A 56,490-nucleotide genomic window follows, 5' to 3' on the forward strand; every position below is an offset into this window, starting at 1 on the left:
CCCACCCATGCCGCACCCAGCGTTGATCAAGAAGTTTGCGTCACCCGCCGCCGGATCGGCGACGCAAACCTCTTGATCAACACGCGCAGACTGAAGGAGGGAGGGCGTCAGCGTGGGCCGGGCCAGTGGTAGGTGAGGTCGGGTTCGTTCTCCTCGTTGCGGCTGCCGTCGTTGCTGTCGACCGGGCGGAAACCGTGCCGCTCGTAGAACGCCCGCGCCTCGGTGTTGCGGGTGAAGACGCGGAGGCTGAGACCGCCCGGGCTGGCCTGCTGGGCCTGGGCCAGCAGGGCGGTGCCGATGCCCTGCCGGCGGGCCTCCGGCCGCAGGTACAGGTGTTCCAGCAGGTCGCCGTCGAGGGCGGCGAAGCCGAGGATCTGGCCGGTCGTGGTGGACTCGGCCACCCAGGTGGTGCTGCCCGGCAACATCACCTGGGCGATCCACGCCCTGGTCTGCGCGTCGTCGTACAGTCGCGGAAGGTAGGGCATGGCGGCCGCCCGGGAGGCCAGGAACACCTCGGCCACGGCATCGGCGTCGCTGTCGCGGGCAGGACGGATCACGATGGGGTCCGTCGCGCCCGCTGGGAGGACGCTCACGAGGCGGGGCGGGCGCCCCGGATGGCGTACCGGTGCATCGTCACACCCTCCTCGAAGGAGGCCTGTTCCAGCAGGTCCAGTTGCAGGGGCTCGTCGTGGCTGTCGAACAACGGGCGGCCGCTGCCGAGCACGACCGGATGGGTGAACAGCAGCAACTCGTCGAGCAGCCCGGCCCGCAGCAGTTGGGTGGCCAGGGTGGCCCCGCCGACCCCGATGACACCCTCGGCCTCGGCCCGCAGCTTCGCCAACTGGGCGATGGCGTCCTCCCCGCCGATGATCCGGGTGTTGTGCTCGGCGTGCTGGCGGGTACGCGACACCAGCACCTTGGGCGTCGAGGTCCAGATCTCGCCGTACTCGCGCAGGAAGTCCGGCAGCGAGTCGTCGTGGCGGGCAGCCGGCCAGAAGGCCTCCATCGTCTCGTAGATGGTGCGCCCCTCCACCGCCAGCGACATCGCCCGGGCCCGCTCGTTGAAGACCCGGTGCAGCGACTCGGTGATGCGCATCCAGTCGCCGCCGCCCGCCTCACCCGGGGCGTACTCGATCCGCAGGTCGAGGGAGACGTTCATCCAGTACACGAACCGACCCGGCATCCTGGTCCTTCCGGCGACGACATTGCTGCTGCCCGCCGACGACCGTAGTGGATCGACCGGCCGGTGGTTGCCCGAAACGCGATCAGCGCAGCACGAGCAGATCGAGGGCGTCGATCACCGGTCCACTCTCCACCTGGGCGGCCCGGTGCAGTCGCCGCAACCCGGCGGCGTACGCCTGATCGTCGATCAGTTGCAGCAGGGTGTGCGCCTCCCGTCGCAGGCCGACGGCGGCCTCCCGCAGCGAAGCGGCGGTGCGTTCGGGTACCTGCTCGACGGCCACGGTGGCGAAGCCCGCCTCGGCGAAGGCGGCCTCGACCTGCGCGATGCTCGGATAGGTGTCGAGCACCCCGACAGCTTCCGGGAAGTAGCGGAACAGGGTGATCCCCTCGGGTCGGCCGGCGAACACCGACCGGATCAGCACCGGGGCGCCGGGCCGCAGCACCCGGCGGATCTCCTGTGCGGCCGCGGTCAGGTCGGGAACATGGTGGATGACGGTGGAGAGCCACCCGGCGTCGATGCTGCCGTCGGGCAGCGGGATCTGCTCCGCGTCGCCGGCCAGGACGGGGGTGAACACACTGCGGGCCCGCATCGCCGCCGAAGGCTCGACCGCTACCACCTCGACCTCGGGCCACCAGGTGTGGAAGGCCCGGGCCCAGCTTCCGGTGCCGGAGCCCAGGTCCAGCACCCGCATCCCCGGGTGGGGGTCCAGGTGCCGGACGGCGGCGGCCCGCCAGGCGGCCAGGCCGTCGTCGGTGAGGTGCCGGTTGGCCTCGAAGGCCGCCGCGTCGGCCTCGTCGTATGCGATGCGCGCCATACCGACCAGTCAAGTACCGCCACCCACTCACCGGCAAGCAGTACATGGCACAGGTCACCGGAAACGACCGACGAGGTCAGGTCTGCTGGAGTCCCTGCTCGTACCAGGCGATCTTCTCCGCGACCCGGGCCTGCCAGAGCCGGAGCTGGTCGATCTGGGTCTCGACCGCTGCGGCGTGTTCGCGCAGCAGGGCCACCCGGTCGGCGACGCTGTCGGGTTCGCGGCACAGTTCGCCGTAGCGGCGCAGCCGCTCGATGGGCATCCCCGCGTCCCGCAGGCACCGCAGAAAATCCAGGGTGGACAGGTCACTGTCGCGGTACACCCGGTGTCCACCGGGGGTACGCGTTACCGGCGCCAGGATGCCCTCCCGCTCGTAGTACCGCAGGGTGTCGATGGAGAAGCCGCTGCGTCGGGCGGCCTCGGCGGGGGTGTACGTCGTCACCCGTGCGACCGTACCGCTTGACCTGGAGCGCACTCCAGGTTGAATCGTGGTCCCATGACTTCGGCTCACCTCGATGAGACTCCACGCCCGCCCGTCTCCGCTCTCGTGCTCGGCGCGATGACCTTCGGCACCCTGGTGGACGAGAAGACCTCCTTCGCCCTGCTGGACCGGTTCGTGGAAGGCGGCGGCGAATGGATCGACACCGCCGACTGCTACACCTTCTGGCTGAGCCCGGACGGGCGGGGCGGGGACAGCGAGCGGGTCCTCGGCCGCTGGCTCGCCGCCCGACCCGGGATGCGGGAGCGGGTACGCATCGCCACCAAGGTCGGCGCGGAACCCCTGTGGCAGGGTTCCTGGCCGCAGCACCGGGCGGGGCTGAGCCGCCGGGCGATCAGTGAGGCCTTCGCCGGCAGCCTGGACCGGCTGGGGGTCGAGCAGGTCGACCTGCTCTGGCTGCACCAGGAGGACCGGGCCACCCCCATCGAGGAGACAGTGGACGCCATCGCCGAGCAGGTCGCCGCCGGCACCGTACGCCGGGTGGGGGCCTCCAACCACCCGGCCTGGCGCATCGAACGGGCCCGGGCGTACGCGGCCACCCGGAACACCCTGCCGATCGACGCCCTCCAACTGAACGCCACCTACCTGCGGGTACGCCCCGGCACCCGACCCGACGGGGTGGTCCACCCGCACGGGGTGCTCAGCGACGAGCAACTCGACTTCGCCCGCGCCCACCGGATGGAGGTCTGGGCCTACACCCCGCTGCTCACCGGGGCGTACGACAATCCGGCCAAGCCGATCCCGCAGGTCTACGACCACCCGGGCAACACCCGCCGGCTGGCGGCGCTTCAGGAGGTGGCCCGCGCCACCGGCGCCACCCGCAGCCAGGTGGTGCTGGCCTGGCTGGTCAGCCAGGGCATCCGACCCATCCTCGGCGGCAGCAAACTGCACCAGCTGGACACCGCCCTGGAGGGGGTCGCCCTCACCCTCGAGGAGGCGCACCTGGCCCGGCTGAACTCGGCGGACTGACCGCCCACCCCAGCCGACCCGGCCCTGACCCACGGCACCGGGCCGTGCCTCGGGCCAGGGCCGGGTCGGCTGCCCCCGTGGGAACCGGTCCCGCCGCCACGCCGACCTCCGCCGACCGGACCGGTCCGCGAGGCCGGGCCGCACGTCCCGCGGCGAGGCCGTACCCGGTCAGAAGCGCGGCGGGGCCGCGGTCGGTCAGGAGGGCGGCGCGGCCCGCGACTCGTGACGTGGTCAGGCTGGGCGGCGTAGCACGCTGACGGCGAAGTCCGCGCCCTCGTGCCACGGGCGCAGGTCCCAGGTGGCGAAGCGGTGCTCTGCGTGCAGCCCGGCGGCGGCCACATGGTCGTCGAAGTCGCGCAGCGAATAGCCCCGGTCGGTGCCGAAGCCGACCGCGATCACCCCGTCCGGGCGCAGGTGGGCGGCCACCCGGCGCAGCACCGCCACCTCGGTGCCGGCGGCCACGAAGGTCATCACGTTGCCGGCCAGCACGGCCGCGTCGAACGGCTCCGGCTCGCCGGCCGCCGTCAGATCCAGCTCCGCCAGGTCGGCCACCAGCCAGCGCGGCCCGGGATGGTCGGCGCGGGCGGCCTCGACCAGCACCGGGTCGGCGTCCACCCCGACGACCGTGTGGCCCCGGGCGGCCAGTTCGGCGCCGACCCGGCCGGTGCCGCAACCGGCATCGAGGATCCGCGAACGGGGTGGCACCAGCGCGTCGACCAGTCGGGCCTCACCGGCCAGGTCGGCCCCCTCGGCGGCCAGGTTCCGGAACCGGTCGACGTACCACTGGGAGTGCTCCGGCCCGGTGTCGGTGGCCCAACGGGTCGGTCGGCCCGTGGCGGTGCTGTGCTCGCTCATCGGACCACCGTATCCAGGGCTGGTCAGGGCAGTCGGGCCACCGTCACGAACTCGTTGTAGGTGAACACCCGCCCGGCGGCCCGGGGGAACGGGAAGGAGTACTGCCGCTGCACGGTAAGGCCCAGGGCCCGGCAGTCCTCGGCGGCCTCGGCGAAACCGACGAACCGGACGTGCGAGGAGTCGCTGTCGTACCCCCGTTCCTGCGGGGTGATGAAGACCGCCCGGCCGCCGGAGCGGACGAAGGGCAGGTAGGAGGCGACCACCTCGCGGGCCTGCTCGGCCGGCATGTGCTCCAGCAGGTGCGCGGCCAGCAGGGAGTCGAAGGTGCCCGGCCGGGCGTGCTCGGAGGCGAAGAACTCCTCCGTGGTGTACGCCTGGAGACCGAGCGCGCGGCTGTGCGCCACCGAGGTCGGGTTGTGGTCCACCCCGACTGCGCCCTCGCCCAGGTTGATCAGGTTGCGGCCGAGTCCCGAGCCGACATCCAGGGTCCGGCCCAGTCGCAGCCGCCGCAGGTTCCACCGGTAGGGGGCCTGCACGTCCAGGACCTGCTTCCAGCGAGCACCGCTGAGCTGCTGCAACCTCTCGGTGTAGTCCACACCCTCGGTGCCGGCGGGTCCCTGCCGCGACTGCTTCATCCGGGGCTCCTCTGCCTCGTGGTGCCACTCGACCCGCGGCGCCCCGGGCCCGAGGATCGACGCGGTCCATCGAAAATCTTCGACCGGTATGCGTCGGTTCATAGATTATCCCGCCGGGGCCGCTCACCCCGCAGGGCGGCGGCGGTGTCGCCGGAACCTACCGCCCTCGATGCGTGCCGCGGTCGCCGGGCTCTATTCTGAAGCCCAGCGCTACCGGGAAGTGACACATGGTTGAACGCGTCGGGCCGCCGGTCGAGCCGGTGCCGACCCCGGCTGTCGACCGCCCACCACGGGATTACTCCGGGCTGGTCGCCCTGGCCCGGGCCACCCTGGAGGCCAACTGGGCGCAGGAGCACACCGTGCCCTCCCGGACCCTCTACCCGCACCAGTGGAGCTGGGATTCGGCCTTCATCGCGATCGGCTGGGCCCACCTCCGCCCGGAGCGCACCTGGTCGGAGCTGACCAGCCTGTTCGAGGCGCAGTGGCGCGACGGGCGGGTGCCGCACATCGTCTTCAACCCCGTGGTGTCCGACGAGGCGTACTTCCCGGGGCCTCGGTTCTGGGGCTCGACGCTGATCGAGGGGGCGCCGGCCCGGGCCACCTCCGGGCTGGTCCAGCCGCCGGTGCACGCGCTGGCCGCCTGGCACGCCTACCGCCGGGCACCCTCCGAGCGGGGCCGTGCCGCCCTGGGCCGGCTCTATCCGCGCCTGGTGGCCCAGCAGCACTACCTGAGCAGCCGTCGGGACCTCGGTGGTGCCGGGTTGGCCAGCATCGTGCACCCCTGGGAGTCCGGCCTGGACAACAGCCCGGCCTGGGACGAGCCGCTGGCCGTCGTGCCGACCGAGGAGGCGGTGCCGGGTGCGTACCGTCGGCGCGACATCGTGCACGCCGCGGCCGCGCACCGCCCCACGGACCTGGACTACGCCCGCTACGTCGCGCTCGTCACCGCCTATCGGGCGGGGGGTTACCGGGACGAGGACCTGGCCGATCGGCATCCCTTCCTGGTGGAGTGTCCGCTGTTCAACGCGGCCATGGGGGCGGCCGAGTCGGCCCTGGCGCAGATCGCCCGGGAGATCGGGGCGGATCCCGGCCCGCACCACCGGCGGGCCGCCCGGATCACCACCGCCCTGGTGGACCGGCTGTACGACCCGAGAACCGGCACCTTCCACCCCCGCGATCTGCGTACCGGCCGACTGACCCCGGCCCGGACGGTGCTCGGGCTGACGCCGGTGATCCTGCCCGACCTGCCGGCGGAGCAGGTCGAGGCGATTCTCGCCGAGGCCGGCTCATCCCGCTTCGGGCTGGCTGCCCGGATGGCCCGGCCGCTGCCCAGCCACGACCGCACCGCGGCCGACTTCGAGCCGCTGCGCTACTGGCGGGGCCCCAGCTGGATGAACATCACCTGGCTGATCCGGTGCGGGCTGCTGACCCACGGTCACCCCCGGTTGGCCGACGGCCTGGCCACCTCGATGATCGAGGCGGTGGCTACCGCGGGGTGCCACGAGTACTTCCACCCGGAGACCGGGGCTGGTCTGGGCTCCCCGGCCTTCAGTTGGACCGCCGCCCTCCTACTGGACCTGCTCGCCGAGACGTAGGGACGAGCCCTCGATTGACGGCTGGTGCACAGCCGGGACCCCGGCTGACATCGGCCGGCGGGCGCGGGACGGATTCGGCGGGTAGGTTGCTGGCCAGGGCCCGGCGGACGCGCTGGCAGCGCCGTCGGTGTGTCGGCGGGACGGCCGCGGCCCCGGGTACGCCAACGGAGGAGCGATGGGTCGGGACAGCTTCGACGAGCGCCTCGACCGCCTCACCGGGGTCCTGGCCAGGATGAGCCGCGACGCCGGTACGGCGATCCGGCAGGCCAGCGTCGCCCTGCTGGACGTCGACCGGTACGCCGCCGAGACGGTGATCGCCGGTGACCTCGTCCTGGACCGCTGCCGCGCGCAGGCCGAGCAGATGATCCCCGAGGTGCTGGTACGGCACCAGCCGGTCGCCTCCGACCTGCGGCTGGTGCTGTCCGCGCTGCGGATCGCCGCCGCTCTGGAACGGATGGGTGACCTGGCCGCGCACATCGCGAAGGTGGTCCTGATGCGCCACCCGGTGGGGGTGGTGCCGCAGCCGGCGGTGCCGGTGCTGGCCCAGATGGCGGAGGCGGCGGCCCGGATGGCCGACAAGACGACCGTGCTGCTGGCCACCCGCGACCGGCTGGACGCCATGCAGTTCGGGCTCGACGACGACGAGGTGGACGCCGCGCAGGAAAGCCTGCTGTCGATGCTGGTCTCCGAGTGGCCCTACGGGGTGGAGTCCGCGATCGACCTGGCGCTGGTCGGCCGCTACTACGAGCGGTACGCCGACCAGGCGGTGAACGTCGCCCGCCAGATCGTCGACCTGGACGCCGGAACCCTGCGGCGCTGAAACCGGCGGTTGCCGCAGGGTCCCTCCGGCGCTGATCAGGCCGGCCTTATCCGGACATCCGGCGCCCAGGTGCCGGAACGTCACATCTCGTCGCCGGTGGGCCACCACCGGGGACACCGAGTTCACTCTTCGTTCACCTGGTTCCAGGGGTCCGGCTACCTGGGCCTGGCACCTTGACTCTCGTACGGCCCGGACGGGCTGATGCACCCCGATAGAGAGGCTTACCTGGTGAACCGCAACGTGCTTTCGCGGCGCGTCCTCGCTGGCGTCGCGCTTGCCGCGCTCGCGCTTACCGGCTGCGCAAGCAACGACAACAGCACGGAGCCCAGCGGCGGCGACGGCGCTTACGCGAACCTGTCCGGCGAGTTGAAGGCGTCCGGGGCGAGCTTCCCCGACGCCTACTACCAGGAGGTCGTCGAGGCCTTCAAGGATGAGGCCGGCAAGGTGACGGTCACCTACAACGCGACCGGCTCGGGCACCGGCAAGAAGCAGTTCGGTGAGGGTCTGGTCGACTTCGCCGGTACGGACAGCCTGGTCAAGGAGACCGACGGCGTGGCGCCGGGCTCCTTCCTCTACATCCCGACGGTGGCGGCGCCGATCACGGTCTCCTACCACCTGCAGGGCGTGGACAAGCTCCAGCTCAGCCCGGAGACCCTCGCCAAGATCTTCCAGACCGACATCAAGACCTGGGACGATGCCGCGATCAAGGCGGACAACCCGGGTGTGGAACTGCCCAACACCCCGATCGTCGTCGCGCACCGCTCGGACGGCTCGGGTACCACCAGCAACTTCACCAAGTACCTCGAGGCCGCCGCAGCGGGCACCTGGAAGCTCGGCAGCGGTGACACCGTGAACTGGCCGGCCAACACCCAGGGCGGCGAGAAGAACACCGGTGTCGCGCAGATCGTGCAGCAGACCAACGGTGCCGTGGGTTACGTGGACCTCAGCGACGCCAAGGCCACCGGCCTGAAGTTCGCCGCCATCAAGAACAAGGACGGCCAGTTCGTCGAGCCGACCCTGGAGGGCACCACCGCCGGGCTGGAGGGCGCCGAGATCGCCGAGGACCTGAGCTACAACCCGCTCAACGCCGCCGGTGCCACCGCGTACCCGATCACCGCGCCGACCTTCATCATCGTGCAGACCTCCTACGGTGACGCCGCCAAGGCGGACCTGGTCAAGGGCTTCCTCACCTACCTGCTCAACGACGGCCAGGAGCTGGCCAAGGAGATCGACTTCGCGCCGCTGCCGGCCTCCCTCAAGGAGAAGGCACTGGCCCAGGTCGACAAGATCCAGAGCTGATCGAGACCAAGATCGCAGAGGGCGTCCAGTTGGGGACGGGATCACCGGATCCCGTCCCCAGCGGGGTACCCGAGCTGGAGTGAAGATGACCTTGACGAACAAGACCCCCGTCTCCCGGTCGACGCTGGCCCACCGCGGCGGCAGCGCCCTCGGCGACCGCCTCTTCTCCTGGTGGACCCTGGGCACCGGTCTGCTGGTGCTGGCGATCCTCGGGCTGATCCTGATCACCACCGTCCGCGAGGCCTGGCCGGCCTTCGACGCGATGGGCCTGCGCTTTCTCACCGAGCGGACCTGGGACCCGAACCCGGCAGCCGGCGACGCCATCTTCGGCGCGCTGTCCTTCGCGTACGGCACGGCCGTCTCGTCGCTGATCGCCCTGCTGTTCGCCGTGCCGGTCTCGGTCGGCATCGCGCTGTTCCTCACCGAGCTGGCGCCGCGCCGACTGCGCGGACCGGCGGTCACCGTGATCGACCTGCTGGCCGCCGTACCCTCGGTGGTGTTCGGCCTGTGGGGCATCCTGGTCGTCGCCCCCGCCATGGTCCCGGTCTACCAGTGGGCCCACGAGGTCTTCGGCGGCGTCCCGGTGCTGGGCAGCATCTTCGGCCCGGTCAGCAGCGGTCGCAACTTCATGACGGCCGGTCTCATCCTGGCGATCATGGTCACGCCGATCATCACCTCGATCACCCGCGAGGTGTTCAGCACGGTGCCCCGCGCGGACAAGGACGCCGCCCTGGCCCTCGGCGCCACCCGCTGGGAGATGATCCGGGGCGCGGTGTTCCCGCACAGCTTCGGCGGTCTCGTCGGCGCGGTGATGCTCGGTTTGGGCCGGGCGATGGGGGAGACGATCGCGGTGGCCCTGGTCATCGGCGGGGCCACGAACATCTCCGCCAACCTGTTCGCCCCCGGCAACTCGATGGCCGCCGTCATCGTGCAGCAGTTCGGTGAATCCACCGGCACCTTCACCGCCGCCCTGATCGGCCTCGGGGTGGTGCTGTTCGCGATGACGGTGCTGATCAACGTGCTGGCCCGGACGGTCGTCCGTCGGGCCGAGGCCCGGATGAAGGGAAGCGTCGCGTGAGCGTCACCGCACCCCCGGCCACCCGCCCGGCAACCAGCGGACCCGACCTGACCCGGGCCGCCCTGTCGGGTCGCCGCCGCTTCACCAACCACCTCGCCACAGCCCTCATCTGGGGCGCCGTGCTGCTCGCCGTCATCCCCTTGGCCCTGGTGACCTACACGGTCGTCAGCAAGGGAGCGGGGGTGATGAACCTGTCCTTCCTGACCGAGGACATCCCGAACTCGTACCGCCGGGTGGGCGGCGGGATGGCGCCGGCCATCGTCGGCACCCTGCTCATCACGGGGGCCGCCGCGCTGATGGCGATCCCGCTGGGGGTCTTCGGGGCGATCTACCTCAACGAGTACGGCAAGCAGCGGCCACTGGCCCGGGTGATCCGGCTGATGGCCGACGTGATGACCGGTGTCCCGTCCATCGTGATGGGGCTTTTCGTCTATCTCAGCTGGGTGCTGCTCGTCGGCCAGCAGACCGGGTTCGCCGGGGCGCTGGCCCTGGCCTGCCTGATGCTGCCGGTGGTCATCCGCAGCAGCGAGGAGATGCTCCGGCTGGTCCCCGACGAGTTGCGCCAGGCCAGCATGGCCCTGGGTGCGCGCAAGTGGAAGACCACCCTGACGGTGGTGCTGCCGGCGGCGATCTCCGGCATCACCAGCGGGTCCCTGCTGGCGGTGGCCCGCGCGGCCGGCGAGACCGCGCCGATCATCATCGTCACCGGCATCGTCTTCACCCCCAACTGGAACCTCTTCGACGGCTCCAACACCGCCCTGCCGGCGCAGATCTTCCGCAACGCCAGCACCTCCTTCCCGGCCGCCCAGGACCGGGCCTGGGGCGCGGCCCTGACCCTCATCGTGATCGTGCTCAGCTTCACGATCATCGCTCGTTTCATCTCCAGCCGGTTCGCCATCAAGGAGCGCTGACATGGCCAGCTACGACACCACCCTGACCACCCGTCCGTCCGTAGCGATGCACGCCGCGGGCAACAGCGTCGCCGAGTTCACCGAGGCGCCGGTGATGCAGCTGCGCGACGTCAGCGTCTACTACGGCAGCTACGAGGCGGTTCGCGGCACCACCATGCCGATCCAGCAGAACCAGGTCACCGCGATGATCGGGCCCTCGGGCTGTGGCAAGTCGACAGTGCTGCGGGCCCTGAACCGGATGAACGACCCCATCCCGGGTGCCCGGGTCAGTGGCGAGGTCTCCTTCCACGGCCAGGACCTGTACGCCCGCGACGTCGACCCGATCCAGGTCCGCCGCCGCATCGGCATGGTGTTCCAGAAGCCCAACCCCTTCCCGAAGTCCATCTTCGACAATGTCGCCTACGGGCTGCGGATCAACGGCATCAAGGGCCGCCTGGACGACCATGTCGAGGAGGCCCTGACCAAGGCGGCCCTCTTCGACGAGGTGAAGGACAAGCTGCGCAAGAGCGCCCTGGCCCTGTCCGGCGGTCAGCAGCAGCGGCTGTGCATCGCCCGGACCATCGCGGTCAAGCCCGAGGTGATCCTGATGGACGAGCCCTGCTCGGCGCTCGACCCGATCGCCACGGCGAAGATCGAGGACCTGATGACCGAGCTGACCAGCGACTACACCATCGTGATCGTCACCCACAACATGCAACAGGCGGCCCGGGTCAGCCACTACACCGCCTTCTTCACCGCCGAGGTGGACGACCAGCAGGTGCGGCACGGCCGGCTGGTGGAGTACAGCCAGACCGGCAAGTTGTTCACCAACCCCGCGGACAAGCGTACGGAGGACTACATCACCGGTCGCTTCGGCTGAGTGACGGCGTCGCGTTGGCCGCTCATCGGGTACGCGGACACCATCACCCGTACGCCGCCGAGGCCCTGCTGGACGTCGGCGCCCTGCAACCGGACGCCGCCGTGGTCCTGGTGGCCGTGCCGGTGGCGTACCTGCCGCAGGTCACCCGCCTGCTGACCGACCTGGAAGCCCAGCGGCGACACAGATCGGTGTCGCGACGCCGCCCCCCTCCCGGGCCCGAGGCCCCGGCCGAGGGGTGGACGGTCGAGGACCTGCGGCGGTTCAGCCTGGGCCGCAGCGCCACCCACCGTACGGTCGCGGCGATGCTCGACGCCCTGGCTGCCGAGCCGGGACGACAGTTCACCGTCGAGGAGTTGAGCCGACGCACCGGGCTGCCCCGGCAGAAGATCGTCGGGGCGATGGCGGGACTGACCCGGGTGTTGAAGATCCACCATGACTACCCGAGGCGGGGCCTTCCCTTCGACCGGGTACCCGGGCGGCCGGAGGCCCCCCGCGAGCGGTGCTACCGGGTGGACCCGGATCGGGCCGCCGACTGGCACGCGGCCCGCCGCTCGCGCCCCGACCGAGGAGGGGCCGTCGTTTAGTCGGACCGGGCGGGGGTAACCAGCGCCGCTCGTGACGAGGGGAGGGTGCGGTGCGGTTTCCCCTGTTCGTCGACGCGGTGTCGCGTCGGTCCGGGCTGTCGAAGGACCTGTCCGCCGCGGTGGCCCGTGCGGTGCTGGGCACCCTGGCGGAGCGGATGACCGGCGAGCCGACGACCGATCCCACCGGGTACCTGCCGCAGGAGTTGAGCGGGTCCTCCGGTGAACTGCTCACCGACGGACCGGGGGACTTCCTGCGCCGGGTGGGGGCCCGGGCCGGAGTGGACGAGCAGACGGCGGGCCTCGGGGCGGCGGCGGTCTTCGCGACCCTGCGCGAGGCCGTCACCGTCGACGAGTTCCGGGCCCTGGTGGCCGGGCTGCCCACGGCCCCGGACGGCACCGTGGATCCGGTCGCCGGGCCGGACCAGACCTGGCCCTGAGCGGCCGGCGGCCAGCAGTCCGGTCGGGTACGCCTCCCTGCCGCCGGGCGGGTGGGCCCCGGCCGGTAGGCTGCCCGCCGTGGCAGGTCTGTTGAGGAGTATGGCGGCTCGTGTCGGCGCGGTGATCCCGTCCCCCCGGCGTTCGGGGCCGACCCCGGCGAAGGTCGCGCGGCCCCGTCAGGTGAACGCGCTGCAACGCCGTCAACTGTCCTACGCCCCGGAACCCGACGGCCAGGCCGACCCGGGGGAGATCGTCTGGACCTGGGTGTCCTACGAGGACGATCCCCGCCAGGGTAAGGACCGGCCGGTGCTGGTGGTGGGCCGCCACAGCAGGACCCTGTTCGGGCTGATGCTCTCCAGCCGGGATCGCGACGGCGAGCGGCACTGGCTGGCCCTCGGGCCGGGGGAGTGGGACCGGGACAACCGACCCAGCTGGGTGCGGCTGGACCGGGTGCTGACCATGCGGGAGGACGGCATCCGACGTGAGGGCGCGGTGCTGGACCGGGCCCGTTTCGACCGGGTGGGTGCCGCCCTGCGCAACGGCTACGGCTGGCACTGACCCCCTGCGCGCCACCTGGGCGCGACGGGGTCAGCACTCGGCCAGGTGCGGTGTTTCGCGTAACGCCCGGCGGGAGCGGGCCGCCCCCAAACTCTTGGCTTCGTACATCGCCGCGTCGGCACGGTCCAAAGCCTCGATGAGCTGGGTCCCGTGCACCGGTGCCAGCCCGACCGAGGCGGTCACCCGGACGGTGGTGGGGCCGAGACAGATCGGTGCGGCGAGCATGTCGTACAGGCGCCCGGTGGCGTGGTCGATCCAGCGGTGGTCGACCGTCGGGCTGGCCAGCAGACCGGCGAACTCGTCACCCCCGAGCCGGGCCACCAGATTGTCTCCGGCGAAGGTGGCCAACCGCTCGGCGACACTGATCAGGACCTTGTCTCCGGCCGCGTGGCCGTACCGGTCGTTGATCTGCTTGAAGTCGTCCAGGTCGAGGATCACGGCCACCAGGGGTCGGCCGGCGGAGTCGGTGAGCAGCGCAGTCGCCAGCCGGTAGAAGGCACGCCGGTTGGGTAGACCGGTCAACGGATCGTGGCTGGCGGCGTGCCGCTCGGCGGCGAGTTCAGCCTGAAGGCGGCCGATCTCGGCCTCGGCACGTACGGCTCGGCGACCCATCTGCCACGAGGAGAGCAGGGCACCCACCGCACAGATGCCGGAGGCGACCGTCAGCGGATCCGGCACAAGATCCTCCCCTCGCCGTCACACGCGCCCACCCCTGGCCGACGAGCGTCGCCAAACATGTCCGTTTCCCCTGGTGGAAACCAGGTTTGCGTAACAGATTGTGAGCGGATGGGCACCACACACATGCGCTATCATGCTCGCTGTCCATTGCAGATGCAATAGCAGATGCACGTGCAAATGAACGAGAAACCACATCCTCGTGCCGCTACCGCTCCTCCCACGGCGTCGGCGCCTACCGGAGAGAACAGACACCCCCATGCAACAGCCGCCCAACGGTGTCCCCGCCAACGAGTTGCCTCCCCTCGCCTGGCTGAAGAGCCGTCGCAGCAATCCCAGTGGGAACTGCGTCGAGCTGGCCCAGTTGCCTGGGGGAGCGGGTATCGCGATGCGCAACTCCCGACACCCCGAGGGGCCGGCGCTGATCTACACGGTCGACGAGATCGCGGCCTTCGTGCGCGGGGCCCGCGATGGAGACTTCGATCATCTGATCGGCTGACCCGGGATCCCACCGACGGGATTTGTTGTGCACGGGGATGGATGTTCACCTCACTGAAGGTTCATGGCATGCTTACACGTCGGTCGGGCCGGTCCACCGGCACGATCGACGACGGCATGCGGAGGGCGGCAGGTGACCATGGTTTCCGCCGAGGAGGGCGCGGCGGTAGGCCCGACCGTGTTGCGGATGCTGCTGGGCGCACAGCTGCGGCGGCTGCGGGAGTCGTGCGGGGTCAGCCGGGAGAGCGCCGGCTGGGAGATCCGCTCATCCGAGTCGAAGATCAGTCGGATGGAGCTGGGCCGGGTCGGCTTCAAGGAGCGCGACGTCGCCGACCTGCTGACCCTCTACGGGGTCACCGACGAGAAGGAACGCGCCGCCCTGCTCAAACTGGCCCGGGACGCCAACAACCCAGGGTGGTGGCACCGGTACGGTGACGTGCTGCCCTCGTGGTTCCAGTCGTATCTCGGCCTGGAGGCGGCGGCGGCGCTCATCCGCAGCTACGAGGTCCAGTTCGTCCCGGGGCTGTTGCAGACCCGGGAGTACGCCCGCGCCGTGGTGCGACTCGGCCACGGCCAGGCCGATCCGGCGGAGATCGAGCGCCGGGTGGACCTGCGGATGCACCGTCAGGAGTTGCTGCGTCGACCGCGTCCGCCCCGGCTGTGGGCGGTGGTCGACGAGGCCGCGCTGCGCCGGCCGATCGGTGGGCCGAAGGTGATGCGGGGTCAGTTGCAGGCGATGCTGGAGGCGACCCGTACCCCTAACGTCCGGTTGCAGGTCGTGCCCTTCGCCGCCGGTGGACATGCCGCCGCCGGGGGCGCCTTCACCATTCTGCGCTTCGGCGACCAGGACCTGCCCGACATCGTCTACATCGAACAGTTGACCAGCGCGCTCTACCTGGACAAGCGGGAAGACCTGGACTTCTACGCGGTGGCCATGGAGCGCCTCTGTGTGGAGGCCGAGCCGCCGGAGCGTACCCCTGAGATCCTGGAAGGGATCATCGCGGAGTTCGCGGACGACTGATCGGTCGCTGCCCCACCGTCACTTTCCGTCATTCGATTGACATCCGTCGGTCGGTGCCACTAATCTCTGGATCGATCCAGTCTGAATCGATCCAGAAGGGAGGGGCCGGTGAAACCCACCCTGCGCGCGGTGGCCGAGGCGGTCGGTGTCTCCCGCAGCACCGTGTCGAATGCCTACAGCCGCCCGGACCAGCTCTCCAGGGAACTGCGGCAACGCATCCTCGACACGGCCCGGGAGATGGGCTACGCCGGCCCGGACCCGACCGCCCGGTCACTGCGCCGCGGCTACGTCGGCGCCATCGGGGTGCTGTTCACCTCCCGGCTGTCCTACGCCTTCACCGATCCCTTCGCCACGCAGTTCCTCACCGGCGTGGCGCAGGCGGCCGAGCGGCACGACAGCAGCCTGCTGCTGGTGCCGCTGCCCGCCGAAGCGGCCGGTGCCCGCAAGGCCGTGGAGAACGCCGCCGTCGACGGGTTCTGCGTCTACTGCGGCGGCGACGAGGAAGGGGAGATCGTCGACACGATCCGTGACCGTGGACTGCCCTTCGTCACGACCTCGGCCCGCCCCCGGGCGGAGGACCGGTGGGTGGGCATCGACGAGCGGGCCGCCGCCCGGTCGGTGGCCGAACATCTGACCGGGCTCGGCCATCGGCGGATCGCCCTGCTGGCCGACAGCGTGCTGCCGGACGCCGCGCCCGGGCGGGTCCGGGTCCGCGAGGTGGCCGAGGTGCCGCACCCCACCACCCGGGAACGCCTGGCCGGTTTCGCCGACGCCCTGGCGGCCGTCGGGGTCGACTGGCCGCACCTGACGATCCTCTCGGCGGCCGACAACAGCCGTCCCGCCGGTGCCGCCGCCGTGCGCGCGCCGGATGCCCTGCCCGAGCCGATCACCGCCGTGCTGGCCTGCGCCGACGTGCTCGCCCTAGGCGCCCTCGACACCCTGCGCGATGCCGGCCGACACCTCTCGGTCACCGGCTTCGACGACATCGCCGAGGCCGCGCCCGCCGGCCTGACCACCGTGCGCCAACCCGGCGTGGAGAAGGGGCGTCGCGCGGCGGAACTCCTGCTAGACCCGCCCGTGGACCCCGACGCACACCAGATCCTGCTGCCCACCACGCTCGTCGTCCGGACCAGCACCGGACCCGCCCCGAGGAGTTGACCATGGAACAGCCCAACGGCTTCGTCTTCGCCATCGACGCGGTCACCCGACACGTCAATTCCGCTCGGCCGGACGCGCCGATCATTCCCGATCCGCCGCGTACCCCGCGCCTGAACGGTGCCCGCCACCTCGCCGCCGTGACCCTGCGGCGACTGGCCGACCAGATCCAGCCCGCCCCGCGGACCGCCACCCCGTACTGCACCCGGTAGCGACCGACACCGCAGACACCTACGGCCCGGCCCGCGCACCACCCGCACCGCCGGGTGGTGCGCGCACCGACCGACCAGGCAGACTGGGCGCTGATGTCCTCCTTCACCCCCCACCTGCGCCTGCACGACCGGTACGTGGTGCGTGAGCGCATCGGCCTCGGCGGCATGTCCGAGGTGTGGCGTGCCGAGGACGAGGTCCTCGGCCGCCCGGTGGCGGTTAAGGTGCTGGCCGCCGGCTTCGCCGCCGACCCCGATCTGCGGGCCGCCATCCGCCGCGAGGCCCGCGCCGCGGCCCGGCTGGCCCACCCCCACGTCACCCAGGTGTACGACTACGGTGAGGCCGCCCTGGACGGGCGGGTCGTGCCGTACCTGGTGATGCAACTGGTCGAGGGGCGCAACCTGGCCGACCGGCTGGCCGAGGGGCCGCTGGCCTGGCCGGCGGCCCTGCGGATGGCCGCCCAGGTCGCCGCCGCCCTGGCCGCCGCCCACCGGATCGGGGTGGTGCACCGCGACATCAAACCCGCGAACGTCATGCTCACCGACACCGGCGCCAAGGTGCTGGACTTCGGCATCGCCGCCCTGGCCGGGCCGCCGTCCGCCGCCGGGACCGTCGGTGAACCCATGATGGGCACCCCCGCGTACACCGCCCCCGAGCGGCTGCGGGCCGCCGCACCGGATCCGGCCAGCGACGTGTACGCCCTGGGGGTCCTGCTCTACCGCGCCCTCACCGGTGCGGTGCCGCTGCCGGTGAGCAGCTGGGAGGACGCCCTGGTGGTGCACGCCAACCGGCGTCCGGTGCCGCCGCTGCGGGTGGCCGGGCTGCCGGCCGACTCCGCCGCCCTGGTGCTGGCCTGCCTGGACCCGGAACCCGGGCGGCGACCCACGGCCGGGCAACTCGCCGCCCGATGGCACACCGCCGCGGCGAGCGCAGCCGGCCCCACTACGGCCGTGCTGCCGATCATCCCCGGCCACGACGAGCCGACCACCGCCCCGGCGGGAGCAGCGGGTCATCCACCGACCCTGGTCGACCGTCCCGACCCGGAACAGCACAACCATGCGGGGCGCTACCCCCAGCAGGCGACCGAGTCCCGGCCCGCCCGCCCGACCCCTGGCCCACTGTCCCCCGTGGACCTGTCCGGCGGCCCCACACCTGCGGTCCCCGGCCGACGCCGCCGCCCGCCGGTCGAGGTGGTGGCCGCCGCCCTGGTCGTCCTGGTGGGGCTGGGGGTGTTGTTGATTCCCGATGGGGCCGACGATCCGGCCCCCGCGGCTGCGCCGGCCAGTGCCCCGGCCGCCGCCCCCACCTTGGCCGCGCCCGCGACGAAGCGCCCCAGCCCGTCGCAGGCACCCCCCGACCCGGTCAGCCTGCGGGAGCTCGCCACCGAGTTCATCGCCCTGCTCACCGAGGCGCAGCTCACCGACGGTCTCGACCGCAAGGTGGCCGACCGGCTCCGCAAGGACCTGGCCAAGCTCGCCGCCGGCAAGGCCGAGGATCGGCAGAAGCGGATCGAGGACCTGCGGGAGCGCCTGGAGAAAGAATCCGACCGGGGCCGGATCCCGGGCGACTTCGCCGACCGCATGGACGACCTGCTCGACCGGGTCGAGGACACCCTGCCCCGCGACGACTGACCCAGGTCAGGTCAGGATCGCCAGGGCGTACTCCCCGGGGTCGCCGCCGGCCCGGGCCAGCACCGTACCGTCCGGCGCCCACACCGCCGACCGGCCCGCCGTCTCCCGGTAACCGCCGCCGGTCGGGCCGGCGAAGCTGGCCACCGCTACATGCACCCCGTGGGTGGTGGCCGTGCGCAGGGCCCGTTGGTCGGGTACGGCCACATCGGCCGCCGACTCCAGCACGGCGGCCAGGTAGACGTCCACCCCCAGGGCGCAGGTACGGGCGGCGTGTTCGGCCACCCCGGTGTCCTTGCAGATCGCCAGCCCCAGCCGCCAGCCGTCCACGGTCAGCACCACCGGCTCCGCACCGGGCCGGAACCGGCGGGGCTCGTACCCACCGAGCCACATCTTGCGGTACGCCACCCGGGCCCCGGTGCCGTCCACCGCGACCAGGGCGATGTGGTCCCCGGCCACCGGCGCGCCGACCAGGGCCAGTGACCCGGCCGCCGCACAGGCCTCCACCAGGGGAGCCAGCCGGGAATCAGCCGGATCGACCGGGGCGGCGTCCAGCTCGTATCCGGTCAGGGACAGCTCCGGAAAAACCACCACCCGGGCCGCCGCCGCCTCGACCAGGGCCGCGTGAGCGGCCACGTTGGCCCCGATGTCGTACGCCCGACACCGGGGTTGGGCCACCGCGAGCCGCAGGCGGTCACGGCCGAGTTGATTCTCCACTGTCGCCCACCCTAGGTTCTCCCCTCATGCCGAGTCGATACCCACACAGCGCCATCCCGCGATGGTTCGTAGGGTGGTACAGGTGATTCACATTCCGCGTGCCGCGTCCCCTGTCGGCGTCGTCAGTCAGTCCGCGCCGCCCGAGGACGGGCTGGTCGGCTTCGTCACCGACCTGGTGGAGCGCCTGGGCGGACCGGGCGCCGGCCTGGCCGTGGCGCTGGAGAACCTGTTCCCACCCATTCCCAGCGAGGTGATCCTGCCGCTGGCCGGGTTCGTCGCGGCCCAGGGCCGGATGAGCGTGGTCGGCGCGATCTTCTGGACCACCCTCGGCTCCGTGCTGGGGGCGCTGGCCCTCTACTGGATCGGCGCCAAGCTGGGCCGGGAGCGGGTCCGCGCGATCGCCGCCAAGCTGCCCCTGGTGAAGCTCAGCGACATCGACCGCACCGAGGAGTGGTTCCTCCGACACGGGGTCAAGGCGGTCTTCTTCGGCCGGATGATCCCGATCTTCCGGAGCATGATCTCCATCCCGGCCGGTGTGGAGCGGATGCCGCTGCTCACCTTCGTGGTCTACACCACCCTGGGCAGCCTGATCTGGAACACCACCTTCGTGCTGGCCGGATACCTGCTCGGGGACAACTGGCACCTGGTCGAGTCGTACGCCGGCATCCTCCAGAACCTGGTCATCGTCGCCTGCGTACTCGGGTTGGGGTGGTTCGTGGTGACCCGGCTGCGCCGCTCCCGCCGGGCCGGTGGCCTGCGGTCCAACGACAGCGGTGCCGGGCTCGCCGACGCGGAACCGGCCAGCGTCCCCGACCCGCAGGGACGCGGCACCATCTACCGCAGCGCCTGGGCCCAGGACCACCGACTGGACCGGGAACCACCCCGCTGACCGGCCCTCGGCCCTCGGCCCTTCGCCCTCGGTAGCTGTGGCAGTGGAGCTGTCCGACACGCCGGGTGCTCAACAGCCCCACTGCCACAGCCCCGGCCCGGCGGGCCTCCGTGGGAGGTGCCGGTGCGGCAGACTGGGGCGGTGGAGGGTGGGGCGGGCTGGGCGGACGAGGTTGGGGTGGTCGAGTTGCCCGGCGGGGTGCGGGTACGCGGGCGGCGGATCGCCGATCCCGCCTCCCCGGCCGACTTCAGTCTGCTGCTGGCCCCCGGGCCGGCCCCGGCCTGGGCACACCGGCGGGTGCGCTGGCCGGACTTCTGGGTGCCGACGGACCGGGCCGACGCCCTGGCGGCGTTGCGGGAGGCGCTGCGGCGCGGATACGCCGGCCAGCGGGTGGAGGTGGCCTGCCGGGGCGGCACCGGGCGTACCGGCACCGCCCTGGCGGCGTTGGCGATCCTCGACGGGCTGCCCGCCGAACAGGCGGTCACCTGGGTCCGGGCCGCCTATCGCCCCAAAGCGGTGGAGACCCCGTGGCAGCGCCGCTGGCTGCGCCGACTGCCCGAGCACTTGAGCCACCCGACATGAGGTGATCCCGGTGTGCGCGGTCGCCGGTCGACCGGTAGGACCAAGGCCAACGGCCCGGGGTGACGTAAGCGCGGTCCGGGGGTGAGGTGCCGGGCCCGGGGCGGAGTGAGCGCGGTCCGAGGTGGAGTGACCCTGGGGTGGAACGGGTGCGGCCCGGGGTGACGGCGTCACCCCGGGCCGTTCGGGTTTGTCGGGATCAGCGAGCCACGCAGGGGCGGGCCAGGTTGACCAGGTCACCCGGCCGGTTGCCGTTGACCCGGCCGATCGCGGTGGCGATCCGGTTGATGGCGGCCACCCGCCGGTCCTCCAGCGGGCCGACCACGGCGTTGCGCACGAAGTTCGGGCCACCCTCCGGCCGGACCGCCAACTGTGCCAGCCGGGCGTCGGCCTCGCCGATCTGCTTGTCCAGGTTGGCCAGCTCGCGTTGGACCTCGGCGGCGGCCTGAGCGGGTACGGCAGGCAGCCGGTCGCCGACGCTCGGGCAGCTCACCTTCTGGGCGACCCCGACTCCACCGTTGCCGGCATTACCGTTCCCGCCGTTGCCGTTCCCGCCGTTGCCGTTGCCCGCGTTGCCATTACCCGCGTTGCCGTTTCCGCCGTTGCCATTACCCGCGTTGCCGCCGTTGCCGGCGTTCCCGTTCCCCGCGTTGCCGTTGAGGGCGCTGGGGGTGCCCGGGGGGTTCAGGCCGCAGGTGGCCAGGCTGGCCAGTTCGGGGCGCTGTCCACCCACCCGGTTGATGTTGATGCCGATGCGGTCTAGGGCGGCCACCCGCTTGCTGGCCAGGGGGCCGAGGATGGCGTTGGAGATGAAGTTGGCGCCGCCTTGAGGGTTGGCGGCCTGCTGGGCGAGACGGGCGTTGGCCTCCTCGATCTGCTTGTCGAGGTTGGCCAGTTCCTGTTCGACTCCGGCGGCCGCAGCGGCGGGCACGGAACCGAGCTTGTCCCGTACCGTCGGGCAGTTCGCCGTCTGCGCGGCGGTCCTGGCGCTGTCATCGGCCGAGGCCAGCGTCAGACCGGCTCCGAGCAGGGTCACCGCGAGCAGGCCGACCCCGCCGACCTTCAAGGCCGCGTGCTTCTGGTGTCGTAGCGTACGCCTGACCATGCGTCTCTCCTCATGATTGACCGGCCGGAGGGGTCGACGAAGGTCGCCCGCCGGCTGATGCGACGTGTGGGGGCCCGGGGGCGGTACGACGGCGGCGGTCGGCCCGCCTGCGTGTCGTGCTCCCGGGTGGGACCGGACGTGTGTCGGGAGCGCTCCCGCCGCAGGTCCGGGGTGACTGTGGTTCGCCGGTGAATACGGCAGGGGGGATCTATCAGTTCAACGGTCTCGCGGGGTGACTGCGCGCCGATGCCGCACCGCCCCGGGTGCTGGGCGCCGGCTGGCCGTTAGTCTGCGTGTTCATGAAGCTCAGGGCGCTGGTGACCGTCTTCGTCGTCCTTGCGACCCTCGTCGCTCCGGTGACTCCAGGTGCTGCGGCGGCCACTGAGAGCGCCGTTCCTGCTGTGCCGCCCTGCCCGAAGGCGAAGGCACCCAAGGTGGTGCGGTCGCCGCGACCGACGCCACCACCCACGGTGGCGCAGCATCGGGTGGTCGGCGGCGAGGCCCTGGCGACCCCGGGGCTGGTCGTGCCGCCGCAGGCGCCGCCGCCACCGAAGGTGACCGCCACCTCCTGGCTGGTGGCCGATCTGGACACCGGGCAGGTGCTGGGTGGTTGTGGGCCGCACGAGTACGCCACCCCGGCGAGTGTGCAGAAGCTGCTGCTGGCCGCGACCATGCTGCCCCGACTGGACCCGACCCAGGTCGTCACGGTGACCCGCGAGGACCTGGACATCGCCCCGGGCAGTTCCGCGGTCGGGTTGCTGCCCGGTGGCCGGTACCGGGTGGAGACCCTCTGGCTGGGGCTGCTGCTGCAGTCCGGCAACGAGGCGGCCAACGCCCTGGCCCGCCTCGGCGGCGGGCCGGAGGGGGTGGCCGGTGGGGTGCGGGCCATGAACGAGTACGCCCGCCATCTGGGTGCCCTGCAGACCCACGCGGTCACCGCCTCCGGACTGGACGGTCCGGGACAGTTCACCAGCGCGTACGACCTGGCGCTGATCGCCCGGGCCTGCTTCGCCGATTCCACCTTCAACAGGTACGTGCGCACCGAGCGGGCCCGGATCCCGGCGCAGAAGGCCCTGGGCGCCAAGGGTTTCCAGATCCAGAACAACAACCAGTTGATCTACCGCTATCCGGGTGCCCTGGGCGGCAAGACCGGCTTCACGGACTACGCCCGGCACACCTATGTCGGTGCCGCCGAGCGCGACGGACGTCGGCTGGTGGTCACCCTGCTCGGTGCCGAGCCCCAGCCGCTGCGGGGCTGGGAACAGGGTGCGGCCCTGCTCGACTGGGGATTCGGCCTGCCGCCCGAGGCGACGGTGGGTCGCCTGGTCGACCCGGGGGAGTGGGAGGCCGAACCGACCCCGACCCCCACCCCACCCAGCCAGGACCTGCCGCCGGCGCAGGTGACCACCTCGGCAGGGCTGGACGACACCCCCGGCGGGGGCCGGTATGTGCCGTTGGCCGTGGGAGCGGTTCTGATCGTGCTAGCCGTGGTTCTCGTATGGCGGATGCGAGGCAGCGCCCGCCGTCGGTGACCCACGCCGGGTCGAGGGCCGGCGGGAGGTCCGTGCTGGTCGATTCGCCGGACTGGCCGGAATTCACCCGATAGTGTCAAGGGCTGTGAGAGTCTCCGGCCTGGCCGTGGCGGTGACCGCGGCGCTCATGACATCACCACTGGTGCCTACCACGGGTGCCACCGCGGCGGCACCCGTGCCGTGCCCACGACCGGCGCCACCCGCGCCCGGCCCGACACCCTCGGCGACACCGGCACCGGATCCGGTGGCCCGAGCGGTCGGGGGCGCCCGGTTGGCGACCGCCGGACTCGTCGCCCCGCCGCAGGTGTCGGCGCCACCGAAGGTGGCCGCCACCTCCTGGGTGGTGGCCGATCTGGACACCGGGCAGGTGTTGGGTGGTTGTGGGCCGCACGAGTACGCCACTCCGGCGAGTGTGCAGAAGTTGCTGCTGGCCGCGACCATGCTGCCCCGACTGGATCCGGCCGAGGTCGTCACCATCACCGCGGGCGACCTGGACATCGAGCCGGGCAGTTCGGCGGTGGGACTGGTGGCGGGTGGCCGGTACCGCGTGGACACCCTCTGGCTGGGGCTGCTGCTGCGCTCCGGCAACGAGGTGGCCAACGCCCTGGCCCGCCTGGGTGGGGGCGCGGACGGGATGGCCGGCGGCCTGCGGGAGATGAACGAGCAGGCCCGGCGGCTCGGGGCGTACCAGACCCATGCCGCGACACCCTCCGGACTGGACGGTCCGGGGCAGTTCACCAGCGCGTACGACCTGGCGTTGATCGCCCGGGCCTGCTTCGCCGACGAGCACTTCCGCCGGTACGTGGCCACCCGGGAGGCGGACATCCCGGCCCAGCCGGGACACCGCGCCAAGGGCTTCACCATCGACAACGACAACCAGCTGCTCTACCGCTACCCGGGCGCGCTGGGCGGCAAGACCGGCTACACCGACCTGGCCCGGCACACCTATGTCGGTGCCGCCGAACGCAACGGACGCCGTCTGGTGGTCACCCTGCTCGGCGCGGACGTGATCGACAAGCGGGCCTGGGAGCAGGGGGCCGAGCTGCTCGACTGGGGTTTCGCCCTGCCCCGTGACGCCTCGGTCGGGGTGCTGGTGCCCCCCGGCGCCACCACGGCCTCCGCGGCACCGAGCACGGTGCCGCCCCAGGCGCTGCCCGGTGGTGCCTCCGGTGGCGAGACCGCCGGTGGGCATCCGCTGGCCGACCGGCTCCGCTCCGGCTCGTACCTGCTCCTGGCCGTAGGGTTGACCGTCCTGGTCGCTGGCTTGATCGTGCGGCGGCGGCTGCGTGCCGACCGGCGTGCCCCGACCTCCCGCGGTTGACCGGCGGATGGCCGAACGCCGCCCTGCCGACCGGCCCCGACCCGGGCGGCGGCCGGGTCGGGCGGCGGCGGTGCTGCTGGTCGGGCTGACGGTGGGCCTGGTAGCGGCGGCCGGGTGCGGCCGTCGGACGCCCGCACCCCAACCCTCCCCGACCCCCACCCCCTCCGCGACAAGCACCACCGGTCCGGGCTTAGTCCTGCTCTCCGAGGCCGACCCCCGGATCCTGACGGACATCCGGTACGCCGGGCCGCACAACTTCATCGGTCGACCGGTCACCGGATATGCCGAGCCGGTGTGCCTGCTCACCGGCCCGGCCGCCGAGGCGCTGCGCCGGGTGCAGGACGCCGCCCTGGTCACCGGCCACACCCTCAAGGTGTACGACTGCTACCGCCCGCAGTCCGCGGCCGAGGAGTTCCTGACCTGGGCCGGTCGCCCGGACGATCAGCGGATGAAGGCCGAGTTCTATCCCCGGGTGGCCAAGTCGGACCTGTTCGACCAGGGCTATCTGGGTGCGCCGACCGCGCACAGCCGGGGCAGCACGGTGGACCTGACCCTGGTCGGCCTGCCCCCGCCCGCGCAGGCCCCCTACGTCGCCGGCCAACCACTGGTGGCCTGCGCGGCCCCCGTGCCGGAGCGCTTCGGGGACAACAGTGTCGACATGGGCACCGGGTTCGACTGCTTCGATCCGCTGGCGCACATCGACGCCACTGGAGTCAGCGCCACCGCCGGGGAGAACCGGCGGCTGCTGCGGCGGTTGATGACCGAGGGCGGGTTCGTCGGCTACGACCGGGAGTGGTGGCACTACCGCTACGGCGACGAACCCTGGCCGGACACCTACTTCGACCTGCCGGTCGCCCGCTCCTCCGCCGACTGACCGCCCGCAGGGCAGCGCCCGGCACCACAGCGCGACCCGCTCGGGTGTGGGCCGCGCTCATGTCGCCGGTGACCTGGATCACGCTAGCGTCGCCGTACGCCGACATCATCGCCGGCGCTCACCGGCCCTCAGGGAGAGCGTCATGCTGAAATCCGTCCTGCGGCTGCTCGCCGGAGCCGTCGCGGCAGCGCTGATCACCCCGACGGCAATGCTGATCACCCCCACCGCACCGGCGTACGCCGCCACTGTGCACACCAAGACCCCGGTGGCCGGGACCCTGTCGTCGTACCGGATCTCCGGGGTGTACGTCGCCGGGGTCTCCTCCGGGGCCTACCTGGCCACCCAGCTCCAGGTCGCCTACTCGCAGCGGATCAGGGGAGCGGCGCTGTTCGCCGCCGGCCCGTACTACTGCGCCCAGAACAACGTGGCCCAGGCCCTGTACGGCTGCGGCGACAACCTCTACCCGACCTACCTGAGCGCCCTGCAGACCTACACCCGCACCTGGGCCGGCTACGGCTGGATCGACCCGGTCAGTGGGCTGTCCGGGGAGCCGGTCTACGTCTTCCACGGTCGCTCCGACAGCACCGTCAAGCGGTCGGTCAGCGACGACCTGGTCCGCTACCAGCAGCACTTCGGCGCCAACGTGCAGTACGACAACACCTCCTCCGCCGGGCACGGCTGGGTCACCCCGTACGGGACGGTGGGCTGCACGGGCACGGCCGCACCGTTCCTCAACAACTGCGGCACCGACCCGCAGAACTCCCTGCTGCGCAAGCTGTTCGGCACGGTGCAGCCGCCGAACACCGGCCCCCTGGGCGGCACCCTGATCCGGTTCAGCCAGCACACCTTCGCCCCCGGCGGCCGGGCCACCGCCCTGAGCATGGATGCCGAGGGGTTCGCCTACGTTCCGGCCTCCTGCGCGGCCGGGGCGAGCTGCCGCCTGATGGTCGCCCTGCACGGCTGCCTGCAGGGGCGCAGCCGGGTCGGTACGGCCTTCGTGGACCGGGCCAACCTCAACCAGTACGCCGACACCAACGCGATGATCGTGCTGTATCCGCAGGCGGTCACCGCCACCGCCAATCCGAACGGCTGCTGGGACTGGTGGGGCTACCTGGGGGCGACGAACTACCCCATCAAGGGCGGGGCCCAGGTGGAGACCGTGATGAACATGGTCCGACGACTGGGCGGATGATGACGCCCGGCGTCGCCCCGTAGGCTGTCGGTCATGACTGCCGTACGTCGATACCTGGGTGACGCACGGTGGCTGGCGCGGCCGGCCCCAGCGCTCATGCCGAGGTCAGTGACCCGGTGAACGGTGCGCAGGTGCCGGCCCCGCGCCGCGGGCCGGTCGACTCGTCACGGCCTGGGCTGTTCGAGGCCTGTGCCCGGATCTCCGCCTCCCGCCCGTTCGAACTCGCGATCGTCGCGGTGATCCTGGCCAACGGGGTGGTCCTGGGGCTGGAGACCTATCCCGATCTGGGTGCGGCCGGCACGGCCCTGCACGCGGTCGAGTGGATCTTCCGAGTGATTTTTGTCATCGAGATCGTCATCCGGGTGCTGGCCTACGGGCGCCGACCACAGGACTTCTTCCGCCAGGGTTGGAACGTCTTCGATTTCCTGGTGATCGTGGCGATCTTCCTGCCGGGCCTGCACGGCGACTCGGCGCTGTTGCGGGTCGTACGGGTGTTGCGAATGGTGCGGCTGGTGCGGTTCTCGCCCGGCCTGCGCACGATCGTCGCGGCCCTGTGGCGCAGTCTGCCGGGCATCGGCGGCTTCTTCGCCCTGGCCGTGGTGACCCTCTACGTCTACGGGATGGCCGGCTGGCTGATCTTCGGCAAGGTCTATCCGGAGCAGTACGGGGACATCGGACGGTCGCTGCTGACCCTGTTCGTGCTGCTGTCCCTGGAGACCCTGCCGGACCTCATAGAACAGGGCATGGAGGTCTCCCCGTGGACGGTGCTCTACTACGGCAGCTTCGTGGTGATCACGGTGAACCTGCTGCTGAACATCCTGATCGCCGTCTTCGTCAACTCCATGGAGGAGGCGCGTCGGCTGGAGATGACCGAAGGGCTGGCCCCCGGCTACGACTCCGACGGCGACGGGGTGCCCGACGAAGTGGACCGCATCGCGATCAGTCAACGCCTGGACGATCTGCGCACCCTCATCGTGGAGTTGGAGCGGGAGTTGCGCATCGATCGCGACGACGGGCGGGGACGTCGGGTGTTGAAGGACTGAACGAACGTTTTTGACCGAACCGGACGCGCCGATCCCCGGTGTTTTCCGGCCCGGGTCGAACGGTCGACGACCGGTGAACTCGGCGGACGTTCTGAGTGCTCTGTCGCCGGACACACCTTTGATCCAAATCACGGCAGATGCAGACAGCGGTCCTTACCGGATAGGGTCGTTGCACCGACTGATGATCTCCCGAGGAGGGTGTGTGCTGGTTCTGGTGGCGGTCCATGCGCTGACAGCCGTGATCGCCCCGGCGCTGGTGCGACTCTGGGGACGGCACGCCCTCTACGTGGTCGCGTTGGTCCCTGGAGCGACGCTGGCGTGGGCGCTGACGCAGACCGGCGGGGTCCGCTCCGGCGAGCCAGTGGTCGAGACGGTGACCTGGGTGCCGCAGCTGGGCCTGGAACTCGCGCTACGAATGGGCACCCTGTCCTGGCTGATGCTGGTGCTGGTCGGCGGGGTGGGTGCGCTGGTGCTGGCGTACAGCGCCCGCTACTTCCGCTCCGACGACCCCGGCCTGGGTCGCTTCGCGGCGGTGTTCGTGGCCTTCGCCGGTGCGATGCTCGGCCTGGTCGTCTCCGACGACCTGCTGCTGCTGTACGTGTTCTGGGAGCTGACGACGGTCTTCTCCTACCTGCTGATCGGCTACGACCCGGCCAAGCGGACCAGCCGGCGAGCCGCCATGCAGGCCCTGCTGGTGACCACCCTGGGTGGCCTGGCGATGCTCGCCGGGTTCGTGATGCTGGGTCAGCACGCCGGCAGCTACCGCTGGTCCGAGGTGTCCCAGAACCTGCCCGCCGGCGGTTACCTGGCCACCGCCCTGGTGCTGGTCCTGCTGGGGGCGTTGAGCAAATCGGCGATCTTCCCGTTCAGCTTCTGGTTGCCGGGGGCGATGGCGGCCCCCACCCCGGTCAGCGCGTACCTGCACGCCGCGGCCATGGTCAAAGCGGGCGTCTTCCTGGTAGCCCTGATGGGCCCCGCCGTCGGAGATGCCACCCCGTGGCGGCCGGTGCTGCTCGTCGGCGGTCTGATCACGATGTTCTTCGGCGGCTGGTCGGCGCTGCGGCAGGTCGACCTCAAGCTGCTGCTGGCGTACGGCACGGTCAGCCAACTCGGCCTGCTGATGGTGATCCTGGGTGCCGGCACCCGGGACACCGCCCTGGCCGGGGTGGCCATGGTGCTGGCCCACGCCCTGTTCAAAGCCACCCTGTTCCTCACCGTCGGGGTCATCGACCACGCCACCGGCACCCGTGACCTGCGGGAACTCAGCGGTGTAGGGCGTCGGGCCCCCGCCCTGGCCGTGGTGGCGGGGCTGGCCGCGGCCTCCATGGCCGGTCTGCCGCCGATGGCCGGTTTCGTCGCCAAAGAGGCCGCGGTCGAGGCGCTGCTGCACGGCGGCACCGCCGACCTGGTGGTACTCGCCGGTGTGATCTTCGGTTCCGTGCTGACGGTGGCGTACACCCTGCGCTACCTGTGGGGGGCCTTCGCCGACAAGCCCGGGATCAAGCCCACCACGGTCCGGCCGGTGTCCTGGGCGATCCTCACCCCGGCCGCCGTGCTGGCCCTGGCCGGGGTGGCCGTCGGTGTGCTGGCCCCGGCGGTCGATCGCCTGCTGGCCCCGTACGCCGATCTCTACCGGTCCGCGGAGCCCGGCTACCACCTGGCCCTGTGGCACGGCCTGACCCCGGCCCTGGGCCTGTCCGCGCTGGCGGTGGCCGGGGGTGTCGGACTGTTCGCCCTGATGCGCCGGGAGCGGTTCCGGGTCACCCTGCGGCTGCCGTTCGACGGGGCGGTGGCGTACAAGAAGTGCATCAACGCCATCGACCGGCTGGCGGTCGAGCTGACCGGTAGGACCCAGCGTGGTTCGCTGCCGTTCTACCTCGGGGTCATCCTGGTGGTGATGGTCGTGTTGCCGGGTGGTGCGCTGCTGGCCGGCAGCCCCTGGCCACAGCGCTTCCATCTGTGGGACACCCCCTTGCAGGGAGTCGCCGCCGCCATGGTGGTGATCGCCGCCGTGATGGCCGCCCGCGCCCTGCGTCGGCTCACCGCGATGATCCTGGTCGGGGTGGCCGGCTACGGCATCGCCCTGATGTTCATCCTGCACGGGGCCCCCGACCTGGCGTTGACCCAGTTCCTGGTGGAGACCGTCACGATCGTGATGTTCGTGCTGGTCCTGCGCCGACTGCCGGCCAAGTTCTCCGAACGCCCGATCCGTTCCAGCCGACGGGGTCGGGTGGCGATCGGGGTGGCCGTCGGCGCCGTCACCGCCGGCATGGCCTACGTCGCGGCCGGGGCCCGGCAGGCCGTCCCGATCTCGGTCGACTTCCCCGACGAGGCGGTGGCCTACGGCGGCGGCAAGAACGTCGTCAACGTGACCCTGGTCGATATCCGGGCCTGGGACACCATGGGTGAGATCGCCGTCCTGGTGGTGGCCGCCACCGGGGTGGCCAGCCTGATCTTCCGCCATGCCCGCGACCTGGTCCGCCGTGGCGACATCCCCGGCGGGGGCCCGACGGAGTACAACCGGCCCCGCTGGTTGACCACCGGCGCCACCGCCCGGTCCCAGTCGGTCATCATTCAGGTGATCACCCGGCTGCTGTTCCACGCCATTCTGCTGTTCTCCATCTACCTGCTGTTCAGTGGCCACAACGCCCCCGGTGGCGGCTTCGCCGCCGGTCTGGTGGCGGGTCTGGCCCTGGCCGTGCGGTACCTGGCCGGTGGTCGTACCGAGCTCAACGGCGCCGCCCCGGTCGACGCCGGTGTGGTGCTCGGCGCCGGTCTGTTCGTGGCCGTCGGCACCGGCCTGGCCGCGGTGCTGCTGGGCGGGGAGTTCCTGCAGAGCGCCCTGCTGGACTTCCACCTGCCGGTGCTGGGTCACATTCACTTCGTCACGTCGGCCTTCTTCGACGTCGGGGTCTTCCTGATCGTCGTCGGCCTGGTACTGGACATCCTGCGCAGCCTCGGCGCCGAGATGGACCGCCAACACGAGACCGAGGGCGACGAGGTACGGGAAAAGGAGCTGGTGTGAGCCCCAACCTCACCTACGTCATCGTGGTCGGCGTGCTCGTCGCCGCCGGTGTGACGCTGCTGCTGGAACGCAGCCTCACCCGGGTGCTGATGGGTGTCATCCTGCTCGGCAACGGCGCGAACATGCTGCTGCTCACCGGTGGGCGGGCCGGAGGCCCGCCGATCGTCGGCAGCACCCCGCAGGAGGAGATGAGTGATCCGCTGCCGCAGGCGATGATCCTCACCGCCATCGTGATCACCCTAGGCATGACCGCCTTCCTGCTCGCCCTGGCGTACCGCAGTTGGCACCTCAACGGGCACGACGAGGTGCAGGACGACGTCGAGGACCGCCGGATCATGGACCTCGCGGACCGCGACGAGGTCCCCGACGACGACGTCGATGGTGACGACGACGAGGAAACACCGACTGAGGACGATCGGCGGCTGTCCGCCACGGCGAAGGGAGGGCGGGCCGGATGACCTACCTCGTTCCGCTGCCGGTGGTGATGCCACTGCTCGGCGCGGCCCTCACCCTGCTGCTGCTCGGCCGGCCCCGCGCCCAACGGTGGGTCAGCCTCACCGTGCTCGCCGCCACGGTCGCGGTGGCTGCGACCCTGCTGGTGCAGTCCAGCCTGCACGGGCCCCTGGTGGTGGAGGTCGGTGGCTGGGTCGCCCCGCTGGGCATCGTGCTGGTGGCCGACCAGCTCGCCGCCCTGATGCTGGTGGTCTCCGCCGCGGTGACCCTGTGCGTGCTGGTGTACTCCATCGGGCAGGGTATGGCCGACGGCGACGAGGAGACTCCGCTGTCGGTCTACCACCCCACCTATCTGGTGCTGACCGCCGGCGTCTGCAACGCCTTCCTCTCCGGCGATCTGTTCAACCTCTATGTCGGCTTCGAGATCCTGCTGGTGGCCAGCTACGTGCTGCTGACCCTGGGCAGCACCGAGACCCGGATCCGGGCCGGCACCACCTACGTCGTGGTCAGCCTGCTCTCCTCGGTGATCTTCCTGGTCGCCATCGGTCTGGTGTACGCCTCGACCGGCACCCTGAACCTGGCCCAGCTCGTCGACCGGCTGGACGCCCTTCCGGACGACATCCGGTTGGTGCTCCAGGGCATGCTGCTGCTGGCGTTCGGCATCAAGGCCGCGGTGTTCCCGCTGTCGGCCTGGTTGCCGGACAGTTACCCCACCGCCCCCGCCCCGGTCACCGCGGTCTTCGCCGGCCTGCTGACCAAGGTCGGTGTGTACGCCATCATCCGTACCGAGACCCTGCTGTTCCCCGGCGGACGGACCGCGACCCTGCTGCTGGTGACGGCCGTGTTGACCATGGTGGTCGGCATCCTGGGCGCGGTGGCCCAGTCCGACATCAAACGGTTGCTGTCCTTCACCCTGATCAGCCACATCGGTTACATGCTCTTCGGGGTGGGGCTCACCTCGGCCCTGGGGCTGTCCGCGGCGATCTTCTACGTGGTGCACCACATCACCATCCAGACCACCCTGTTCCTCGCCGCCGGACTGGTCGAACGAAGAGGTGGCACCACCGCCATGGACCGGCTGGGCGGCCTGGCCCGCCTGTCGCCGATCCTCGCGGTGCTGTTCTTCGTACCGGCGTTGAACCTCGCCGGCATCCCACCCTTCTCCGGGTTCCTCGGCAAGCTCGGCCTGGTCCAGGCCGGCATCGACGACGGGGGGGCCCTGGCCTGGATTCTGGTCGCCGGTGGCCTGGTCACAAGCCTGCTGACCCTGTACGCGGTGGCCCGGGTGTGGAACCTGGCCTTCTGGCGGGCACCCCACCCGGACATGCCGGCGGCCGATGACGCGGAGCAGGCGGCCCGCACCGAGGGAGCGGTGCAGCCGCAGCAGCCCCTGGCGGCCGGGCAGACCGGTGCCGTGCTGCCCCGGCTGATGATCGCGCCGACGGTGGCCCTGGTGGTCTTCGGCCTGGTGCTGTCGGTGGTGGCCGGTCCGCTGTTCGACCTGAGCACGGACGCCGCGAACGATCTGCTGCAACGCACCCCGTACGTCGAGGCCGTCTTCCCGGGAGGTGCGCCGTGAAACCCGACTCGATGACCCCGGCGGATCCGACCGAGCCGCCCAACCCACCCCTGACCCCGGCCGCCCGACGCCGCAACCGGATCACCGCGGTGATCTTCCTGGTGGTGGTCTGGGTGCTGCTCTGGGGTACGCCCTCCTGGGCGACCGTGATCAGTGGGCTGGTGGTGGCCGCCGTGCTGCTGGCGGTCTTCCCCCTGCCGCCGGTGACCTTCGCGGGGCGCATCCACCCCCTCGGTGTCCTCCGGTTCCTGGTCCGCTTTCTCAGCGATCTCGTGGTCGCCTCCGTACAGATCGCCTGGTTGGCGATGCGTCCGGGGCATGTGCCGCACAGCGCCATCATCGCGGTGCAGTTGCGGGTGAACACCGACCTCAACCTCACCCTCACCGCGGAGGCCCTGTCCCTGGTGCCGGGTAGCCTGATTCTCGAGGCTGACCGAGCCAGCGGCACCCTGTTCGTCCACGTCATCAACCTCGACAGCCTGGCCGAGGTGGAGAAGTTCCGGCGCGAGGTGCTGGAACTGGAGGGCCGCATCATCGGTGCCATCGGCTCACCGGAGGAACAGCGTCGCATCCGGGAGAATCCACCGCCGCCACTGGATCTGGAAGGGGTAGCGGCATGACCATCGTCGCCGTGACCGTCACCGCGCTGCTCGCCGTGGCCGGTGGGCTCACCCTCACCCGCATCATCCGTGGTCCGTCGATCCTGGACCGGGCCGTGGCCACCGACGTGCTGCTGGCCATCATCGTCGCGGCCATCGCCACCGAGGCCGCCTACAGCCGGGACGCCACCGCGCTGCCGGTGCTGGTGGTGCTGGCGGTGCTCGGGTTCGTCGGGTCGGTCAGCGTCGCCCGCTTCGCGGCAGGGAGAAACGGCAAATGAGCCTCGACGCCGTACTCGACATCGTCGCCGCGGTCTGCCTGATCAGCGGTGCCCTGCTCAGTCTCGCCGCCGGGGTGGCCCTGGTGCGCTTCCCCGACCTGCTCACCCGGATGCACGCCGCGGCCAAGCCGCAGGTTCTCGGGCTGCTGCTGGTGCTGCTCGGCTGCGGGCTGCGGCTGCGTACCGGGGTCGACATCACCACCCTGGTGCTGATCGGGGTCTTCCAGTTGGCCACCGCCCCGGTGGCCGCCCACATGGTCGGTCGGGCCGGCTACCCGCACGGTGAGATCCGCAGCGACCTTCTGCTCACCGACGAACTCGCCGCCCACCTCGACCGCATCACCGAAGACACCCCCACCCCCCACCGCCCCTGACCCCAAACCCCGTTGCCCCCGTAACCCCCCACTCCCTACCCTCACCCCACGCATTCCGCGTCTTGCACTTTCTGTCGGGGTACAAGCCGCAGAAGTGACGTATCGGCGACCGGAAGTGCATGATCGGCGTTGACGAGGAGAGGGCATCATGGGGTTCAGCCTGCTTGCGGGGACCCGGGCACCGGTGCGGGTCTGGACGGATCCGTACGGGATCGAGGCGCAGGCGGCCCGGCAACTGCGCAACATCGGGGGACTGCCCTGGGTGCAGGGGGTCGCGGTGATGCCGGATGTGCACTTCGGCAAGGGTGCCACGGTAGGTTCGGTGATCGCGATGCGGCAGGCCGTGTCGCCGGCGGCCGTCGGGGTGGACATCGGCTGCGGCATGTCGGCGGTACGCACCTCGCTGACCGCCGCCGACCTGCCGGACGACCTCTCCGGGCTGCGTCGGGCCATCGAGGAGGCCATTCCGGTGGGGTTCGCCCAGCGGGACGAGCCGGTCGACCCGCGCCGTGTCCGGGGTCTGGAGCAGCGCGGCTGGGGTGACTTCTGGCAGCGCTTCGCCGACCTGGACCGCCGGGTGGCCCAGCTGGAGACGCGGGCCCACCGGCAGTTGGGCACCCTCGGCGGCGGCAACCACTTCATCGAGGTCTGCCTGGAGTCCGGCGGCACCGATCCGGGGCGGGTGTGGCTGATGCTGCACTCCGGCTCCCGCAACATCGGCAAGGAGCTGGCCGAGCGGCACATGGCGGTGGCCCGACGGCTGCCGCACAACGCCGACCTGCCCGACCGGGACCTGGCGGTCTTCCTCACCGGGACCCCGGAGATGGCGGCCTACCGCCGGGACCTGTGGTGGGCGCAGGAGTACGCCCGGCGCAACCGGGCGGTCATGCTGGCCATGCTGATGAACCTGGTGCGGGACCGGTTCGGGCAGGTCAGCTACGACGAGCCGATCAGCTGCCACCACAACTACGTGGCCGAGGAGCGCTACGACGGGGTGGAGGTGCTGGTCACCCGCAAGGGGGCGATCCGGGCCGGCGCCGGTGAGCTGGGCATCATCCCCGGATCGATGGGCACCGGGTCGTACATCGTGCGGGGCAGGGGCAACGAGGCGGCGTACTGCTCGGCCTCGCACGGGGCGGGACGGCGGATGTCGCGCGCCCAGGCCAAGCGGACCTTCAGCACGGAGGATCTGGCCGCGCAGACCTCCGGGGTGGAGTGCCGCAAGGACGCCGGGGTGGTCGACGAGATCCCCGGGGCGTACAAGGACATCACCGAGGTGATGGCCCAGCAGGAGGACCTGGTCGAGGTGGTGGCCCACCTCAAGCAGGTGGTCTGCGTCAAGGGCTGACCGACCACCCCTGGTAACCCAGCGCCGGCGCGGTCGCTGGGTTACCAGGGCGGATGTGGCAGCGCAGGTGGACGGCACGCCGAGCCGAACGACCTGCACTGGCGCCGGCGTCTCGCCCGGAGCAGGGCGGACGGGGGAGGCGGTTCGATGGGCCAGGTGCTGCCGTTGCTGCATTCCCTGTACGCCGGCTGTGTCGCGGTGCCCGGTCGGCGACCGACTCCGGCCGTACGTGCTCGGTTATGCGGGGTTGCATGCGGCGATCGACGGGCGGCTGCGGCGGCGGATCTTGCCGCGCGGCCTTTTCTCTGCCCCCTCCTTCCCCGCCGATCTTGCACTTTCGGTCGCCACATAAGCCGCAAAAGCCACGTATCAGCGACCAAAAGTGCAAGGTCGACGGGGCGAGGCGGGCGCGGGCGGGGCGGGCGGGGCGAGCGCGGGGGCGGGCGGGGAGGGGTAGGTTGCGGGGGTGGGTGGGGTGGGGGAGGTTCGGGCGGCGCTTGCGGGGGTGGCGGATCCCGGACGGGCGGCGGGGGTTGGTCGGTATCTCCAGATGGTGCCGGGTGGGTACGGCGAGGGGGACCGGGCCATCGGGGTGACCGTGCCGGAGCAGCGGAAGGTGGCCGGCCGGTACTGGCGTCAGCTGTCCCTCGACGAGGTGGCGACGCTGTTGGGTAGCGAGGTGCACGAGGAACGGCTGACGGCGATCTTCGTCCTGGTGCGGAAGTTCGCCAGGGGCGACGAGGAGCAACGCGAGGCCATCGTCCGCCTGGTGCTGGCCAACACGGACCGGATCAACAACTGGGACCTGGTGGACTCGTGCGCGCCGTACCTCCTCGGACCCTGGCTGATCGACAAGGACCGTGGGGTCCTCGACGGGCTGGCCGCCTCCGAGCTGGTGTGGGAGCGGCGGATGGCGATCATGGCGACCTTCGCCTTCATCAAGGCCGGCGACTTCGAGTGGACCCTGCGGCTCAGCGAGCGGTTGCTGGGTGACCCGCACGACCTCGTCCACAAGGCGGTCGGTTGGATGCTGCGCGAGGTGGGCAACCGGGACCGGGCGGTGGCCGAGGAGTTCCTGTCCCGGTGGCACCGGGACATGCCTCGGGTGATGTTGCGGTACGCGATCGAGAAGTTCGAGCCGGAGCGACGGCGGCGGTACCTGTCCGGGACGATCACCCCGCCCGCAACGCCCTGAGGCTAGAGCCAGCCGTTGTCGTACGCCATTCGGGCGGCCTCGTGGGGGTTGGGTGCCCCGGTCTTCGACACGGCCGCCATGACGTGGGCCTGGAGGGTCGCCGTCGACAGCCCGAAGATGGAGCGTAGGGCCGGTACCGGGGTGCCGTCGTGCAGGGCGGCCAGGATGCCGCGTTCGCGCTGGGTCAGCGGGCCGGGGCGGGGCCGTTCGACCGGCGGGGTCGAGGCGGAGCTGCTGTCGGCCAGTTCGATGTCGATGACCCGCCGGCCTGCGTGCACGTCCCGGATGGCGCGGCACAGTCGGTCGCTCGGGGCGTCCTTGACCAGGAAGCCGGCCACCCCGGCCTGCATGGCCCGGTCGAAGTTCCCCGGGGTACCGACGCTGGTCAGCACCAGGATGCGTACCGGCGAGCCGGCGTCCTTGAGGCGTTGCGCGGCGACGATGCCGTCCATGCCGGGCAGGTCGATGTCGACCACCGCGACGTCCGGCCGGTGTTGTTCGATCTCGGCCAGGATGGTGTCACCGCGCTCGGTCTCCGCCACGACTGTGATGTCGTTCTCCAGAGACATCAAGGCCACCAGCGCACCACGGATGAGGTTCTGATCCTCAGCCACCAACACGCGGATCATGGATTCTCCTCGGTTCTCAGCAGGGGATGAGCACGGTGAGGACGAATTCGCCGCCGGCGCGGTGCTCGGCGGTGAGGGTGCCGCCCAGCGGGGCGAGCCGCTCGGCCAGGCCGGTGAGCCCGCTGCCACCGATCTCGTCGGTGGGTGCCGGGGTGGCCGCGCCGTCGTTGACGACGTCCAGGCGTACCTCGGTGTCGGTGCGGGCCATGCTGATGTGGCACCGGCTGGCGCTGCTGTGCCGCAGCAGATTGGTGGCCCCCTCGCGGACCGCCCAGGCGAGCACCTCCTCGACCGGCGCGGGCAGGGCGGCGGCCAGAGTGGCGACCTCGCACCGGACCCCGGCGGCCACCAGCACGGACTGCACCCCCTCCAACTCCCGTTGCAGGGAGTCGCGGCGGTAGCCCTTGACCACGGTGCGGACGTCGCGCAGCGACTCGCGGGCGATGCCGTACACGTCGTTGAGTTCCGTCCGGGCACGGACCGGGTGTTGATCGAGCAGCCGCAGGGCCAGTTCGCTCTTGAGCGCGATCGCGGAGAGGTTGTGCCCCAGGGTGTCGTGCAGGTCGCGGGCGAAGCGCACCCGTTCGGCGTCGACCGCTAGGCGGGCGACCTCGGCGCGGGCGGCGAACAGTTCCTCGATGAAGGCGACGAGGACGATGATGCCGGCCAGCGCGGCGCCGGTGAGCACGTCCTGCACGGTCAGGAAGGCGACGCCCGGGGTGTCGAGCAGGATCCGTTCCACCGTGATCAGGACAAGCACCCCGGCGGCCAGGAGCAGGCCGTACCTGGGACGGAAGGTGACCGCCACGGCGGCCAGGGCCAGGAAGCCGATCACCTGCCAGTCCCGGTCGACGAGTACCGGCAGCAGCAGCACGATGCCGGTGATCAGCAGCGCGTCGTGGCCTCTGCGGTCGCTCCACGGCTGACGCATGGCGTGGGTGACGAGCCGGATGAAGGCGGTGGCGACGACGGTGAAGCCGGCCGCCCCGGCGATCACCACCCACCAGGGTCGGTCGCCGGTCACCGCGGTCACGATGGGCAGCAGGCCGAAGGCGAGCATGGCGACCGTGAAGACGTACGCGACCGTACGGGTGACCACGACCGCCCGGGCCCGGCGGACCTGCCCGGCGGCGGGCGATCCCGTGCCCGCCGCCGGGGTGATCGACTGAAGGGTGCCGGAGGTCATCTCAGGCACTCATCCCGACACAGGCGCCCGGGCAGCTGACGGTGCCGATCGTGGCCATCGCCGCGCCGGCGTTGGTGCTGAGGTCCTCGACGGCGATCTCACCCGGTGCGGGCGGCAGGTCGGGGATCTCGTCGCCGGCACCGAGCACGATGCCGTACTCGGCCAGTACGGCAGCGGGGTCGAGCTGGTATCGATCGGCGAGGGCGGGATCGGACCACGCGTCGGCGACCAACCGAGCAAAGCGGGTACGGTGTTCCGCCGGTACAGCGGCCATCGGTTTCTCCCTTCCACGCGATCGGCTGGGGCGCCCCGCGCTGCCTGGCGCTGACGGGGGACAGCGGGCAGGCTGCGCGGGGCGCCCGGCCGGGTTGGTCAGCTGAGGCCGGGCTCGACCGGTTCCACGACGCCGAAGGTGCCGGCGGTGCTGGCGGTGAAGGCGGTGCCGCCGATGGTGCTGATGGAGCTGGCGCTGCCCAGGGTGCCCTCGGCGGAGCCGGCGGCCACGGCCTCCAGGGCCTCCATGCTCAGGTCACCGCTCGGCTTCGGGGGCAGCAGCGGCGGGGCCACCGCGGCCGGGTAGTCGATGCCGTGCTCGGCCAGCACCTCGTAGGGGCTGTTCTGGTAGCGGTCGGCGAACTCGGTGTCGGACCAGGCGCTCGACACGATCTTGGCAAACTTCCGGCGGTCCTCGTCCGACAGGACGTAGATCCCTTCGGCCATGACGATCCTCCTCGTACCGCGCCAGCGGAGCCGGCGCTCGCTGATGTGCGAGGAGCGGACATCTGGACTGTCCGCTGCTCCGGTGGGCGCGGGATTGCGGCCACCGGGCCGCCTCCCGGAGAGTGATCTCCGGTGGATCGGCCACACCCATGGTGGCGTCCGCCCGTCGCCGTCAAACAGTCATCATCGACACGACCTGTACATGACGAGTGTCATGCCCGGGCCCACGATTCCCGGACACGACGAGGCCACCCTCCGCAGGGGAGGGTGGCCTCGGTGGCAGGTCAGGCGCTGATCCAGCCCCGGTCGCGGGCGATCCGGATCGCGTCCACCCGGTTGCGGGCCCCGATCTTCGACATGATGGCCGACAGGTAGTTGCGTACCGTTCCCGGTGCCAGATAGAGCTTCGCGGCGACGTCGGACACGTCGGAGCCCTTGGCGACCTGGGACAGGACGTCGCGTTCGCGTTCGGTCAGCGGGTTGGGGCCATGGTGGAAGGCCGCCACCACGATCTCGGAGTCGATCACCCGCTCGCCCCGGTGCACCCGACGGATCGCATCGGCCAACCGGGCCGGTGGGGCGTCCTTGGGCAGGAATCCGGAGACCCCGGTCAGCATCGCCCGGGCGATGTTCGCCGAGTCGGCGTGGCTGGTCAGGATGACCGTCCGGCAGGTCGGCAACCGCTGGCTGAGGGCGCCGGCCGCCGCCAGGCCGTCGATGCCGGGCAGTCCGATGTCGAGTACGGCCACGTCGGGGCGGTGGGTCAGCGCGTGCGGCAGGATCGCCGTGCCGTCGGCCACCTCCGCCACCACTTCGAGGTCCGCCTCCAGTGACAACAGCGCCACGAGGGCACCGCGGACCATGTGCATGTCCTCCGCCAGCAGGATCCTGATCATCGAGTTGCCTCCACCATTGCTGCCTCCGTGACCGGGCTCGGCACGTAGACCACCAGTTCGAAAGATCCGGCACCGACCGGGCCGGCGTTCAGGTGCCCGTCTAGTTCGTGCAGGCGTTCGCGCAGACCTTCCAGCCCGTTGCCGCCCCCGTGGAAGGGTCCGGGGGGTACGCCGTCGTTGACGATGCGCAGGCGCAGACCCTCGTCCTGCGCCCGCAGGGTGATCGAGCAGTGTCGGGCGGTGCTGTGTCGCAACACGTTGGTGGCCCCCTCCCGCAGGGCGAAGGCCAGACCGGTGGCGGTCTCCGGCGGCAGGGTCTCCAGGGGCACGGTGTCCACCTCGCACCGGATGCCGGCGGAGGTGAGCACGGAGGTCACCCCGGTCATCTCACCGGCCAGCGAGACCGTGCGGTAGCCGGCCACCACCTCCCGGATGTCGCGGTGGGCCTCCCGGGCCAGGCCGATCAGCTCGGCGATCTCCCGCTCGGCGGTCTCCGGCCGGGTGCGCAGGACGGCGGAGGCCAGCTCCCCCTTGAGGGCGATGGCGCACAGCTGGTGCCCGAGCACATCGTGCAGGTCGCGGGCGAAGCGCAGCCGCTCGACGTCCACCGCCCGGTGGGCGAGGGTGGCCCGCAGCCGGTGGACCTCCCACACCAGGGTGGCCATCTTGACGAAGCCGAAGACCACCGCCCCGGTCAGGGCCACACCCAGGGTGGCGTACGCGATGTCGCTGGGATCCTCGTGCACCAGCAGGGCGAACGGGATCTCCGCCGCCACCACCCCCAGATATGCCACATAAGACAGTGGCGCACGCAGGGTGATCAGCAGTGAGGCGGCCAGGAAGGACGGCACCCCCAGCCAGGCGTCGCCGGCCAGCGGGGCCGGCGCGTACGACAGGATCGCCTGCAGCAGCAGGGTCCACGACCAGGTGAGCGGAGGCTGGGCGCGCAGCCCGTGCCAGGTGTGCCGGAACTGCAGCAGGGCCACCCCGATCAGGGCCAGCAGGGCCAGCCCGGCCTGCGGCACCGGTTGGGTGGTGAGCACCCGGGAGGCGGGAATGCTGAGGTAGGCGATCGACAGCAGGAAGACCAGTGTCTGCGCAGTCCGTACCGCGACCCCCGTTGTCGCATTATCCGGGTCGGGCGCAGTGCCCGCGTCGACCATTCAGCTACCCCCAAGCACGTGCCAGGAATCCTCACATTCGTCTATGGGGCCAGCAATGAGCCGAACAGTCGTCGTTATTAGACCGCCTTACCGCTTCCCCTCCCAGCGGAAGAAGTTGCGAGTGAAGATCACTCCCACCGCCCACCACAGGCCCAGCACCGCCGCGTCCCGGGCCAGGGATCCACCGCCGTAGAAGGCCGCCCGGACCGCGTCGACCAGAGCGGTGACCGGCAGCAGTTCCGCGAATGTCCGCAACCAGTCCGGAAAGACCGACAGCGGAACGAATATTCCCGAGCAGGCGAAACAGGCGAACAACACCGGAATGCAGAGAATCTGAGCACTTTCCGCATTGGGCACCAGGCTGGTGTAGGCGGCGGCCAACACGGCGAACACCGCGGTGCCGTAGGCGAGGGCGACCAGCAGCAGCAGGGGATTGCGCGGGGCCGGCACCCCCAGGGCGGCCAGCCCGATCCCCAACAGCAACACCAACTGCAGACCACTGAGGACGTACGCGGTCAGCACGTTGCCGGCCAGGATGGAGCGGTTGGACAGCTCCGTCCCGCGCAACCGTTTGAGGATCAGGGCGTCCCGGCGGCTGGTCAGGGTCACCACCAGGGTGGTGAAGGTCGAGTACACCGTGATCATCGCGATCATGGCGGTCAGGAAGTGGCCCCGGTAGGGCACCCCGTCCCAGTCCAGCCCCGCCGGCACGGTGAAGGGGATGCTGACGCACATCGCCACCGGCACCAGGAAGGTCGGCACCACCAGGGCCCGGTTGCGCCAGAACAGTCGCTGCTCCAGGCGCCACACCGCCACCGAACCGCCGACCATCGTCACCGTACTCACTGCTGCCCCACCTCCTGCGGCACGGCACCGACCGGGCCGGGTCGCCGATCCTGCTGGTCGTCGACCAGCCCCAGGTAGACCTCCTCCAGGCTGGCCGGCCGGACCGCCACCTGGGCCAGCACCCGGCCACGGGCCGCCGCCCAGGCGAACACCTCGGTGGCGGTCTCGTCGAGGGTCCGGGTACGGATCACCACCCGGCCGTCGGCGTACTCGGCCGACCAGTCGGCGGGCAGATCGGCCGGTAGTTGGTCCGCCGCGAAGCTGATCGTGCCCGTTCCGGCGGCCAGCACGGTGGGCAGGTCACCGGAGACCGTCAGCCGCCCGGCCTCCATCATCAGCACCCGCCCGGCCAGCCGCTCCGCCTCCTCCAGGTAGTGGGTGGTCAGCAGCACGGTCGTGCCGCCCGCGGCCAACCCCTCGACGACCTGCCAGGTGTTGTGCCGGGCCTCGGGGTCCAGCCCGGTGGTCGGCTCGTCGAGGAACAGCACCCGGGGCCGGTGCAGGATCGCCAGCGCCAGATCCAGCCGACGCCGCTGCCCCCCGGAGAGCCGGCCCACCCGGGTCCGGGCCTGGGGGCGCAGGTCCACCAGATCCAGCACCTCGTCGCGGGGCAGGGGACTGCTGCCGAACCGCCGCCAGGCCTGCACGGTTTCCGCCACGGTCAGCTCACCGAGGAAACCGGCCTCCTGCAACATGATGCCGACCTCCCGGCGTACCTTCGCCCGGTCCCGGTAGGGGTCGCCACCGGCCACCCGGACCCGCCCCGAGGTCGCCGCCCGGTGCCCGGCCAGCACCTGCATGGTGCTGGTCTTCCCGGCGCCGTTGCGGCCCAGCAGGGCCACCACCTCCCCGGGGGCCACCTGGAAGGTCACCCCCTGTACGGCCCGCACGGAGCCGTACGCCACCGTCAGGTCCTGCACCTCGATCATGACGGCTCCCGGGCGGCCCGGTCGTGGCGGGCGGCGCTGATCAATCCGGCTGCCCGGTGGGCCCAGTCCGGGTCGTTGACTCCCCGCCAGTTGGTCCGGCCCTGGTGCGGATCCGTCCCGTCGGCCCAGCGCGGCAGGCTGCCCAGCATGAACTCGCCGACGGACGACTCGACCTGCCAGTCCAGCCCGAAGACCCGGGCGGACAGGTGGGCGTCGCCGCTGCCCAGCCCGCAGGGGGCCAGCCCCATCGCGGTGGCCACCAGGTACGCGGTCTGGTACGCCACCCCGACGTGCTTGAGGGTGGCGGCGTACCCCATGGCGTCGTACTTCCAGGTCATCCGGCCGAAGCGGGAGGTGAAGGTGATCAGAGCGTCCGGGGTGGGGGTGCCGCCGGTGGCCTGGGCGGCCCCGGCCAGCAGGCCCTCGATCAGGGTCGGGTCGTCGCAGACCCGCACCAGCCGGTGGGCTCCGGCGTCGTAGTGGTAGGCGGCCCGGGGCAGACCGGCCACCCGGTGGGCGGTGAGGTAGATCTCCAGGTCCCCGGAGGCCCCACCGGTCGGGTACGGCCGGTCCACTCCCTCGTACGGCATCCGGTTGTCGTGGTCCGGCCCGTACACCGAGCGCACCCGGCCGACCCGGTACAGGAACTCGCCCAACTGGGCCAGGGTCATCGGCTCGACCCCGAAACCCCGCACGGATCGGCGGGCCTCCTGCACCAGCACCAGGGGCGGGTCGCTGGCCCGCAGGGTGTCGAAGTCCGGTCGGGGCAGTACCACCTCGGGACCGGCCGGGGCGGGCTTGACCGCCGGCAGGGGTGGCCGCACCCCGACGAACGGGAAGGTGGCCCCGAAGGAGTCGTCCGTACGCCCGCACCGGCTGCGCGAGTGGAAGTACAGCTCGTGCAGGTCCCACTGGTCGGCGGCCGGGTCCACCGCGTCGGTGAGCTGCGCGGCGGCCAGGAATCCGACCAGGTGCCGGACGGCGGCCTCGTCCAGGTCCAGCCGCTCGGCCAGCGCCGGCACGGTCGACGGGGTGGCCAGCGCCCCGACCAGGGCCACCGTCTGCTCGTGCAGCAGGCTGACCCGGAACGGGGCCAGTCCCGACTCGACCACCAGGTGACCCTCCCGGCGGCGCAGCAACGCCAGCCGGGACAGCCCCACCGCGGCCTCCCCGGTGTACGGGGCCGGGGTGAACCGAAGGTCGCTGGTCAGCGGGGTCACCCGCAGCCAGCTCGCGTCACCGGCCGGGCCCAGCTGCTGCTCCAGGGCGCTGCCGATGCGGTCCAGCAGCCAGTGCAGCCGGGCCAGGACGGCGATCTCGTCGTCCCCTCCGGCGGCGGCCAGGGCCAGCGTCTCCAGTTCGGTCGGGGTCACCTCCCTGGTGGCCAGGGCCTGCAGGACGGCGACCATCGGCAGGTCCCGCTCCCCGACACAGGCCCGGCCGTGCCGGGACCACAGGGTGAGCTGGCCGCCGCCGGGCACCAGCCGGCTCGACGGATGCAGCCGCAGAAGTCTCTCGTAGGGCCGGGTCGACTGCGTCACGGTCATCGCGCCCCTCCAAGGCGTCGTCAGTCCGGCGGTCACAGGAACATCGGAATCGGATTGAGGGCTTCCTCCGGGGTGGGCCGGTCGAGCCAGCCGAGCCGCACCGGTACGTCGTAGAGGCGTCCGGCGCCGTACCGGGCCCAGAAGTGCCGCATCCCGGGCACGATCACCTTGACCACCGGCAGTTCCAGGTCGGGCCGGGTCTGGTCGAGCACCAGCATCTGCATGCCGGCCTGCTCGGCGAGCCCCCGTACGGTGTCCACGTCCTGCTTGAGGTCGGCGGAGGCCAGGTTGCGGTGGGTCGTAGCGGTCGACACCCGCGCCGAGGGGGCCAGGTAACCCTCCGAGGCCAGGGTGGCGTGGCGCCACCAGCCCTGCTGGACCGGGTCCGGGTAGGCGTAGCCGCTGCCGTCGGGCTGCACGTCGATGACCGCCGGCAGGAACTGGTTCATCTCGCTCAGCGCCCGCTGCACCGCGGTCTTCGCGTCCAGGTGGGCACCGAAGGCCATCAGGATGTCCTCGGCCGGCTTGTCCGTGCGCCGGCTGATCGCCGCGGCCACCGGGATGCCGAGATCGGCGGTCAGGTCCAGCACCCACAGATCCCGGTTGAGCCCGGCGTAGACCTCCCGGAACTCGTCGAACCACGGCTCACGGAAACTGTCCAGGTCGAACCGGGGCATGTTCAGCCGGTTGTACCACCACAGGGCCACGCTGTCGCGTTCCACCAGTTCCAGGAAGCCCTGCAACACGGCGTCCTCGATGCTGGACCCGGCGGCGTTGCCGTTGGAGCAGGCCGAGGCGAACAGCTCACCGGAGCGGCTCGGGTACTGGAAGTACAGGTGGGCGGTCGGCACCTGGAAGTGCCGTTCGTGGGTCAGCGACCACACCGGGCTCCACTCGATCGGCCGGTCGGCCGGCAGGGGGTCACAGACGATCTGGAAGCTGGACCGCTGCGCCGCGTTCCAGGCGACCCGGTTCTCGTGCTGCCGGGGGCTGTAGAGCTGAAGGTCGTTCGGGGCCAGCGCCCGGTCGCCCAGCTCCTGGAGGGTGGCGGTGATCCGGGGCTCGTCGCCGACGAACAACCCGCTGTAGCGTTCGATCGCCTCGCAGATCGCGCTGGCCCGGGCCTGGGTGTCCGTGGTGCCCTTGCCGGCGGCCATGCTGCGCAGCCCGGTGCGCAGATGCCGCAGGTTGTGCACCCGGCGGGCGAAGTTGTGCCCGGCGTAGTACCCCTTGACGAAATCCCGGCCGGTGGCGAAGGGCCGCAGTTCCCGCACCACCCCGGTGACCGAGCTGACCTGCGGTGAGTAGCGGGCCAGCACCTCGTCGGGCCGCTGGGCCCGGTGCCCCCCGTCCCCGGTGTAGGTCTTGGACCGCGACTGCAACCGCACCGGTGCGGCGAACCGCCGGGCGACCAGCTCCGGGTCACCGCAGGAGGGGCACTGCGGGCGGCGGTGCAGCGGATGCCGCTGGGTGTCGAAGTAGATCGTGTCCAGGGTGAGGATGCCGTCCTGCTGCTCGGTGACCACACCGGCCAGGTGCTTGACCGCCTCCAGGGCGGTCAGCCGGGCCCCGATCTCCCGGGTGGTCGGCAGGTCGGCCAGCGGCACCCGCAGCGGACCCACGTGGTCGAGCTTGTCGCGCAGGTACTCATCCACCTGCCGGTGCCCGGACAGCCGGAAGGCCACACACGCCCAGCAGCCGTGCTCCCGGCCGGCCGGCTTGAAGGTCGGGCCGATCCACAGCACCGAACCGACCGGTTTGGTCAACAGCCAGGGACGACCGGTACGCAGGGCCGCCTCGTTCTGCTCGGCCAGCTCCGGGTTCAGGTAGTTGTCGGTGGCCACCACGGTCAGGTCGACCTCGCCTGCCTCGGCCGCGCCGACCGGGGTGACCCGCAGACCGGCCGCACCGAGGGCGGCCAGCAGGGGCTGCGGGTCCACCTCACCGACGACCGACAGCCCGACCGTGGCCGTGGCCAGCTTGCCGGCGACCACCTCGGCGCTGGTGCCGGCCATGTCCCAGAAGGCCGACTCGCGCTGCGGCAGCTCCGGGTCCACCCGCAGCACCACCCCCATCCGGACCAGCCGTTCGATCAGGAACAGCACCCGCTCCGGCGGTTCGTCGGGAAGGGCGTCCAGCACGTCGTCCAGGTCGTGCTTGCCGTCCAGCAGCGGCAGGACCCGCTCGGTCAGCTCACCCTCGATGACCTGGTGGCCACGCTCGGAGAACACGTATACGGCTTCGCCGGGCACGTTCTCCACGCGCAGGTTCCGGCGTACCCGTGGACGGATGGTCATCGCATCTCTCCCGTCAGCTCATCGCTCGAAGCGAGGTAACGTCCTCTTCGGCCAGCGCCAGGCAGGCCAGCCCGGCCGCCGCCAGACCGTCGACCGCGGACAGCTGGGCCCGGTCGGGGCGGCGGCGGTCGGGGAACCAGCGGCCCTGGCTGGCGCGGCGACTCAGCAGGGTCCGGGCCGCGGCGTGCGCGGCCGTGCGGGACTGCTCGTCTCCCTCGCCCCGCCAGGCCGCCAGGCCCAGCTCGATCCGGTTGAGCAGGTCGACACTGGAGGGTGCACCGGCCGAGGTGGTGGCCATCGGGTCGGCGGGCCGGGGCCGGCCCAGGGTGGCCGCGGCCACGGTCGCCGCCAGCCGGGCCCCCGGGGTGGACCCGGCGGTCAGCACCAGGTGCTCCCCGTCGGTGGCGCGGCCGTGCCGGGCGGTGTACCGGGCCAGGGCCATCACCACCCCCGGTGCCCCGCCCGGCAGCGCGTCCAGCAGGGCCACCCCGGCGGGGTAGCCCGACCGCACCCCGTGCGGCAGTTCGGTGAGCAACTGCTCGTACAGGCGCCCGGCCAGCTCGTCGGCCGCCGGGCAGGGCTGCGCCTCGGTGAGCTTCAGCAGGGCCAGCAGCAGACCGGCCCGGCCGGTCACCGGGTCGGCCACACTGGCCCCGCTGTCCAGCAGGTCACCGGCGGTGGACACCAGGCTCTGGGCCTGGGCCAGCAACTGCGGATCGCCGATCACCTGCCCGCACCGGGCCAGCGCGTAGATGGTCGCGCCGATGCCGACGAACCCGCCGACCGGGGGCTGCCCGCCGGCCATCCGCCGGTAGAGGCTGGCCTGCCCGGCGACGGCGGAGAACTCCGTGGTGGCCGCCAGGGCGTCCTGGGCGAACGCCCAGTAGGTCGGCTTGCCGGTGCTCTGGTACAGCTCGGCCAGGAAGACCGCGATCCCGGCGGTGCCGGTGAGCAGGTCGCCGTGCAGGGGTTCGAGCTGGTCCAGACCGAAGGCGGGGTAGTGGACCGCCCCGACCCAGCCGTGCTGCCCGTCGCCGACCGGCAGGGCCGCGGCGATGATGTCATCGGCTGCCGCGCAGGCCCCCGCCAGCAGCTGGTCGTGGTCGACCTCGGCGCGCAGCATCCTCGGGTGGTAGACGGAGATGCCCAGCTGGGCCGGATCCCGGCGACCGTCGGGATCCCCGGGCGGCGGGGTCCAGACCGGTCGGCCGCCGGAGGCGAAGTCCAGACAGGCCGCCAGGGCCTCCTCCGGCATCGGGGTGCCGCACTCGGCCCGCTCGATGAGCTCGTCCAGCCGGGCCCGCAGCCGCTGCCAGGCGGTGCCGGAGAAGTGGTTCTCCACCCGGGAACCCTCCGGGGTGCGTACGGTCGAGGTCATCGGCTCGGACTGGAACAGCGGGATGTCCAGCCGACGCAGGGACTCGATCTCCCGTTCGATCATCTCCAGGCTGTCGGTGCGGCGCGGGTCGGTGCGCAGCACCTCGCGGGCCCCCCGGAACAGCCGGGCCAGCACGATCTCCCGGGCCACCCCGTCGGTCAACGCCAGCGGCCCGGAGGCCACCTGCAACACCGACAGGTAGTCCCAGGTGCTGCGCCAGATGTAGCGGACCCGGGCCCGGGACAGCAGGTGCAGCGGGCCGCGTTCGGCGGCCAGGGCGTGGGCGTTGGCGACCAGGCAGGCGTCCATCTCGCGGTACCCGGTGACCACCTCGTCGGCGTACGCCGCCGGGTCGACCGGCCGGCCGTCCACGATCGGCCGGTACGGGGGCGGCTCCCACCCCTCGGGGAAACCGTCGGAGTCGACCGCCAACTGTTCCTGCATCGGGGCGCAGCAGCCGATGTCGTGGGCCCGTCGGCCGGGGGCCCCGATCCGGGGGTAGGAGATCACGGCGGTCTTGGCGACACTCTCCTCGACCTCGTGCCACAGGGCCTCGGCCCGCGCCCCCAGCAGCACCGGCTTACGCATCCGCCCCTGCAGGATGTTCTCCAGGTCGATGAACATCGGCCGTTCCCCGATGGCGATCAGGTTGTCCGCCCACAGGTCGCGGCATTCCAGCAGCTGGGCCAGCCGGGTGAGCATCCCCAGCCGGCGGTAGAACCGGGCCGGGTCCTCCCCGCTGCGGCAGGGGCGGGCCACCACGTACTCCTCCCACCCGTAGCCGTCGCGCAGCAGCACCTGCCGGGTGGTCAGGTCCAGCGGCAGCCCGTGGGTGTTGAGGAAGGTCAGCACATCCATGAACCCGGCGACGCTGCTGAGGTCCTTGGGCTTGTAGACGACCCGCTGGCCACCGACGAAGGACAGCAGGCTGACCGTACGGCCGCTGTCGTGCAGATCGCCGGAGTCCCCGGAGTACGAGGCCAGGGCCCCCGGGTCGGCCCAGGCCCACAGTTCTCGGCGCAGCATCGGCAGGTCCTGGTGCAGCCGGTCGAAGACCTCCCCGACGGCCCGCTTGTAGTTCAGGCAGGTGACCCCGATCAGGTACGCCAGACCGGGCAGCCCTTCCAGCCGGCCCAGCCAACCCAGCCGGCTGACGTCGATGCCGGCCCGGCCGTACCAGTTGACCGGGGTGGTCGAGCCGTCGGCGATCTGGAGTTCGAAGGCGAGCGCGGCGTGGCACACCTTGATCAGACGTTGCACCAGTTGGCCGGTGACGTCGTCGGCGGCCTCCGGCGTCAGGGCCACCCCGCGCAGCATGTTCTGCCGCAGCCCGGTCAGCCGGGCCGCCGCCCGCTGGAAGGAGACGAAGACCCCGCCGACGAGTTCGGCGGCCGGATCCTGCGCGGCCGTGGGCGGCTGGGCCAGCAGGAAGTCCACCAGGGCGTACGCCCAGTCGGGCAGTTTGCCGGGGTCCCGCACGACCACGTCGACCAGCCCGGCGCCCAGATCCCGGTTGGTCTGCTGGCGGTGCAGCAGCAGGGCCCGCAGGGACACGTCGTCCTCGGCGACCGCGGAGCGCAGCCACCGCTGGGAACGTTCGGCCAACTTGCGGCGGCCACCGGAGCGTACCGGGGCGAAGTAGACCCCGGCCTCCCGCTCGTCGAACGGTGCCGCCAACGCGATGACGCTGAGCAGCCGTTCGTCGGCACCGCCGAGGCCGAGCAGGGTGTCGGGTGCGGACATGGCACCCAGACCGATGGATGCGCTGGTTGTGGTCATCAGGTGACCTCCTGCCTGGCGACGAGTCGTGCGAACAGCGGTGCGGTGGCGACCAGATCGTCGAAGGTGCCCTCGGCCGCGATCCGTCCGTTGTCGAGCACGTAGATGCGGTGGGCGGCTCGGATGGTGCTGAGTCGGTGTGCGACGACGATCCGGGTGACGTTGAGTTCGGCGATGCGGTCGGTCACCGTACGCTGGGTGATGTTGTCCAAGGCGCTGGTGGCTTCATCGAGCACCAGCACCGGTGGCTGCTTGGCCAGGGCGCGAGCCAGCATCAGCCGCTGGATCTGGCCGCCGGAGAAGGCCTTGTTGTCCTCGCTGACCATGGTGTGCAGCCCCATCGGCATGGCCCGGACCTCCTCGGCCAGACCGGCCAGCCGCAGGGCCTGCCACACCTCCTCGTCGGTGAGGTCCTCGGTGCCGGCGGCCACGTTGTCGCGGATCGAGCCGCGGACCGCCCGGGCCTGTTGGAGCACCACCCCCAGCTGGGCCCGGACCGCCCGTACGTCCAGCTCGGACAGGTCCCGGCCGTCGTAGCGGACCGCACCGGAGCTGGGGGGTACCAGACCCAGCAGCAGGCGGATCAGGGTGGACTTGCCGGCGCCGGAGGGGCCGACGACGGCGACGAACTCGCCCGGCTCGGCGGTGATGCTGACCCGGTCCAGGACGGGGCGGCCGGTGCCGGGGTAGGTGAAGGTGACCTCGTGCAACTGCACCCGGCCCTGCAACCGGCCGGGGTCGGCGGCCTCCGGTGCCACGTCCGGGGCCGCCGCCAGCACCGGTGCCAGCCGACGGTACGCGGCGACCAGCGAGAAGGCCGAGATCACGCCCCCCTGGAGCATCCCCACCGAGGCGGCGAACTGCCCCACCGCGATGCTGGCCGCGACGAAGGTGCCGAGGGCGACATCCTGACGCAGGGTCACCACGATGCCGAGGGTGGCCAGCAGGGTCGGTTGCAGGGCCGCCGCGCAGGCCGCCACCCGGGCCTGCCACCGCAGGGTCTCGGCGTCCGTGCGGCGCTGCCGGGCATACCGTTGCGCCCAGCCGGCGAAGACCCGCTCCTCACGGGCCGCCACCTGGATCTTCTCGATCGCCAGCAGGGCGGTGTGCAGGAAGCCGGCCACGGCCGCGAAGGCCTCCCGGTTGGCCAGCTCGTGGCGTTGCTGACGGATGGCGGCGTAACTCGCCACGGCCATCAGCACAACGGTGGCGCCGAGCACGCAGCCACCGACCAGTGGGTCCACGACGATCAGGGCGGCCAGGCTGACCAGGCCGAAGGCGCTGCCGAGCACCCCGGCGGCGACGCTGTCGGACAGGGCCTTGCGCATCTCGGTGACCGAGTTGGCCCGCTGGACCAGGTCGCTGGTGCCCATCTCCTCCAACGCCCGGACGTCCCGGCTGAGCAGATGCGACCAGACCGCCGGTTCCAGGCGCAGTTGCAGTCGACCCTGGAGCCGGACCAGGGCGGCGTTACGGGCCGACAGCAGCAGGGCGTTGGACACCACGAAGCCGGCGATCAGGGCGGCCAGGCTCCACAGCAGTTGACCGCCGACGCTGCCCCCGGCCACCCCGATGATGATCCAGGCGGACAGGAACGGCAGGACACCACCGATCAGGGCGGCGAGCAGCCCGGCCGACAGCAGGAAACCCAGGTCGGGGCCGGCACCGTGGGCGGCGAACCGCAGCAGCCCTCGGGCGGTGACCGGCTGGTTCGGGGACAGCGGGGGATAGACCTGCCAGGCGGTCTGCTCGTACTGCGCCGCGACGGTCGCGGTGACCGGGCGCCCCTCGGGGGTGCGGTAGCCGCGCCGGGCCGGCAGCAGCGCCACGGCCGGCCCCTCGACCGGGAAGACGATCAGCGGGGCGGCACCGTTCCGGTACCAGCGGCCGTCTAGGCGTACCTCGGTCCAGTGCAGTCCGGCGGCCCGCAGCGCGGCGACCAGTCCCAGGCCCGGGGCGGGCTGGGGCAGGTCGTAGTGGGCGGCCAGGGTCCGCGCGGCGTCGTCGTCCGGTCGTTCGGGCCGCTCGGCGGCGGCAGCGGCCAGCCGCCGCCAGGCCTCGTCGACCGCGGCGAGATCCGCGGCGGCCCGGTGCGTCGGGGTGTCCACGGTGAGGGGGTCGACGGTGGTCATTTCGTCCGCCCATCGGTGGCCAGCCGCCGGTAGACACCGTCGGCTTCGATCAGCTCGGAGTGGGTGCCGCGCTGCACGATCTCGCCCCGGTCCAGCACCAGGATCAGGTCGGCGTCCCGCACGGTGGAGATCCGGTGGGCGATGAACATGCAGGTCACCCCGCGCTGGCGAAGGGCCTGAAGGACCGCGAACTCGGTGCTCGCGTCCAGGGCGCTGGTCGCCTCGTCCAGCACCAGCAGGGGCGGGTCGGCCGCCAGGGCCCGGGCCAACTCCAGCCGCTGCTGCTCCCCGCCGGACAGGTTGCGGGCGTGTTCGCTGACCGCCCCGCTGTCCAGGCCGCCCCGCTGCTCGACCAGCCGGTCGATGCCGGCGTCGAGCAGGGCGGCCCGCAGCCGCTCCTCCGGCAGGGTCGGATCCCAGAGGGTCAGGTTGTCGCGCAGATTGCCCTCGAAGAGTCGCAGCTGTTGCTCCACGTAGCCGATCGAGGCGGCCAGGGTACGGCGGGAGTAGGTCTCCCGGGGCCGCCCGTCGAGCAGCACCGCCCCCTCCCACGGCTGCGCCGCCCCGACGGCCAGCCTGGCCAGGGTGGACTTGCCGCTGCCGCTGACCCCGACCAGGGCCACCCACTGACCGGGTTCGGCCGTGAAGGAGATGTCCCGCACCAGGGGTGGACGGTGCCGGTCGTAGCCGAAGCTGACCCGGTCGAACTCGATGCGCCCGGACAGCCGGGAGGGCTGCTCCGGTTCCGGGGCGGCGTTCGGCTCCAGCACGGTGGCGCGGGCCGGATGCGGGGTGGCCGCCAGGGCGTCGTCGATCACGGAGACGTGCACCCGGGTCACCTGGATCTCCGAGCCCAACCCGACCAGCAGCCCCAGGGGGGCGAGCATCGCCCCACCCACCAGTTGGGCGGTGAGCAGGGTGCCGAGGTCGATCCGGCCGCCGGCGACGTCGTGCGCGCCGACCAGGGCCAGTCCGGCCAGGGCGGCCGGGCCGACCGCCGCACTGAGCGCCATCACCCCCAGGGTGGCCGAGGCCAGCGCGTTGGCGGCGTCCATGGTCCGGCCGGCCGATCGGGCCCAGGAGGCGAACAGCCACCGCTCGGCGCCGTCGGCCTTGACCGCCTCGATCATCTTCAGTCCGCTGTGGGCGGTGCTGTCTCGCCGTAGCTGCTCGAACAGCAGCCGTTGCTGGTGCGGACCGGCCCGCCGTCGTACCAGGTTCAGCAGCACGATCTGCGCCGCCATCGCCAGCGACATCACCACCAGCAACCGGGGGGCCAGGTAGCCGATGAACAGCCCGTATCCGGCCACGGTGACCGCCGCCGCGGCGGGCAGCACGACCCGCTCGGACAGCGCGATGGCCAGGCCGTCGTTCATCTGGGTCCGGTTCACCAGGCCGCTGAGGTGCCGACGGTGGAAGAACTCCCCGGGCAGCCGCAGCAGGGCGGTCAGGTAGCGGCTGGAGAACCGGGTGGCCATCACCGCCAGGGCGGTGGCGAAGAGGCGCTGCTGGGCCCACCCGGCCAGGGCCGCCAGCAGCGCGCCACCGACCAGGATGGCCAGCAGCGCCGGGCGCCAGGCCAGGTCGCCGATGATCAGCACCCGGTTGAGCACGGCCCGCATGGACATCGAGGCCAGCAGGGTCGGCACCGCGGCGACGGCGCCGAGCAGGGCCCCGGCGAGGATCATCGGAGCGTACGGTCGGATCCGCTGGGCCACCGCGCGGGCGAAGGGCCAGCGGTCACCCCCCGGCTCGAACTCCGGGGTCCGGCTGGCGATCAGCACCGGGCCGTTGGCCCGGGTGGCGAACTCGGCCGGGGTCAGGGGCAGCCGGCCCACCGCCGGGTCGTTGATCCAGGCCCGGCCTCGCCGGACACCCTCCAGCACCGCGTAGTGCCGGCCGTCGAGCAGCACCACCGCCGGCACCGGCAGCCGGGAGGCCATGTCCAGGTCGGAGGTGTCGATCCACCGGCCGGTGACCTTCAGCCCGTACCCGGCGGCGGCCCGACCGAACCCGGAGGCGGTCATCCCGTCCCGACCCACCCCGCAGCGGTCCCGCAGCTCGGCCAGCGGCACCCGTCGACCGTGGTGGTTGAGGATGATGCTCAGGCAGGCCGCGCCGCAGTCGGCGTCCTCCATCTGGGGGGTCTCGACGGTGCGTACCGCCCGCTGCCGACGTGGCTGGGGCTGGGGTTCCTCCGCCCGGGGGGCGGTGGTCTGGTTGTCGGCCAGAACGACCATCACTGACCACCTCCGAGCAGGACGTCCAGGGGCCGGTCGGTGCCGACGATGAGGTCCATGCGGACGGGGGTCAGGGTGGCGCCCGGCCAGGCGGACACCCCCAGGTCGACCAGGACCGGCCGGACCAGCCGCTCGTCGGGATACCCGGGCAGCCGAGGAATCCCGTACCGGTCGGCCAGGTCGGTCGTGCTGAGCGGGTACGCCTCGACCTGGGTGACCGTGCCGGTCAACCCGGCGCCGCGCACCGGAGTCCCGGCCGGGATGGCGGCCGGTTGACCGGCGTCCAGCAGCAGCAGGGCGGAGAGTCGTTGCTCGGCCCGGTCGACGGCGCCGAGGGTGGCCCCGCCCTTGACCGAGGCGCCGGGCCGGACGGTCAGGGTGCTCAGGATTCCGGCTACCGGGCTGGTCACCTCGATGGTCTCGTCCTCGCCACGCAGGGTCAGCAGCACCTGTCCGGCCGCCACCGGTCGGCCGGGGACCGCCTCGACCGAGGCGACCGTGGCCGTGACCGGGGCGGTGACGAGGGCCGGGCCGCGCCCGGCCAGCAGGATGCCCTCCAGGGACACCGTCGACTCGATCCGGGCCACCACGGCCCAGGTCCCGCCGACACCGAGGGCCAGGAGTACGGCCGCCAGCAGGGCCCAGCTACGCCGGGTGGTCAGGCGTACGACGTCGTCCAGTTCACCGGTTCGCGGCATGGTGCCTCGCCTCCGCTCGGATCGGCAGGGGTTCACCGGCCGGGGTCACCCTCACCGGCAGTGAGTCGTACGTATGCAGGGCGGGGGTGTGCCGACGTCGGGCCGGACCGGACCCGGCCCGCAGACCCTCGTACGCGGCCAGGTGTCGCAGCACCTCGGCGGCCTGGATACGGGCCATGGCCGCCCCCAGGCAGTGGTGAGGTCCCCGCCCGAAGGCCAGGTGTCGACCGGGCCGACCGGGTCGGAACCGGTCCGGGTGCGTGAAGACCGCCGGGTCCCGGTTGGCCACCGCCCAGAGCAGGAACACCGGGTCGTTGGCCTCGATCACCTGACCCTCCACCTCGATCGGCGCGACCGCCCGGCGGGCGGCCAACCAGACCGGGCTGTGCAGCCGCAGGCACTCGTCCACCACTTCCAGGGCGTGATCGGGGTCCCGGCGCAGCCCGGCGGCCAGCTCCGGTCGGTCCAGCAGTTGCGCCACACAGATCGAGATGGCCGCGGTGGCGGTTTCCAGGCCGTTGATGAACAGCAGCACCACGAACGAGACGAACTCCTCCGGGCTGAGCCGGGCATCCGTACCGCTGGCGGCCCCGAACAGCTCGGCAACCAGGTCCCCGGTGCGGTTGCGGCGGGCCACGGCCAGCTCCTCGATGAACCGCAGCATCTGGTCGACCTGCCGGTGCACCTCGGCCAACTCCTCGGCGCTCTGACCGAAGCGGAAGAGTTGACCGGTGAGGGTGCGGGCCCACCGGTCGACCTGGGCCCAACTGTCGGCCGGTAGGTCCAGCAGTCGGCAGGTGGTGAGCACCGGCAGCCGCTCGGCGACCGCCGGCACCAGGTCGAACTCCGGACCGCCGGCCGTCGCCTGCGAGATCAGATCGGCGACCAGGGCGCGTACGGTCTCCTCCAGGCCGCCGGTGCGGCGGGCGCTGAACGCCCCGGACACGAGCTGCCGCAGGCGGCGGTGGGGGGCACCGTCGCGGAAGCTCAGCATCCGTCCGAAGATCAGTTCCAGTTGTTCGGACTGGGTCAGGGGCAACGGCGGGTCTCCGGCCCGTGGGTCGATCACCAGTCGGGGGTCCCCGGCCAGTCTCGACACCTGCTGGTAGCCCGACACCAGCCACAACCCGCCGGTACGCAGCACCGGCGCCTCGGCGAGCAGTCGCCCGTACCGGCTCGGGTCGTCTCGGGTGGACGGGTCGAGCAGCAACGCGCGACCCGTGGCGGGCAGGCCGGACATCGGTGTTACTCCGCCAGTTGGGTGTTGACCCAGCAGAACGTGCCGAGGCAGAAGCACGGAACCGGCTCGGTGGGCTCACCGGCCAGGTTGTCCACTCGCAGGATGTCCTGAGGTGCCCCGGCGGCGCCGTCCAACCAGGAGGCCGCGAGCGCGGCGGCCCGCGCCCGAATCACGCTGACGGTGTCTGCTCCGAAGTCGCGCATGTGTCTCTCCCGAAGTGGCGCATCTGGTTCCCTGCACGGAGCGGCGATTGCGGATAGGATGAAGTCAGCTGTGGGTATCTGGACTACCCACAGCTGTTTCATGTCCCGGCTGTCCCGCGAGGGGCCCAGTCCGGCTTCTTCCCCGATCGCCTTCCGTGCCTCTGGTGTTTCGGCTGCGTTGCGGATCAGTGTTTCCCCCCGCCGTCACCAGCGGTAG

Annotated in this window: 55 protein-coding genes; 30 read left to right on the forward strand and 25 right to left on the reverse strand. The window is 71.8% G+C overall.

The features are described 5' to 3' along the window. Positions 1–107: 107 nt before the first annotated feature. The 4 genes from ABZ795_RS01405 to ABZ795_RS01420 form a co-directional block, all read right to left on the reverse strand. Positions 108–557: a GNAT family N-acetyltransferase gene (locus ABZ795_RS01405; RefSeq protein WP_327026104.1), complete on the reverse strand. Its 450-nt coding sequence runs from the start codon at positions 555–557 to the stop codon at positions 108–110. A gap of 32 nt (positions 558–589) precedes the next feature. Further along, positions 590–1,183: a dihydrofolate reductase family protein gene (locus ABZ795_RS01410; RefSeq protein WP_357527913.1), complete on the reverse strand. Its 594-nt coding sequence runs from the start codon at positions 1,181–1,183 to the stop codon at positions 590–592. Between the two features lie 82 nt (positions 1,184–1,265). Further along, positions 1,266–1,997 carry a methyltransferase domain-containing protein gene (locus ABZ795_RS01415; protein ID WP_357527915.1) on the reverse strand — a complete coding sequence of 244 codons (732 nt, stop codon included), beginning with the start codon at positions 1,995–1,997 and terminating at the stop codon, positions 1,266–1,268. Between the two features lie 76 nt (positions 1,998–2,073). Beyond that, on the reverse strand, positions 2,074–2,439 hold the full coding sequence (locus ABZ795_RS01420; protein WP_357527917.1) for a MerR family transcriptional regulator: 366 nt from the start codon (positions 2,437–2,439) through the stop codon (positions 2,074–2,076). 54 nt (positions 2,440–2,493) lie between these two features. On the opposite strand from ABZ795_RS01420, the gene ABZ795_RS01425 reads away from it, so the two are divergent. Further along, on the forward strand, positions 2,494–3,465 hold the full coding sequence (locus ABZ795_RS01425; RefSeq protein WP_357527919.1) for an aldo/keto reductase: 972 nt from the start codon (positions 2,494–2,496) through the stop codon (positions 3,463–3,465). Positions 3,466–3,696: 231 nt separating this feature from the next. Here the strand turns inward: ABZ795_RS01425 and ABZ795_RS01430 are convergent, their stop codons facing one another. Both ABZ795_RS01430 and ABZ795_RS01435 read right to left on the reverse strand, forming a co-directional pair. After that, positions 3,697–4,320 carry a class I SAM-dependent methyltransferase gene (locus ABZ795_RS01430; RefSeq protein WP_357527921.1) on the reverse strand — a complete coding sequence of 208 codons (624 nt, stop codon included), beginning with the start codon at positions 4,318–4,320 and terminating at the stop codon, positions 3,697–3,699. Between the two features lie 23 nt (positions 4,321–4,343). After that, complete coding sequence (locus ABZ795_RS01435) at positions 4,344–4,955, reverse strand: class I SAM-dependent methyltransferase (RefSeq protein ID WP_357527923.1); 612 nt, start codon at positions 4,953–4,955, stop codon at positions 4,344–4,346. A 227-nt stretch (positions 4,956–5,182) separates the two neighbouring features. Here ABZ795_RS01435 and ABZ795_RS01440 point away from each other — a divergent pair, with 227 nt between their 5' ends. The 9 genes from ABZ795_RS01440 (at position 5,183) to ABZ795_RS01480 (ending at position 13,097) form a co-directional block, all read left to right on the forward strand. After that, positions 5,183–6,550, forward strand: coding sequence for a hypothetical protein (locus tag ABZ795_RS01440; RefSeq protein WP_357527925.1), 1,368 nt, complete (start codon positions 5,183–5,185; stop codon positions 6,548–6,550). A 175-nt stretch (positions 6,551–6,725) separates the two neighbouring features. Then, positions 6,726–7,370 (forward strand): phosphate signaling complex protein PhoU, encoded by a 645-nt coding sequence (gene phoU / locus ABZ795_RS01445; protein ID WP_357527927.1) that lies wholly within the window; start codon positions 6,726–6,728, stop codon positions 7,368–7,370. Positions 7,371–7,598: 228 nt separating this feature from the next. Continuing rightward, complete coding sequence (gene pstS / locus ABZ795_RS01450; RefSeq protein WP_357527929.1) at positions 7,599–8,669, forward strand: phosphate ABC transporter substrate-binding protein PstS; 1,071 nt, start codon at positions 7,599–7,601, stop codon at positions 8,667–8,669. Positions 8,670–8,754: 85 nt separating this feature from the next. Beyond that, positions 8,755–9,747 (forward strand): phosphate ABC transporter permease subunit PstC, encoded by a 993-nt coding sequence (pstC, locus tag ABZ795_RS01455; RefSeq protein ID WP_327026093.1) that lies wholly within the window; start codon positions 8,755–8,757, stop codon positions 9,745–9,747. Beyond that, positions 9,744–10,658, forward strand: coding sequence for a phosphate ABC transporter permease PstA (gene pstA / locus ABZ795_RS01460; protein ID WP_327026092.1), 915 nt, complete (start codon positions 9,744–9,746; stop codon positions 10,656–10,658). Before pstC ends, pstA begins: the two co-directional genes overlap by 4 nt. Positions 10,659–10,704: 46 nt before the next feature. Further along, positions 10,705–11,517 (forward strand): phosphate ABC transporter ATP-binding protein PstB, encoded by an 813-nt coding sequence (pstB, locus tag ABZ795_RS01465; RefSeq protein ID WP_357528310.1) that lies wholly within the window; start codon positions 10,705–10,707, stop codon positions 11,515–11,517. 14 nt (positions 11,518–11,531) lie between these two features. Then, positions 11,532–12,101, forward strand: coding sequence for a hypothetical protein (locus tag ABZ795_RS01470; RefSeq protein WP_357527931.1), 570 nt, complete (start codon positions 11,532–11,534; stop codon positions 12,099–12,101). Positions 12,102–12,151: 50 nt separating this feature from the next. Next, positions 12,152–12,538 carry a DUF2267 domain-containing protein gene (locus tag ABZ795_RS01475; protein WP_357527933.1) on the forward strand — a complete coding sequence of 129 codons (387 nt, stop codon included), beginning with the start codon at positions 12,152–12,154 and terminating at the stop codon, positions 12,536–12,538. A 79-nt stretch (positions 12,539–12,617) separates the two neighbouring features. Beyond that, complete coding sequence (locus tag ABZ795_RS01480; protein WP_357527935.1) at positions 12,618–13,097, forward strand: type II toxin-antitoxin system PemK/MazF family toxin; 480 nt, start codon at positions 12,618–12,620, stop codon at positions 13,095–13,097. A gap of 30 nt (positions 13,098–13,127) precedes the next feature. On the opposite strand, the gene ABZ795_RS01485 is transcribed toward ABZ795_RS01480, so the two are convergent. Further along, on the reverse strand, positions 13,128–13,775 hold the full coding sequence (locus tag ABZ795_RS01485) for a GGDEF domain-containing protein (RefSeq protein ID WP_327026082.1): 648 nt from the start codon (positions 13,773–13,775) through the stop codon (positions 13,128–13,130). A 256-nt stretch (positions 13,776–14,031) separates the two neighbouring features. On the opposite strand from ABZ795_RS01485, the gene ABZ795_RS01490 reads away from it, so the two are divergent. From ABZ795_RS01490 to ABZ795_RS01510, 5 genes are all read left to right on the forward strand, one after another. Next, positions 14,032–14,271 (forward strand): DUF397 domain-containing protein, encoded by a 240-nt coding sequence (locus ABZ795_RS01490; protein WP_327026081.1) that lies wholly within the window; start codon positions 14,032–14,034, stop codon positions 14,269–14,271. A 132-nt stretch (positions 14,272–14,403) separates the two neighbouring features. After that, positions 14,404–15,291, forward strand: coding sequence for a helix-turn-helix transcriptional regulator (locus ABZ795_RS01495; protein ID WP_327026080.1), 888 nt, complete (start codon positions 14,404–14,406; stop codon positions 15,289–15,291). Positions 15,292–15,399: 108 nt separating this feature from the next. Further along, a complete protein-coding gene (locus tag ABZ795_RS01500; protein ID WP_357527938.1) occupies positions 15,400–16,449 on the forward strand; it encodes a LacI family DNA-binding transcriptional regulator in 1,050 nt (349 codons plus the stop codon). A 2-nt stretch (positions 16,450–16,451) separates the two neighbouring features. Continuing rightward, positions 16,452–16,658, forward strand: a complete 207-nt coding sequence (locus ABZ795_RS01505; protein WP_357527940.1) for a hypothetical protein — start codon at positions 16,452–16,454, stop codon at positions 16,656–16,658. A 57-nt stretch (positions 16,659–16,715) separates the two neighbouring features. Next, positions 16,716–18,287 (forward strand): protein kinase, encoded by a 1,572-nt coding sequence (locus ABZ795_RS01510; protein WP_357527941.1) that lies wholly within the window; start codon positions 16,716–16,718, stop codon positions 18,285–18,287. Between the two features lie 6 nt (positions 18,288–18,293). Here the strand turns inward: ABZ795_RS01510 and ABZ795_RS01515 are convergent, their stop codons facing one another. Continuing rightward, on the reverse strand, positions 18,294–19,001 hold the full coding sequence (locus ABZ795_RS01515) for a carbon-nitrogen hydrolase family protein (RefSeq protein WP_357527943.1): 708 nt from the start codon (positions 18,999–19,001) through the stop codon (positions 18,294–18,296). Positions 19,002–19,083: 82 nt separating this feature from the next. Here ABZ795_RS01515 and ABZ795_RS01520 point away from each other — a divergent pair, with 82 nt between their 5' ends. Together ABZ795_RS01520 and ABZ795_RS01525 are read left to right on the forward strand one after the other, a co-directional pair. Next, positions 19,084–19,890, forward strand: coding sequence for a DedA family protein (locus tag ABZ795_RS01520; RefSeq protein ID WP_357527945.1), 807 nt, complete (start codon positions 19,084–19,086; stop codon positions 19,888–19,890). 123 nt (positions 19,891–20,013) lie between these two features. Then, the gene (locus tag ABZ795_RS01525) at positions 20,014–20,472 is read left to right on the forward strand and encodes a protein-tyrosine phosphatase family protein (protein ID WP_357527947.1); all 459 of its coding nucleotides are present in this window, start codon (positions 20,014–20,016) and stop codon (positions 20,470–20,472) included. Between the two features lie 196 nt (positions 20,473–20,668). Here the strand turns inward: ABZ795_RS01525 and ABZ795_RS01530 are convergent, their stop codons facing one another. Next, positions 20,669–21,574, reverse strand: coding sequence for a hypothetical protein (locus ABZ795_RS01530; protein ID WP_357527949.1), 906 nt, complete (start codon positions 21,572–21,574; stop codon positions 20,669–20,671). A 299-nt stretch (positions 21,575–21,873) separates the two neighbouring features. Here ABZ795_RS01530 and ABZ795_RS01535 point away from each other — a divergent pair, with 299 nt between their 5' ends. From ABZ795_RS01535 to ABZ795_RS01595, 13 genes are all read left to right on the forward strand, one after another. Beyond that, the gene (locus ABZ795_RS01535; RefSeq protein ID WP_357527951.1) at positions 21,874–23,106 is read left to right on the forward strand and encodes a serine hydrolase; all 1,233 of its coding nucleotides are present in this window, start codon (positions 21,874–21,876) and stop codon (positions 23,104–23,106) included. A gap of 127 nt (positions 23,107–23,233) precedes the next feature. After that, positions 23,234–24,427, forward strand: coding sequence for a D-alanyl-D-alanine carboxypeptidase (locus ABZ795_RS01540; RefSeq protein WP_357528312.1), 1,194 nt, complete (start codon positions 23,234–23,236; stop codon positions 24,425–24,427). Positions 24,428–24,434: 7 nt separating this feature from the next. Beyond that, the gene (locus tag ABZ795_RS01545) at positions 24,435–25,301 is read left to right on the forward strand and encodes a M15 family metallopeptidase (RefSeq protein WP_357527952.1); all 867 of its coding nucleotides are present in this window, start codon (positions 24,435–24,437) and stop codon (positions 25,299–25,301) included. A 142-nt stretch (positions 25,302–25,443) separates the two neighbouring features. Next, positions 25,444–26,493, forward strand: a complete 1,050-nt coding sequence (locus ABZ795_RS01550) for a PHB depolymerase family esterase (protein WP_357527954.1) — start codon at positions 25,444–25,446, stop codon at positions 26,491–26,493. Positions 26,494–26,561: 68 nt separating this feature from the next. Then, positions 26,562–27,536 carry an ion transporter gene (locus tag ABZ795_RS01555; RefSeq protein WP_357527956.1) on the forward strand — a complete coding sequence of 325 codons (975 nt, stop codon included), beginning with the start codon at positions 26,562–26,564 and terminating at the stop codon, positions 27,534–27,536. Between the two features lie 202 nt (positions 27,537–27,738). Beyond that, positions 27,739–30,561, forward strand: coding sequence for a Na+/H+ antiporter subunit A (locus ABZ795_RS01560; protein ID WP_357527958.1), 2,823 nt, complete (start codon positions 27,739–27,741; stop codon positions 30,559–30,561). Beyond that, on the forward strand, positions 30,558–31,019 hold the full coding sequence (locus ABZ795_RS01565) for a Na(+)/H(+) antiporter subunit C (RefSeq protein ID WP_327026067.1): 462 nt from the start codon (positions 30,558–30,560) through the stop codon (positions 31,017–31,019). The genes ABZ795_RS01560 and ABZ795_RS01565 overlap by 4 nt, the downstream gene beginning before the upstream one ends. Beyond that, the gene (locus ABZ795_RS01570) at positions 31,016–32,593 is read left to right on the forward strand and encodes a Na+/H+ antiporter subunit D (protein WP_327026066.1); all 1,578 of its coding nucleotides are present in this window, start codon (positions 31,016–31,018) and stop codon (positions 32,591–32,593) included. The genes ABZ795_RS01565 and ABZ795_RS01570 overlap by 4 nt, the downstream gene beginning before the upstream one ends. Next, the gene (locus ABZ795_RS01575) at positions 32,590–33,213 is read left to right on the forward strand and encodes a Na+/H+ antiporter subunit E (RefSeq protein WP_357527961.1); all 624 of its coding nucleotides are present in this window, start codon (positions 32,590–32,592) and stop codon (positions 33,211–33,213) included. Before ABZ795_RS01570 ends, ABZ795_RS01575 begins: the two co-directional genes overlap by 4 nt. After that, complete coding sequence (locus ABZ795_RS01580; RefSeq protein WP_327026062.1) at positions 33,210–33,473, forward strand: monovalent cation/H+ antiporter complex subunit F; 264 nt, start codon at positions 33,210–33,212, stop codon at positions 33,471–33,473. Before ABZ795_RS01575 ends, ABZ795_RS01580 begins: the two co-directional genes overlap by 4 nt. After that, positions 33,470–33,847 (forward strand): monovalent cation/H(+) antiporter subunit G, encoded by a 378-nt coding sequence (mnhG, locus tag ABZ795_RS01585; RefSeq protein ID WP_327026060.1) that lies wholly within the window; start codon positions 33,470–33,472, stop codon positions 33,845–33,847. Before ABZ795_RS01580 ends, mnhG begins: the two co-directional genes overlap by 4 nt. Before the next feature lie 148 nt (positions 33,848–33,995). Beyond that, positions 33,996–35,195, forward strand: a complete 1,200-nt coding sequence (locus ABZ795_RS01590; RefSeq protein WP_357527963.1) for an RtcB family protein — start codon at positions 33,996–33,998, stop codon at positions 35,193–35,195. 475 nt (positions 35,196–35,670) lie between these two features. Then, on the forward strand, positions 35,671–36,390 hold the full coding sequence (locus ABZ795_RS01595) for a DNA alkylation repair protein (RefSeq protein WP_357527965.1): 720 nt from the start codon (positions 35,671–35,673) through the stop codon (positions 36,388–36,390). 2 nt (positions 36,391–36,392) lie between these two features. Here ABZ795_RS01595 and ABZ795_RS01600 read toward each other — a convergent pair whose 3' ends face one another. From ABZ795_RS01600 to ABZ795_RS01675, 16 genes are all read right to left on the reverse strand, one after another. Then, entirely contained in the window at positions 36,393–37,019 is a 627-nt protein-coding gene (locus ABZ795_RS01600; RefSeq protein ID WP_327026057.1) for a response regulator transcription factor, read from the reverse strand. Between the two features lie 16 nt (positions 37,020–37,035). Then, the gene (locus ABZ795_RS01605; RefSeq protein WP_357527967.1) at positions 37,036–38,205 is read right to left on the reverse strand and encodes a histidine kinase; all 1,170 of its coding nucleotides are present in this window, start codon (positions 38,203–38,205) and stop codon (positions 37,036–37,038) included. Between the two features lies 1 nt (position 38,206). Continuing rightward, positions 38,207–38,479, reverse strand: a complete 273-nt coding sequence (locus ABZ795_RS01610) for a TIGR04351 family putative TOMM peptide (protein WP_327026055.1) — start codon at positions 38,477–38,479, stop codon at positions 38,207–38,209. Between the two features lie 98 nt (positions 38,480–38,577). Further along, the gene (locus ABZ795_RS01615; RefSeq protein WP_327026054.1) at positions 38,578–38,925 is read right to left on the reverse strand and encodes a TIGR04351 family putative TOMM peptide; all 348 of its coding nucleotides are present in this window, start codon (positions 38,923–38,925) and stop codon (positions 38,578–38,580) included. Positions 38,926–39,209: 284 nt separating this feature from the next. Beyond that, positions 39,210–39,821: a response regulator transcription factor gene (locus ABZ795_RS01620; RefSeq protein WP_327026053.1), complete on the reverse strand. Its 612-nt coding sequence runs from the start codon at positions 39,819–39,821 to the stop codon at positions 39,210–39,212. Continuing rightward, a complete protein-coding gene (locus ABZ795_RS01625; protein ID WP_357527969.1) occupies positions 39,818–40,984 on the reverse strand; it encodes a histidine kinase in 1,167 nt (388 codons plus the stop codon). The genes ABZ795_RS01620 and ABZ795_RS01625 overlap by 4 nt, the downstream gene beginning before the upstream one ends. 87 nt (positions 40,985–41,071) lie before the next feature. Then, positions 41,072–41,830, reverse strand: coding sequence for an ABC transporter permease (locus tag ABZ795_RS01630; RefSeq protein WP_327026051.1), 759 nt, complete (start codon positions 41,828–41,830; stop codon positions 41,072–41,074). Continuing rightward, positions 41,827–42,759 carry an ABC transporter ATP-binding protein gene (locus ABZ795_RS01635; RefSeq protein WP_357527972.1) on the reverse strand — a complete coding sequence of 311 codons (933 nt, stop codon included), beginning with the start codon at positions 42,757–42,759 and terminating at the stop codon, positions 41,827–41,829. The genes ABZ795_RS01630 and ABZ795_RS01635 overlap by 4 nt, the downstream gene beginning before the upstream one ends. Next, complete coding sequence (locus ABZ795_RS01640; RefSeq protein ID WP_357527973.1) at positions 42,756–44,306, reverse strand: SagB family peptide dehydrogenase; 1,551 nt, start codon at positions 44,304–44,306, stop codon at positions 42,756–42,758. The genes ABZ795_RS01635 and ABZ795_RS01640 overlap by 4 nt, the downstream gene beginning before the upstream one ends. Positions 44,307–44,338: 32 nt before the next feature. After that, positions 44,339–46,603, reverse strand: coding sequence for a TOMM precursor leader peptide-binding protein (locus tag ABZ795_RS01645; protein ID WP_357527976.1), 2,265 nt, complete (start codon positions 46,601–46,603; stop codon positions 44,339–44,341). A gap of 13 nt (positions 46,604–46,616) precedes the next feature. Next, positions 46,617–49,760, reverse strand: a complete 3,144-nt coding sequence (lanM, locus tag ABZ795_RS01650; RefSeq protein ID WP_357527977.1) for a type 2 lanthipeptide synthetase LanM — start codon at positions 49,758–49,760, stop codon at positions 46,617–46,619. Further along, positions 49,760–51,892 (reverse strand): ATP-binding cassette domain-containing protein, encoded by a 2,133-nt coding sequence (locus ABZ795_RS01655; RefSeq protein WP_357527979.1) that lies wholly within the window; start codon positions 51,890–51,892, stop codon positions 49,760–49,762. The genes lanM and ABZ795_RS01655 overlap by 1 nt, the downstream gene beginning before the upstream one ends. Beyond that, complete coding sequence (locus ABZ795_RS01660; RefSeq protein ID WP_357527981.1) at positions 51,889–54,132, reverse strand: ATP-binding cassette domain-containing protein; 2,244 nt, start codon at positions 54,130–54,132, stop codon at positions 51,889–51,891. The genes ABZ795_RS01655 and ABZ795_RS01660 overlap by 4 nt, the downstream gene beginning before the upstream one ends. Next, positions 54,132–54,830: a biotin/lipoyl-containing protein gene (locus tag ABZ795_RS01665; protein ID WP_357527982.1), complete on the reverse strand. Its 699-nt coding sequence runs from the start codon at positions 54,828–54,830 to the stop codon at positions 54,132–54,134. Before ABZ795_RS01665 ends, ABZ795_RS01660 begins: the two co-directional genes overlap by 1 nt. Next, the gene (locus tag ABZ795_RS01670) at positions 54,814–56,070 is read right to left on the reverse strand and encodes a cytochrome P450 (protein WP_357527984.1); all 1,257 of its coding nucleotides are present in this window, start codon (positions 56,068–56,070) and stop codon (positions 54,814–54,816) included. Before ABZ795_RS01670 ends, ABZ795_RS01665 begins: the two co-directional genes overlap by 17 nt. Positions 56,071–56,075: 5 nt before the next feature. Beyond that, positions 56,076–56,273 (reverse strand): hypothetical protein, encoded by a 198-nt coding sequence (locus tag ABZ795_RS01675; RefSeq protein ID WP_327026042.1) that lies wholly within the window; start codon positions 56,271–56,273, stop codon positions 56,076–56,078. Between the last annotated feature and the right edge of the window lie 217 nt (positions 56,274–56,490).

Origin of the sequence: Micromonospora sp. NPDC047134, from assembly GCF_040643455.1 — a bacterium.
Taxonomy (GTDB): Bacteria; Actinomycetota; Actinomycetes; order Mycobacteriales; family Micromonosporaceae; genus Micromonospora.

Bases quoted from the DNA above. Each gene is read 5' to 3' on its own strand.
- ABZ795_RS01410 (WP_357527913.1), bottom strand. From the start codon at position 1,183: ATGCCGGGTCGGTTCGTGTACTGGATGAACGTCTCCCTCGACCTGCGG.
- ABZ795_RS01415 (WP_357527915.1), bottom strand. From the start codon at position 1,997: ATGGCGCGCATCGCATACGACGAGGCCGACGCGGCGGCCTTCGAGGCC.
- ABZ795_RS01425 (WP_357527919.1), top strand. From the start codon at position 2,494: ATGACTTCGGCTCACCTCGATGAGACTCCACGCCCGCCCGTCTCCGCT.
- ABZ795_RS01430 (WP_357527921.1), bottom strand. From the start codon at position 4,320: ATGAGCGAGCACAGCACCGCCACGGGCCGACCGACCCGTTGGGCCACC.
- ABZ795_RS01435 (WP_357527923.1), bottom strand. From the start codon at position 4,955: ATGAAGCAGTCGCGGCAGGGACCCGCCGGCACCGAGGGTGTGGACTAC.
- ABZ795_RS01440 (WP_357527925.1), top strand. From the start codon at position 5,183: ATGGTTGAACGCGTCGGGCCGCCGGTCGAGCCGGTGCCGACCCCGGCT.
- phoU (WP_357527927.1), top strand. From the start codon at position 6,726: ATGGGTCGGGACAGCTTCGACGAGCGCCTCGACCGCCTCACCGGGGTC.
- pstC (WP_327026093.1), top strand. From the start codon at position 8,755: ATGACCTTGACGAACAAGACCCCCGTCTCCCGGTCGACGCTGGCCCAC.
- pstB (WP_357528310.1), top strand. From the start codon at position 10,705: ATGCACGCCGCGGGCAACAGCGTCGCCGAGTTCACCGAGGCGCCGGTG.
- ABZ795_RS01490 (WP_327026081.1), top strand. From the start codon at position 14,032: ATGCAACAGCCGCCCAACGGTGTCCCCGCCAACGAGTTGCCTCCCCTC.
- ABZ795_RS01505 (WP_357527940.1), top strand. From the start codon at position 16,452: ATGGAACAGCCCAACGGCTTCGTCTTCGCCATCGACGCGGTCACCCGA.
- ABZ795_RS01530 (WP_357527949.1), bottom strand. From the start codon at position 21,574: ATGGTCAGGCGTACGCTACGACACCAGAAGCACGCGGCCTTGAAGGTC.
- ABZ795_RS01535 (WP_357527951.1), top strand. From the start codon at position 21,874: ATGAAGCTCAGGGCGCTGGTGACCGTCTTCGTCGTCCTTGCGACCCTC.
- ABZ795_RS01540 (WP_357528312.1), top strand. From the start codon at position 23,234: ATGACATCACCACTGGTGCCTACCACGGGTGCCACCGCGGCGGCACCC.
- ABZ795_RS01545 (WP_357527952.1), top strand. From the start codon at position 24,435: ATGGCCGAACGCCGCCCTGCCGACCGGCCCCGACCCGGGCGGCGGCCG.
- ABZ795_RS01550 (WP_357527954.1), top strand. From the start codon at position 25,444: ATGCTGAAATCCGTCCTGCGGCTGCTCGCCGGAGCCGTCGCGGCAGCG.
- ABZ795_RS01570 (WP_327026066.1), top strand. From the start codon at position 31,016: ATGACCTACCTCGTTCCGCTGCCGGTGGTGATGCCACTGCTCGGCGCG.
- ABZ795_RS01580 (WP_327026062.1), top strand. From the start codon at position 33,210: ATGACCATCGTCGCCGTGACCGTCACCGCGCTGCTCGCCGTGGCCGGT.
- mnhG (WP_327026060.1), top strand. From the start codon at position 33,470: ATGAGCCTCGACGCCGTACTCGACATCGTCGCCGCGGTCTGCCTGATC.
- ABZ795_RS01590 (WP_357527963.1), top strand. From the start codon at position 33,996: ATGGGGTTCAGCCTGCTTGCGGGGACCCGGGCACCGGTGCGGGTCTGG.
- ABZ795_RS01600 (WP_327026057.1), bottom strand. From the start codon at position 37,019: ATGATCCGCGTGTTGGTGGCTGAGGATCAGAACCTCATCCGTGGTGCG.
- ABZ795_RS01605 (WP_357527967.1), bottom strand. From the start codon at position 38,205: ATGACCTCCGGCACCCTTCAGTCGATCACCCCGGCGGCGGGCACGGGA.
- ABZ795_RS01610 (WP_327026055.1), bottom strand. From the start codon at position 38,479: ATGGCCGCTGTACCGGCGGAACACCGTACCCGCTTTGCTCGGTTGGTC.
- ABZ795_RS01615 (WP_327026054.1), bottom strand. From the start codon at position 38,925: ATGGCCGAAGGGATCTACGTCCTGTCGGACGAGGACCGCCGGAAGTTT.
- ABZ795_RS01620 (WP_327026053.1), bottom strand. From the start codon at position 39,821: ATGATCAGGATCCTGCTGGCGGAGGACATGCACATGGTCCGCGGTGCC.
- ABZ795_RS01625 (WP_357527969.1), bottom strand. From the start codon at position 40,984: ATGGTCGACGCGGGCACTGCGCCCGACCCGGATAATGCGACAACGGGG.
- ABZ795_RS01635 (WP_357527972.1), bottom strand. From the start codon at position 42,759: ATGATCGAGGTGCAGGACCTGACGGTGGCGTACGGCTCCGTGCGGGCC.
- ABZ795_RS01640 (WP_357527973.1), bottom strand. From the start codon at position 44,306: ATGACCGTGACGCAGTCGACCCGGCCCTACGAGAGACTTCTGCGGCTG.
- ABZ795_RS01645 (WP_357527976.1), bottom strand. From the start codon at position 46,603: ATGACCATCCGTCCACGGGTACGCCGGAACCTGCGCGTGGAGAACGTG.
- lanM (WP_357527977.1), bottom strand. From the start codon at position 49,760: ATGACCACAACCAGCGCATCCATCGGTCTGGGTGCCATGTCCGCACCC.
- ABZ795_RS01655 (WP_357527979.1), bottom strand. From the start codon at position 51,892: ATGACCACCGTCGACCCCCTCACCGTGGACACCCCGACGCACCGGGCC.
- ABZ795_RS01660 (WP_357527981.1), bottom strand. From the start codon at position 54,132: ATGGTCGTTCTGGCCGACAACCAGACCACCGCCCCCCGGGCGGAGGAA.
- ABZ795_RS01665 (WP_357527982.1), bottom strand. From the start codon at position 54,830: ATGCCGCGAACCGGTGAACTGGACGACGTCGTACGCCTGACCACCCGG.
- ABZ795_RS01670 (WP_357527984.1), bottom strand. From the start codon at position 56,070: ATGTCCGGCCTGCCCGCCACGGGTCGCGCGTTGCTGCTCGACCCGTCC.
- ABZ795_RS01675 (WP_327026042.1), bottom strand. From the start codon at position 56,273: ATGCGCGACTTCGGAGCAGACACCGTCAGCGTGATTCGGGCGCGGGCC.